Annotated in this window: 50 protein-coding genes and 1 tRNA gene (1 of these 51 only partly in view); 30 read left to right on the top strand and 21 right to left on the bottom strand. The window is 35.7% G+C overall.

Going from position 1 to position 52,493, the window contains the following annotated elements:
* Positions 1 to 40: 40 nt before the first annotated feature.
* Both DNG35_RS08065 and DNG35_RS08060 read left to right on the top strand, forming a co-directional pair.
* Positions 41 to 2,056, top strand: coding sequence for a PAS domain S-box protein (locus DNG35_RS08065; protein WP_111127670.1), 2,016 nt, complete (start codon positions 41 to 43; stop codon positions 2,054 to 2,056).
* 1 nt (position 2,057) lies between these two features.
* Positions 2,058 to 2,429, top strand: coding sequence for a response regulator (locus DNG35_RS08060; RefSeq protein WP_111127668.1), 372 nt, complete (start codon positions 2,058 to 2,060; stop codon positions 2,427 to 2,429).
* A gap of 38 nt (positions 2,430 to 2,467) precedes the next feature.
* Here the strand turns inward: DNG35_RS08060 and DNG35_RS08055 are convergent.
* Positions 2,468 to 2,540: transfer RNA gene (locus DNG35_RS08055), tRNA-Phe, on the bottom strand.
* A 92-nt stretch (positions 2,541 to 2,632) separates the two neighbouring features.
* Here DNG35_RS08055 and DNG35_RS08050 point away from each other — a divergent pair.
* The 7 genes from DNG35_RS08050 (at position 2,633) to DNG35_RS08020 (ending at position 10,355) form a co-directional block, all read left to right on the top strand.
* Positions 2,633 to 3,373: a type III pantothenate kinase gene (locus DNG35_RS08050; protein ID WP_111127666.1), complete on the top strand. Its 741-nt coding sequence runs from the start codon at positions 2,633 to 2,635 to the stop codon at positions 3,371 to 3,373.
* The gene (locus DNG35_RS08045; protein ID WP_111127664.1) at positions 3,370 to 4,611 is read left to right on the top strand and encodes a hypothetical protein; all 1,242 of its coding nucleotides are present in this window, start codon (positions 3,370 to 3,372) and stop codon (positions 4,609 to 4,611) included. Before DNG35_RS08050 ends, DNG35_RS08045 begins: the two co-directional genes overlap by 4 nt.
* A 22-nt stretch (positions 4,612 to 4,633) precedes the next feature.
* Positions 4,634 to 6,013, top strand: a complete 1,380-nt coding sequence (locus DNG35_RS08040; protein ID WP_111127676.1) for a hypothetical protein — start codon at positions 4,634 to 4,636, stop codon at positions 6,011 to 6,013.
* A complete protein-coding gene (gene lptC, locus DNG35_RS08035) occupies positions 6,013 to 6,576 on the top strand; it encodes an LPS export ABC transporter periplasmic protein LptC (protein ID WP_111127662.1) in 564 nt (187 codons plus the stop codon). Before DNG35_RS08040 ends, lptC begins: the two co-directional genes overlap by 1 nt.
* On the top strand, positions 6,573 to 6,770 hold the full coding sequence (locus DNG35_RS08030; protein ID WP_111127660.1) for a hypothetical protein: 198 nt from the start codon (positions 6,573 to 6,575) through the stop codon (positions 6,768 to 6,770). Before lptC ends, DNG35_RS08030 begins: the two co-directional genes overlap by 4 nt.
* Positions 6,770 to 8,056: a hemolysin family protein gene (locus DNG35_RS08025; protein ID WP_111127658.1), complete on the top strand. Its 1,287-nt coding sequence runs from the start codon at positions 6,770 to 6,772 to the stop codon at positions 8,054 to 8,056. Before DNG35_RS08030 ends, DNG35_RS08025 begins: the two co-directional genes overlap by 1 nt.
* Positions 8,057 to 8,240: 184 nt before the next feature.
* Complete coding sequence (locus DNG35_RS08020) at positions 8,241 to 10,355, top strand: peptidylprolyl isomerase (protein WP_111127656.1); 2,115 nt, start codon at positions 8,241 to 8,243, stop codon at positions 10,353 to 10,355.
* 176 nt (positions 10,356 to 10,531) lie between these two features.
* Here the strand turns inward: DNG35_RS08020 and DNG35_RS08015 are convergent, their stop codons facing one another.
* Positions 10,532 to 11,452: a GYDIA family GHMP kinase gene (locus DNG35_RS08015; RefSeq protein WP_111127654.1), complete on the bottom strand. Its 921-nt coding sequence runs from the start codon at positions 11,450 to 11,452 to the stop codon at positions 10,532 to 10,534.
* Positions 11,433 to 12,758: a hydroxymethylglutaryl-CoA reductase, degradative gene (locus DNG35_RS08010; protein WP_111127652.1), complete on the bottom strand. Its 1,326-nt coding sequence runs from the start codon at positions 12,756 to 12,758 to the stop codon at positions 11,433 to 11,435. The genes DNG35_RS08015 and DNG35_RS08010 overlap by 20 nt, the downstream gene beginning before the upstream one ends.
* Before the next feature lie 175 nt (positions 12,759 to 12,933).
* Between DNG35_RS08010 and DNG35_RS08005 the strand changes: the two genes are divergently transcribed.
* From DNG35_RS08005 to DNG35_RS07990, 4 genes are all read left to right on the top strand, one after another.
* A complete protein-coding gene (locus tag DNG35_RS08005) occupies positions 12,934 to 15,117 on the top strand; it encodes a S9 family peptidase (protein ID WP_111127650.1) in 2,184 nt (727 codons plus the stop codon).
* Positions 15,118 to 15,133: 16 nt separating this feature from the next.
* Positions 15,134 to 16,975 carry a peptide MFS transporter gene (locus DNG35_RS08000; protein ID WP_111127648.1) on the top strand — a complete coding sequence of 614 codons (1,842 nt, stop codon included), beginning with the start codon at positions 15,134 to 15,136 and terminating at the stop codon, positions 16,973 to 16,975.
* 2 nt (positions 16,976 to 16,977) lie between these two features.
* Positions 16,978 to 19,068, top strand: a complete 2,091-nt coding sequence (locus DNG35_RS07995; RefSeq protein ID WP_111127646.1) for a peptide MFS transporter — start codon at positions 16,978 to 16,980, stop codon at positions 19,066 to 19,068.
* A 61-nt stretch (positions 19,069 to 19,129) separates the two neighbouring features.
* Positions 19,130 to 19,669: a thioredoxin fold domain-containing protein gene (locus DNG35_RS07990; protein WP_111127644.1), complete on the top strand. Its 540-nt coding sequence runs from the start codon at positions 19,130 to 19,132 to the stop codon at positions 19,667 to 19,669.
* A 30-nt stretch (positions 19,670 to 19,699) separates the two neighbouring features.
* Here the strand turns inward: DNG35_RS07990 and DNG35_RS07985 are convergent, their stop codons facing one another.
* The 5 genes from DNG35_RS07985 to surE all read right to left on the bottom strand — a co-directional run bounded on the left by DNG35_RS07985 (position 19,700) and on the right by surE (position 24,554).
* Positions 19,700 to 21,709 carry a ComEC/Rec2 family competence protein gene (locus DNG35_RS07985; protein ID WP_111127642.1) on the bottom strand — a complete coding sequence of 670 codons (2,010 nt, stop codon included), beginning with the start codon at positions 21,707 to 21,709 and terminating at the stop codon, positions 19,700 to 19,702.
* A gap of 149 nt (positions 21,710 to 21,858) precedes the next feature.
* Complete coding sequence (locus DNG35_RS07980; protein WP_111127640.1) at positions 21,859 to 22,359, bottom strand: C40 family peptidase; 501 nt, start codon at positions 22,357 to 22,359, stop codon at positions 21,859 to 21,861.
* Positions 22,352 to 23,476 (bottom strand): lipid-A-disaccharide synthase, encoded by a 1,125-nt coding sequence (gene lpxB, locus DNG35_RS07975; RefSeq protein ID WP_111127638.1) that lies wholly within the window; start codon positions 23,474 to 23,476, stop codon positions 22,352 to 22,354. The genes DNG35_RS07980 and lpxB overlap by 8 nt, the downstream gene beginning before the upstream one ends.
* On the bottom strand, positions 23,477 to 23,779 hold the full coding sequence (locus DNG35_RS07970) for a hypothetical protein (RefSeq protein WP_111127636.1): 303 nt from the start codon (positions 23,777 to 23,779) through the stop codon (positions 23,477 to 23,479). It abuts the gene before it with no gap.
* Positions 23,772 to 24,554 (bottom strand): 5'/3'-nucleotidase SurE, encoded by a 783-nt coding sequence (gene surE / locus DNG35_RS07965; protein WP_111127634.1) that lies wholly within the window; start codon positions 24,552 to 24,554, stop codon positions 23,772 to 23,774. Before surE ends, DNG35_RS07970 begins: the two co-directional genes overlap by 8 nt.
* Positions 24,555 to 24,763: 209 nt before the next feature.
* On the opposite strand from surE, the gene DNG35_RS07960 reads away from it, so the two are divergent.
* From DNG35_RS07960 to DNG35_RS07950, 3 genes are read left to right on the top strand one after another with little or no spacing between them, the layout of a single operon-like run.
* Positions 24,764 to 26,899 carry a carboxy terminal-processing peptidase gene (locus tag DNG35_RS07960; protein WP_111127632.1) on the top strand — a complete coding sequence of 712 codons (2,136 nt, stop codon included), beginning with the start codon at positions 24,764 to 24,766 and terminating at the stop codon, positions 26,897 to 26,899.
* Between the two features lie 6 nt (positions 26,900 to 26,905).
* Positions 26,906 to 28,015, top strand: coding sequence for an ABC transporter permease (locus DNG35_RS07955; protein ID WP_111127630.1), 1,110 nt, complete (start codon positions 26,906 to 26,908; stop codon positions 28,013 to 28,015).
* 13 nt (positions 28,016 to 28,028) lie between these two features.
* Positions 28,029 to 28,418 (top strand): HIT family protein, encoded by a 390-nt coding sequence (locus tag DNG35_RS07950; protein ID WP_111127628.1) that lies wholly within the window; start codon positions 28,029 to 28,031, stop codon positions 28,416 to 28,418.
* A 241-nt stretch (positions 28,419 to 28,659) separates the two neighbouring features.
* Here DNG35_RS07950 and DNG35_RS07945 read toward each other — a convergent pair whose 3' ends face one another.
* The gene (locus DNG35_RS07945; protein WP_111127626.1) at positions 28,660 to 29,814 is read right to left on the bottom strand and encodes a PAS domain-containing sensor histidine kinase; all 1,155 of its coding nucleotides are present in this window, start codon (positions 29,812 to 29,814) and stop codon (positions 28,660 to 28,662) included.
* 90 nt (positions 29,815 to 29,904) lie between these two features.
* Between DNG35_RS07945 and DNG35_RS07940 the strand changes: the two genes are divergently transcribed.
* The 4 genes from DNG35_RS07940 (at position 29,905) to aat (ending at position 32,376) form a co-directional block, all read left to right on the top strand.
* Complete coding sequence (locus DNG35_RS07940) at positions 29,905 to 30,780, top strand: flavin reductase family protein (RefSeq protein ID WP_111127624.1); 876 nt, start codon at positions 29,905 to 29,907, stop codon at positions 30,778 to 30,780.
* A 10-nt stretch (positions 30,781 to 30,790) separates the two neighbouring features.
* Positions 30,791 to 31,159, top strand: a complete 369-nt coding sequence (locus tag DNG35_RS07935; protein WP_111127622.1) for a DUF3127 domain-containing protein — start codon at positions 30,791 to 30,793, stop codon at positions 31,157 to 31,159.
* Between the two features lie 10 nt (positions 31,160 to 31,169).
* On the top strand, positions 31,170 to 31,541 hold the full coding sequence (locus DNG35_RS07930) for a VOC family protein (protein WP_111127620.1): 372 nt from the start codon (positions 31,170 to 31,172) through the stop codon (positions 31,539 to 31,541).
* A 199-nt stretch (positions 31,542 to 31,740) separates the two neighbouring features.
* Positions 31,741 to 32,376 (top strand): leucyl/phenylalanyl-tRNA--protein transferase, encoded by a 636-nt coding sequence (aat, locus tag DNG35_RS07925; protein WP_111127618.1) that lies wholly within the window; start codon positions 31,741 to 31,743, stop codon positions 32,374 to 32,376.
* Here the strand turns inward: aat and DNG35_RS07920 are convergent.
* The 6 genes from DNG35_RS07920 to DNG35_RS07895 form a co-directional block, all read right to left on the bottom strand.
* Positions 32,371 to 33,069 (bottom strand): DUF2490 domain-containing protein, encoded by a 699-nt coding sequence (locus DNG35_RS07920; protein WP_111127616.1) that lies wholly within the window; start codon positions 33,067 to 33,069, stop codon positions 32,371 to 32,373. The genes aat and DNG35_RS07920 overlap by 6 nt on opposite strands.
* 178 nt (positions 33,070 to 33,247) lie before the next feature.
* Positions 33,248 to 33,811, bottom strand: coding sequence for a DNA-3-methyladenine glycosylase I (locus DNG35_RS07915; RefSeq protein ID WP_111127614.1), 564 nt, complete (start codon positions 33,809 to 33,811; stop codon positions 33,248 to 33,250).
* Between the two features lie 4 nt (positions 33,812 to 33,815).
* Positions 33,816 to 34,523, bottom strand: coding sequence for a tRNA pseudouridine(55) synthase TruB (gene truB, locus DNG35_RS07910; protein WP_111127612.1), 708 nt, complete (start codon positions 34,521 to 34,523; stop codon positions 33,816 to 33,818).
* A 10-nt stretch (positions 34,524 to 34,533) separates the two neighbouring features.
* On the bottom strand, positions 34,534 to 35,325 hold the full coding sequence (locus tag DNG35_RS07905) for an undecaprenyl-diphosphate phosphatase (RefSeq protein WP_111127611.1): 792 nt from the start codon (positions 35,323 to 35,325) through the stop codon (positions 34,534 to 34,536).
* 3 nt (positions 35,326 to 35,328) lie between these two features.
* The gene (locus tag DNG35_RS07900; RefSeq protein ID WP_111127610.1) at positions 35,329 to 35,592 is read right to left on the bottom strand and encodes a DUF3098 domain-containing protein; all 264 of its coding nucleotides are present in this window, start codon (positions 35,590 to 35,592) and stop codon (positions 35,329 to 35,331) included.
* 9 nt (positions 35,593 to 35,601) lie between these two features.
* Positions 35,602 to 36,480: an ABC transporter permease gene (locus tag DNG35_RS07895; protein WP_111127609.1), complete on the bottom strand. Its 879-nt coding sequence runs from the start codon at positions 36,478 to 36,480 to the stop codon at positions 35,602 to 35,604.
* A gap of 91 nt (positions 36,481 to 36,571) precedes the next feature.
* On the opposite strand from DNG35_RS07895, the gene DNG35_RS07890 reads away from it, so the two are divergent.
* From DNG35_RS07890 to leuS, 3 genes are read left to right on the top strand one after another with little or no spacing between them, the layout of a single operon-like run.
* Positions 36,572 to 37,453, top strand: a complete 882-nt coding sequence (locus DNG35_RS07890; RefSeq protein WP_158524883.1) for a UbiA family prenyltransferase — start codon at positions 36,572 to 36,574, stop codon at positions 37,451 to 37,453.
* Positions 37,454 to 37,512: 59 nt separating this feature from the next.
* A complete protein-coding gene (locus tag DNG35_RS07885) occupies positions 37,513 to 38,184 on the top strand; it encodes a peroxiredoxin-like family protein (protein WP_111127607.1) in 672 nt (223 codons plus the stop codon).
* A gap of 34 nt (positions 38,185 to 38,218) precedes the next feature.
* On the top strand, positions 38,219 to 41,035 hold the full coding sequence (gene leuS, locus DNG35_RS07880) for a leucine--tRNA ligase (RefSeq protein ID WP_111127606.1): 2,817 nt from the start codon (positions 38,219 to 38,221) through the stop codon (positions 41,033 to 41,035).
* Positions 41,036 to 41,177: 142 nt separating this feature from the next.
* Here the strand turns inward: leuS and lysM are convergent, their stop codons facing one another.
* Complete coding sequence (gene lysM / locus DNG35_RS07875) at positions 41,178 to 41,639, bottom strand: peptidoglycan-binding protein LysM (RefSeq protein WP_111127605.1); 462 nt, start codon at positions 41,637 to 41,639, stop codon at positions 41,178 to 41,180.
* Between the two features lie 195 nt (positions 41,640 to 41,834).
* On the opposite strand from lysM, the gene DNG35_RS07870 reads away from it, so the two are divergent.
* Complete coding sequence (locus tag DNG35_RS07870) at positions 41,835 to 42,521, top strand: zinc metallopeptidase (protein WP_369908072.1); 687 nt, start codon at positions 41,835 to 41,837, stop codon at positions 42,519 to 42,521.
* Between the two features lie 56 nt (positions 42,522 to 42,577).
* Here the strand turns inward: DNG35_RS07870 and DNG35_RS07865 are convergent, their stop codons facing one another.
* Together DNG35_RS07865 and DNG35_RS07860 are read right to left on the bottom strand one after the other, a co-directional pair.
* The gene (locus DNG35_RS07865; protein WP_111127604.1) at positions 42,578 to 43,279 is read right to left on the bottom strand and encodes a T9SS type A sorting domain-containing protein; all 702 of its coding nucleotides are present in this window, start codon (positions 43,277 to 43,279) and stop codon (positions 42,578 to 42,580) included.
* Between the two features lie 58 nt (positions 43,280 to 43,337).
* A complete protein-coding gene (locus DNG35_RS07860; protein WP_111127602.1) occupies positions 43,338 to 44,708 on the bottom strand; it encodes a saccharopine dehydrogenase family protein in 1,371 nt (456 codons plus the stop codon).
* A 67-nt stretch (positions 44,709 to 44,775) separates the two neighbouring features.
* Here DNG35_RS07860 and DNG35_RS07855 point away from each other — a divergent pair, with 67 nt between their 5' ends.
* Together DNG35_RS07855 and pckA are read left to right on the top strand one after the other, a co-directional pair.
* Positions 44,776 to 45,165, top strand: a complete 390-nt coding sequence (locus tag DNG35_RS07855) for a DUF423 domain-containing protein (protein ID WP_111127600.1) — start codon at positions 44,776 to 44,778, stop codon at positions 45,163 to 45,165.
* 72 nt (positions 45,166 to 45,237) lie between these two features.
* On the top strand, positions 45,238 to 46,839 hold the full coding sequence (pckA, locus tag DNG35_RS07850; RefSeq protein WP_111127598.1) for a phosphoenolpyruvate carboxykinase (ATP): 1,602 nt from the start codon (positions 45,238 to 45,240) through the stop codon (positions 46,837 to 46,839).
* 70 nt (positions 46,840 to 46,909) lie between these two features.
* Here the strand turns inward: pckA and DNG35_RS07845 are convergent, their stop codons facing one another.
* Together DNG35_RS07845 and DNG35_RS07840 are read right to left on the bottom strand one after the other, a co-directional pair.
* Positions 46,910 to 47,656, bottom strand: a complete 747-nt coding sequence (locus DNG35_RS07845; protein ID WP_111127596.1) for a uroporphyrinogen-III synthase — start codon at positions 47,654 to 47,656, stop codon at positions 46,910 to 46,912.
* 25 nt (positions 47,657 to 47,681) lie between these two features.
* The gene (locus DNG35_RS07840) at positions 47,682 to 48,347 is read right to left on the bottom strand and encodes a DUF4271 domain-containing protein (RefSeq protein WP_111127594.1); all 666 of its coding nucleotides are present in this window, start codon (positions 48,345 to 48,347) and stop codon (positions 47,682 to 47,684) included.
* Between the two features lie 90 nt (positions 48,348 to 48,437).
* On the opposite strand from DNG35_RS07840, the gene DNG35_RS07835 reads away from it, so the two are divergent.
* Genes DNG35_RS07835 through DNG35_RS07825 form a run of 3 tightly spaced genes read left to right on the top strand, consistent with a single transcriptional unit; the run spans position 48,438 to position 50,961 of the window.
* A complete protein-coding gene (locus DNG35_RS07835; RefSeq protein ID WP_111127592.1) occupies positions 48,438 to 49,166 on the top strand; it encodes a polyprenol monophosphomannose synthase in 729 nt (242 codons plus the stop codon).
* Positions 49,163 to 50,503, top strand: a complete 1,341-nt coding sequence (locus DNG35_RS07830) for a dihydroorotase (protein WP_111127590.1) — start codon at positions 49,163 to 49,165, stop codon at positions 50,501 to 50,503. Before DNG35_RS07835 ends, DNG35_RS07830 begins: the two co-directional genes overlap by 4 nt.
* A complete protein-coding gene (locus DNG35_RS07825) occupies positions 50,503 to 50,961 on the top strand; it encodes a DUF4296 domain-containing protein (RefSeq protein ID WP_111127588.1) in 459 nt (152 codons plus the stop codon). Before DNG35_RS07830 ends, DNG35_RS07825 begins: the two co-directional genes overlap by 1 nt.
* On the opposite strand, the gene DNG35_RS07820 is transcribed toward DNG35_RS07825, so the two are convergent.
* A complete protein-coding gene (locus DNG35_RS07820) occupies positions 50,914 to 51,936 on the bottom strand; it encodes an NAD-dependent epimerase/dehydratase family protein (protein WP_158524882.1) in 1,023 nt (340 codons plus the stop codon). The genes DNG35_RS07825 and DNG35_RS07820 overlap by 48 nt on opposite strands.
* A gap of 76 nt (positions 51,937 to 52,012) precedes the next feature.
* On the opposite strand from DNG35_RS07820, the gene tyrS reads away from it, so the two are divergent.
* Positions 52,013 to 52,493 carry the beginning of a tyrosine--tRNA ligase gene (gene tyrS / locus DNG35_RS07815; protein WP_111127584.1) on the top strand. 827 nt of this gene lie beyond the right edge of the window, so only the first 481 of its 1,308 coding nucleotides appear in the window; its start codon is at positions 52,013 to 52,015; its stop codon lies off the right edge, out of view.

Below are 52,493 nucleotides of genomic sequence, written 5' to 3'. Positions count from 1 at the left end.
TTTCATCAAAAAACAATTACTATTTTTAATAATGAAATAAATGTTTAATAACGGTCAACTCTATTCAGGGAAGTTCATTTCCCATGTTTATCCTTATCAAGAAAATAAAGCAGCTCTAGGACTGAATATTTTAGAGTATGACCTTTCCAAAGAAGAGGCTCTACGATCTATGAACAATAAAATCATGTTTTTTGCGGGACCTATTCCTTTAAAACAAGGAGGTGAAGGAATTGTAGGAAGAATGCCTGTTTTTATAGGTAATGAATTTTGGGGGTTTTCTGCTGTGATCATCAAAGAAGATGAGCTTTTAAATACAATTGGAGTAGAAAAACTTCCCGAAATGGACCTGAGCTTTAAAATTGCAAAGGTTGATAAAATATCTGGAGAAGAGAACTTTTTTTATTCTGTAGGAAAAAAATTTGATGTTCAAGAAGCGGAAAGTGTTTTTATTGAAGACGGAAATTGGAATATGTATGTTTATTCCCAGAAAAAAGATGTTATCATAAATACACTATGGCCATTGATTCTTTCCGCAATAATCATATCTTTTTTTATAAGTTTTGTTATTGTAAATATCTTAAAACGCCCCGCTAAACTTCAACAACTAGTTAATGTTCAAAACAAAAAAATACTGGATACCGAGGCGAAGTTCAAAACCATCTTTGATAGGTCACCTATAGGTATAGTGCATATTTTTTCTGAAAATAGTCATTTTATTGATGTTAACCAACACTTTTTATCGCTGCTTGGTTATGAAAAACAAGAATTAGAACAATACAACTTTAAAGATTTTTGGGTAGATAAGGCAGCTTTAGACACTTTACTTGCTGAAAAGAATAAAATAGAGACTTCATTTTTTAAAAAAGATGGGAGTCAAATTCAAGTGAGAGTGGCAATTACCTATTTGAGAGATAAAAATAAAGATTCGTATATCTCAACCATAGAAGATGTTACCAAGATAAACGAGGCATTAGCAGATGTAAAAAAATTACAATCCCAAATGCAAATGGCTATTCAAATAGCACAATTGGGCTATTGGGAGTGGAGTGTAGAAACCGATGACGTGTTGTGGTCTCCTACATTGTATGAAATATTTAAAATTCCAAAAGATACAGAGATCTCGCCAGAACTAATTACTTCTAAAATTCACCCAGCAGACAGAGAAAGATATATTGAAAGTTTAAAAAGTTTATTAAATGGAGAGCAAGTAGAACCTTACGAGGCTAAATTATTAGACCCCAATAATCAACTAATCCATGTGTTAGGTCATTTAGAAAGTGAGAAGAATATAAATGGTGAGGTGACCAAAATTAAAGGAACTTTAATAGATATAAGTAGTGAAAAGAGAATACAAGAAGAGCTGGACCAATCTTATGATGTAGTGCTCGAGCAAAACAAACGCCTCATTAACTTTTCTTATATTGTCTCCCATAACTTACGATCTCATGCGAGTAATATAAAGTCTATTTCACATATCTTATCAGAAATACCTCACTCAAGCGAGCAAGGAGAAATGTTTGAAATGCTTTTATCGGTAACACAAGCTTTAGATGATACTTTATATGATCTGAATGACGTGGTAAACCTTCAGAAAATAGCTTTTATTTCAAAAGAAGAATTACTGATAAAGAAATACATCAATCGTGTATTGAATACTCTAGAGCCCGAAATTATCGATAAAAAAACCGAAATCACAGTCAATATACCTAAAGATCAAAGAATCAATTTTAATCCTTCGTATTTTGAAAGTATTTTGCTTAACTTTATATCAAACGCCGTAAAATATAAACATCCAGATCGGCTTTCAAAAATTCAAATCAATTATCTTGAAAAGCAGGGTAAAAAAGTAATTGAGATAAAAGATAATGGTATAGGGATAGACCTAAATAAAAACAGAGATAAGCTTTTTGGAATGTATAAAACTTTTACAAAAAATCCTGATTCTCGTGGTTTAGGGCTTTTTATCAGTAAAAGTCAGATGGAAGCTTTGGGTGGTAAAATTGAAGTCGAAAGTAAATTAGGAGAAGGAAGTACCTTTAGGTTAATTTTCAAATGATATGGTAACCATTTGTATTATAGATGATGACAAAATTTACCAAACACTTTTAAAGAAAACCATTTTAAGAGTTGATGATAAAGTGTCGGTAAGTTCTTTTTATAATGGTTTAGAAGCTTTCGAATATTTTAAAGCTTATAATTTTAATTACGAAATTATTCTGATAGATATTAATATGCCAATTATGGATGGATGGGAACTAATAGAGGCGTGTGAAGGTATGTGTGAGCGTCATGAAAATCCACCTAAAATTTACATAGCAACTTCTTCTATTTATGAAGAAGATCGACAAAAAGCCAGAACCTATGCTTTTGTAAAAGGATATATAACCAAACCCATTACTACAAAAAAAATCGAAGAAATTTTACATTAAAACAAAAAACCCCGACCGAAAGGTCGAGGTTTCTGCGGTGGTGCCTCCAGGAATCGAACCAGGGACACAAGGATTTTCAGTCCTTTGCTCTACCAACTGAGCTAAGGCACCAGTGCGTAATGCGGATGCAAATATAAATTCATTTTTATATTCTCACAAATAAAAATATAAAAAAAGTAAATTTGTCTTTTTAAATACAAGTTTTGGCAAACCTCATTATCGACATCGGGAATACCCAAATAAAATTGGCAATTTACCAAAATCACCAAATTCTGAATAAACAAATTGTTCAGAAAAGTGATTTTATAAAGAGTTTAGAAAATATTTTCAGTGAATATAAAATCACTCAGAGTATACTTTCTTCGGTCACAAATGTAACTGATGAAGCGATAAGTTTTTTAGAGAAAAACACCTCGCTTTTGCTTTTATCTGCAACAACACCTGTTTCTTTTCGTAATTTGTATAAAACACCAATAACTTTGGGAATAGATAGAATTGCATTAACCGCTGCCGCAGTAGAAAAATACCCTCAGCAAAATTGCTTGATTATAGATGCTGGTACTTGCATTACTTATGATTTGATCAATAAAAATAATGAATACCTTGGCGGCATTATTTCACCAGGTTTATTGATGAGAGCAAAAGCCATGCATCACTTTACCGATAAGTTGCCATTGGTAGATTTTCACGAAAGTGAAACGTTTTCTGAAAATATTGGAAAGACAACACAAGAAAATATTTGGTTGGGAGTTGTGAAAACAACCACCATAGAAATAGATGGTTTGATAGACGAATACCGACAAGATTTTTCAGATTTAACAGTTATTTTAACAGGAGGTGATGGCGAGTTCTTGTCTAATCGATTAAAAAATAGCATCTTTGCCGCCGATAATTTTCTGTTGGACGGTTTAAATTATATTTTAGAATTTAATACAAATAAATGATTAAAAAATTTGCATTAGTAGTTTTGCTGTTAGTTTCGGCAAATATCTTAGCCCAAGAAAACAATACCTCACCTTACTCTTTCTTTGGTTTGGGTTTAAATAAAGCCAATAATACAGTAGAAAATCGTTCGATGGGAGGTTTGGGAGTATTAGCAGACAGTATCCATCTAAATTTTCAAAACCCGGCGAGTTATGGTAGCTTACGACTCACCACATTCACTCTAGGAGCGACTAATACGCAAAAAACGGTAGAAGATACAAACGCAAAACAAAATACAGGAAGTACCAAATTTGATTATTTGGCTTTAGCTTTCCCTACAGGGAAACTGGGTTTTGGACTTGGGATGATGCCAAGATCTACAGTAGGTTACGAACAAAAAATAGAAACAGAAACTACAAGACAAACATTTGCTGGCGAAGGAGGTTTAAATAAGATTTTTTTAGCGGCAGGGTATCAAATAAAAGAAAACTTAAGAATTGGTGTTGAAGGAGGTTATAATTTTGGAAGAATAGATAATAAAAACCTTTTTTTTGAAAGCGACATACAATATGGTACTCAGGAAAAAAACTCATCAGAAATTAGAGGCTTTTCAGTCAATTTTGGATTGCAATACCAAAAACTTTTAAATTCAGGTTTAGAGGTTACAAGTTCTATAACCTATGCGCCAGAGACAAAGCTAAAAGTAGAAAACCAAAGAGAATTAGCAACAGTAGCAGCTTTATCAGGTTCTTCAGAATTAGAAATACAAACTTTAAATATAGTAGTAGCAGAAACAGAGCTTAGCCTACCTAGTCATTTTACGATTGGTGGAGGTCTTGGTAAACCAAGAGAGTGGTTTGCGGGCTTAGAATATGGTAGAAAATCTGAGGCTGATGTCAATAATACCACATTCAATTTTAATAATGTTACTTATGAAGCCGCATCAAGTTATCGTCTTGGGGGTTATTTTATTCCTAATTATAATGATATCACAAGTTACTTTAAAAGAGTGACTTATAGAGCTGGTTTTAGGTATGAAGAAACCGGTTTAAACATTAATAATACAGGGATAAATGAGTTTGGCATATCTTTTGGAGTTGGATTACCGGCTGGTGATTTCTTCTCTAATTTTAACCTAGGAGTAGAATACGGTCAGAGAGGCACGACAGAGAATAATTTAGTGAAAGAAAATTTTTACAACATCTCTTTAAGTCTCTCGTTTAACGACAAATGGTTTGTCAAAAGAAAATATAACTAATACCACAAACAACATAAATACAATGAAAACTAAATTTTTAATTTTATTAACAGGTTTCTTTTTAAGTGTAAGTTTGGCAAATGCACAAGCGAGTGTAGATTGTAACAGAGAAGTATCTTTATATGCTCAAAGTGCAAAAATTAAAGATTACAAGACTGCGAAACCTATTTATGATAAACTCATAAAAAATTGTCCAGATGCAAGCCTTGCAATATATCAGTACGGAGAACGTATGTTTAAGCAATTGGCTAAAGATGCATCTGATGATGAAAATCAAGAACAATATGCTAAAGCATTAATCGAAAACTATAAATTGAGATTAAAGCATTTTCCTAACGAAACCAAAGTAGGTGAAGCTTACGGAAGTATTGGTGAAGCGATGTACGATTTCGAATTAGGTACTACCGAAAAGCGTTTAGCCATGTTTGAAAAAGCTTGGAAAGAAGACGAAAAAAACTTTTCAGATCCAAGAGCTTTATACATATATTTCAATACCGTTATAGAACTTCAAGATGACGGTAAAAAAGACTTAAACGAAGTTTTTGAGCTATATGATGCTTTCACTAAAAAGATTGAAGAGCAAGAGATCCAGAGAGCTGCTGAAGCAGAACCACTTATCAAGAAACAAGAAGAAGGTACTACTTTAAACTCCTCTGAAACCAGAACTTTAAAAAATGCTGAAATTTATTTAACAAACTTCAGTAAAATTAAATCTGGTATCAACCAACTATTGGGTGAAAGAGCAGACTGTGAAAACTTAGTACCATTATACAATAAAGATTTTGAGGCTAAAAAAGGTGACGTAGAATGGTTAAAAAGAGCGGCGAGAAGACTTTCGGCCAAAGATTGTACAGAAGATCCATTGTTTTTCTCTTTGGTAGAAGCTTTACACGCAGCAGAACCTTCAGCAAAATCGGCTTTATACTTAGGTCAGTTGGCTGCTAAAGAAGGTAAGTCTTCAAAAGCTTTGGAGTACTTTAACCAATCGGCTGAGTTAGAAACAGACCCAATCGATAAAGCGAGAGTATATATGAAGATTGCAGGGAGCTATAAAAACAGCGGTAGTTTTTCTAACGCTAGAAACTATTACAGAAAAGCATTGGCTATACAACCTTCATTAGGAATTGCTTACCTACAAATTGCAAGTATGTATGCTTCTAGCGCCAACAACTGTGCAGAAACTACTTTCGATAAAAGAGCCGTTTACTGGTTGGCAGCAGACTATGCAGATAGAGCAGGAAGAGTTGACCCATCGTTAAAATCTACAGCAGCTCAGACAGCAGAGAGCTATAGAGGAAGAGCTCCACAAAAATCAGATATTTTCTCTTCGGGTAAACAAGGTCAAAGCATTAGCTTTAGCTGTTGGATTGGTGAGAGCGTAAAAGTGCCTAACATTCAATAATGTTTAAGTTACATACATATATTTTTAGAATTGTCACACTTTGTAGTGTGGCAATTCTTTTTTCTTGTCAAGATAAACTCAAACAAATGCGAAAGTGGGATGAAGAAATGCTCACGCCGCAAACTGTTGGTAAACACATCAATCTTTTTTATACCGATAGTGGTTACGTCAAAGCCAATTTACGCTCAAAAGTAACTCATGATTTCTCGCAATTAGAATTTGCTTATCGCGAATTTCCAGAAGGTCTTGAAGTCGATTTTTTCGATGACCAAGGCAAAAAAAATACCATCAAAGCCGATTATGCCATGATGTATCAAAACACCAATTTGGTAGATTTGCAGGGCAATGTGGTTGTCACTACAGCAGACAGTACCATCTTAAAAGCACAACAATTGTATTGGGACCAAACCCACAGTTGGGTCTTTTCGGATATCGATTATAATATCCGTCTCAATAATGGTGCTTTAAACGACGGCAAAGGTTTTGATGCCAATGAAAAATTTGATAAATTTAGCTCACGCTCAAACGTGGGTGTACAAATTATAAACGAAGAACCTGAATGAAAAAATTATACAAGTATTTCGAATACGCATACCTTTTTATAGCAGCACTTTTCACTTACGAAGCCATTACCAGTTGGTCGACCGATAGAAGTCACGCTTATTTATGTTTTGCTTTTGTAGCGGTTGCTATTTTTATGTTTTTTTTCAAACGTAATTTTAGAAGAAAAATGGAAGAGCGTAATAAAGACCAATAATGGATGTTGAGGTTGTCATAATTATTTGTAGCCTTATCCTTTCGGCATTTTTTTCCGGGATGGAAATTGCCTATGTATCCTCCAATAAAATACACATCGAGATAGAGAAAAAACAGAATAGTTTTATCTCAAAAATTTTAGCAAGACTTACCAAAAAACCTTCCAAATTTATTGCAACCATGTTGGTGGGCAATAATATCGCTTTGGTGGTTTACGGATTTTTTATGGGCGATTTATTGGTAAATTGGTTGGGCTCTTACCTTCCGGTGGAAAACAATATTTTGCATTACCTCGTTACCGACGGACTTATTTTTACGCAAACGCTCATTTCCACTTTAGTGATTTTGATGACGGCAGAATTTTTGCCTAAAGTGTTTTTTCAGATATATGCCAATACCTTTTTAAAGATTTTTGCGCTTCCTGCTTATTTCTTTTACATCCTGTTTAGCTTTATCTCGAGCTTTATCATTTGGGTTTCTGATATGGTGTTAAAGTTGTTTTTTAAAACCAAAGGCGACGAAGTGCAATTGGCTTTTTCTAAAGTAGAATTGGGCAATTACATCAACGAGCAGATGGATGGCGCCCAAGAAACCGAAAAAATAGACTCCGAGATACAGATTTTTAAAAATGCACTGGAATTTTTTGATATCAAAGCCCGTGAAGTAATGATTCCGCGAACGGAAATTATTGCGGTCAACCTGAATGAAACTCCAGAGAACCTTACCAAAATCTTCACCCAGACCGGATTAAGCAAAATATTGGTTTTTAAAGAAACCAACGATGATATTATCGGGTATGTCCATTCGTTCGATTTATTTAAAAAGCCCAAAGATATCCGCTCGATGATGCATTCGGTAGTTTATGTGCCAGAAACCATGCTCATCAATAAAGTACTCGATTTGCTGACCAAAAAACGAAGAAGTATTGCGGTGGTCATCGACGAATATGGCGGAACCAGCGGAATGATGACCGTAGAAGATATTGTAGAAGAACTTTTTGGCGAAATAGAAGATGAACACGATAGCGAGGCGTATATCGAAGAGAAAATGAGTGAAAACACGTTTAAGTTTTCTGCTCGCCTGGAAGTAGATTACATCAACGATACTTACAAACTCGATTTACCTGAAGGAGATCATTACGAAACACTTTCGGGAATGATTGTACACCACACCGAAGAAATCCCAGAAAAAGATGGTTTGGTCTATATCGAAAACTATAAAATCCAGATTCTGGAAGTATCTTCTTCAAAAATAGAATTGGTACAAGTACAAAAGATAAAGGATTGATATTTGTCATCCTTAACTTGATTCAGGATCTCAATGAAAACTAATTTTATTACTTGTGAATTATAACCCAAAATAAACCAATTTTTTCTACCAAAATAATTTTATAATTTTTACAATTATCTTATTTTCGCCCACTAAACTCATTTTGAGTTCTGTATAAAATTATAAAATAACCAGTTATACGATGGCAGTATTAAATAAAATAAGACAACGTTCGGTTTTCTTAATTATCATTATTGCATTGGCGCTTTTCTCTTTTGTGTTGGCCGATGTGATTAGAAGTGGTGGGTTTACCAAAACACAAAACAACATTGCAACCATTAATGGTGAAGAAATTAGTCAGAAAGATTTTGCGGCAAGAGTAGAGGCTTACCAGCAAAATTCTGGCGGAAGCATGACCACAGCTCAGGCAGTCAACCAAGTTTGGAATGCACAACTCAACCAAACCTTGTTAGACGAGCAAATAGATGAATTAGGAATTCAGGTTGGGGAAGACCAAATCAACGAGGCTTTAGAGCAACAATTTGGAAACAGTCCGGAGTTTATGAACAACGAAGGCTTTTTCGATCTAGGAAAGGTAAAAGAATATGTAGCCAATTTAGAAGCGACTTCTCCGCAAGCCTACGAGCAGTGGAAGAACGTAGAAAAGAACATCGAAAACCAAGCAAAATCGCGTATTTATTACAATATGGTGCGTGCAGGTGTTGGCGCAACGCTTATCGAAGGGGAGCAAATCCATAAAATGGAAAACGACAAAGTGAACTTTAACTTTGTGATGGTTCCTTATGAAAGTGCTGGTGAGATTGAGGTAAGTAAAGACGATATCCAAGCCTATTTAAACGACCATAAAGAGAAATACGAAGTTGAGGCAACAAGAGATATTCAATATGTATTTTTTGAGGAAACTGCTTCTACGAAAGACGAGAATGACACCAAAGCTGAATTGGAAAAACTCTTGAACGACAGAAAAGAGTTTAATGAAGTTTCAAAGATAAACGAAGACGTAAAAGGTTTCAGAACGACAGAGAACTTAGAGCAATATATTGCAGAAAATTCAGATTTGCCATACGAAGAGCGTTATTTGTTTAAAGATGAGTTGCCAACGGAAAATGCAGATAGAATTTTTGAAACTGCTCAAGGCGAAACTTACGGATCATACAGAGACCAAAATTTCTGGAAGGCGGTAAAAGTAACCGATGTAAAACAAATTCCAGATTCGGTACAAGTAAGACACATTTTATTGGCTTTTGAAGGCAGCCCAGTGAGCCAAGAAGTAACGAGAACTAAAGAACAAGCAGAAAAATTAGCCGATAGCTTGTTAACGGTCATCAAAAAAGACAAAGAGCAATTTGGTACCTTGGCGACTACTTACACCGACGATAGTTCAACAAAAGCTAAAAATGGTGAATTAGGTTGGGTAAACTATAGAAACGTGTCTTCTTCAAAATTTATGGATTACATTTTCGATACCGAAAGTAATGATTATGGGGTTATAGAAATGGAATATGGTTACCACATTGTAAACATCCAGGAGAGAAAGAATGTCCAAAAAGCAATTCAGGTAGCGACTATCGCAAAAGAAATTGAACCTTCAGAAGAAACAACCAATGATTTGTTTGCAACGACAACCAAGTTTGAAATTGCAGCCAAAGAAGGAAGTTTTACCGATGAAGCAAAAAAGAATAGTTATGAAGTAAGACCGGTAAAAGACATCAAAGCAATGGACGAATCTTTCCCAGGTATTGGTAATCAAAGAGGTATTGTTAAATGGGCATTTAACGAAGATACCGAAGTGGGTGATGTAAGCCGTTTTGACCTTAGTAATGGTTATGTCGTGGCACAAGTTACCGCTAAAAACAAGAAAGGCTTGATGAGTGTAGAAAGTGCTTCACCAACGGTTACACCAATCATCAGAAAAGAAAAACAAGCCGAAGCCATTATTAAAAAGATAGATACTTCAAAAACTTTGGGTGAGATCGCTTCTGTGAATGGAGTGAGCGTTCAAACCGCTTCACAAGTAAATATGTCTAATCCTGTTCTACCAGGCTCTACCAACGAACCAAAAGTCGTAGGAACAGCTTTCTATATGCCAAAAGGGAAAGTAAGCAAACCTATACAAGGTGAAAAAGGAGTTTTTGTCGTGGAAGTAACCAACAAAACCGAAGCAACAAAATTAGACACCTATAAAACAATCGCCAACAGAAAGTCTAAAGAACAAGCTGGCAAAGCGGTAAATAGACTTTTAGAAGCTTTAAAATCGAGCGCAGAAATAGAAGATAACAGAGCTACTTTCTATTAATAGAAGACTTTGTGTATAGAAATATAAAAAATTCCGCTTTAAGCGGAATTTTTTATGCACTTATTTTACCTGTAGATGAATATGATCATCGTGCCTAACAGCTTGACAACCTTGAAACCTTACCTTGCTATTTTGAATACCTATGCGTTGTTTTAAATGTGGTTCGATGATAACCTTCATAATAGAATCATTTCCTTAAAAGGAATTACAGTATGGTAACCTTTCTTAATAAAATAAGATTGTTGTTCTTGATTACCCGTAGCCAGGATAAAATCGCCGCCCCAAGCACCAAGACTTTTAATCGCTTTTGGGTAATCAGAAAAGAGCTGTTGCTTGATGGTTGGAAGTTCCAAAACCTCTGAGAGAATGATTTCGTGCTGTGTGATCAGGTTTTCAAATTCGCTCAAAGCAAGTACAGGGCTTAAAACCTCTTCAGAAATACGATTGATTTTTGTGATTGCCTCTTGCTTCGTCCTTGCATCTAATTGCTGATAATGCTTTATGGCTTCCCGACTATTCTTTTTTTGATTGAGGTACACAAAAAACAATTGATCAGAAAAATTTGGTCTAAACTCAGTCACTTCAATTTTTGGTTGTATGCCATTTCGTTGGTAGAAAATAGGTTGATCTATTCCAGCGCAAGCGATATCATAACCACTTCCTCCAAAAGTTTTTTCCAACAAAAGATAGGGGTTGATGTTGGCCCAAGTTGCCAAATTGTAGATGAGTGTAGATGAAGAGCCAAGTCCCCAGTTTTTGTCAAATTCTAAATGTGTGGTAAAATGATAACCTTTTTCACGGAAAAGAATAGGCTTGGCATCTAAAAGTACTTGAAGTATTTGTTGTAGCTGAAGCGAAAACTCATTTTTTTCGCTTTCAATTTCTATTGTTTGTGATGAAATCTTAAAAGTTGCCGAATTCCATTTTTGTTGTTGGGGTAAAAAACTTTCCCAAATGATAAATTGGTCTTTAAGCATTTCTACTTCAAGCGTTTGCCCCAATTTTGTAGGCAAGGCAATGGCTTTAGCATGGTCTAACACCAAATATTCTGCGGTAAGCAATAATTTGCCATTGGCTCTAAAGCACTTTTTGTTCATTACGTAAATTTTCTAAAGCTTCTACTACCGAACTGTGAGAAACAGGTCTGCTTTCAAAAAGTTTGACAATAGTGTTTTTTTCGCTCTCGGTTGCCTCAAACTGGTTTAAAATATTCATCAGGTGCATTTTCATATGTCCTTCTTGAATTCCCGTAGTAATCAAAGACTTTACGGCGGCAAAATTTTGTGCCAACCCAGCGACAGCAACAATTTGCATCAACTGTTTTGCGGTTGGGTTGCCCAACATTTCTAAAGCCAATTTAACCAACGGATGTAAACTCGTTAAGCCACCAACGGTTCCCAGAGCCAAAGGGATTTCTATTGAAAATATAAATTGATTGTTTTCGATACGGGCTTGTGTCAAGCTGCTGTAACTTCCGTTACGCGAAGCATAAGCGTGAACGCCAGCTTCTACGGCTCTAAAATCGTTTCCGGTAGCTAAAACAACAGCATCAATCCCATTCATAATGCCTTTGTTGTGTGTGACAGCTCGGTAAGGTTCAACTTTTGCAATTTGTACGGCTTTTACAAAATCCTGGGCAAACTTAAGCGAACTTTCTTTGTCGTCTAGCAACTGATCTGCCGGATAGTTTACTTCCGCGTAAGCGATACATTCCGGTACATAATTAGACAAAATACTCATGCTAATTTTAAGCAAGGGTTGTTCATCGGTATAGCCGAAACTGTTTTTGGCTTCTTGGTAAAGTTTTGCAGCAATTTCTTCTAAACAAGTGTTGATGAAATTGGCGCCCATGGCATCTAAAGTCTCAAATTTCGCTTCGATTTGATAATAATTTTCTAAGGCGTTGGTTTTATCGATCAGAGCCAACGAAAGCAAACCACCACCCCTTTTCTCCATGTTTTCGGTAATGGGTTTTAAGGTTTCGATAATGGCTGGCTTTGTTTCTTCGAAAAAAGTAGCCAAGGCTTCAGGGTTTCCGTAAAAAAAGAAATGTACGTGACCAATTTTGGTCGTGTTTTTTACTTTAGCAGAAAAACCACCACGTTTGCTCCAGAATTTAGCCGCATTACTGGCGGCAGCAATTACTGAACTTTCTTCGATGGTCATCGGCAACGTGTGAAAGTTTCCGTTGATGAGAAAATTGGGAGCGATCCCAAAAGGCAAATAAAAATTGCTGAGGGTATTTTCGGTAAACTCGTCGTGCAGTTTTTGGAGTTTCTGGTCTTCGTTCCAATACTGCTTTAATATTTTCTGGGCTTTTTCACTATCGTTAAAAAAAGTTTGGGTAAGCCAATCTATCTTTTGTTGTTTGTTGAATTTTGAAAATCCGGTAATCTCTTTCATAAAAAACGAAAATCTGTTGGGCAAAGATACAATTTGCGGTTTTATTCAGCTTAAAATTTATTTTTTCACTTCTAAGCCGGGTTCATTTATTAACAATTCCTTAGTATTTAACACACAAAATTACCTGTTTTTAAGGAAATTTTAGTAAACTTGAAATTTGAAAATTTAAACCTTTATGAAAAAATCGGTAATCTATCCTTCCTTTCTTTTTTTATTCCTTAGTTTTTATCTTTTACAGGCTCAAAATAAAAAAGTTACGTTAGGAGAGATATGGTCGGGAGAGTTTCAACAAGAGTACTTGCAATCACTACGATCATTAGACAACGGAAAAGAGTATGCCGTCCAAAATTTTGATAGAAGTACTAGAAATTTAAGCGTAGATGTTTACAGCTACGAAACAGGAAAAAAGACCAGAACGCTTATTTCTAGTAATGAAGTAAAAGAAATCACTTATATGCAAACCTATGCCTTAAGTGATGATGAAAACAAAATGTTAATAGGTACTGATGTTGAACCTATTTTTAGAAGATCTTCTAAAGGTGTTTATTTTGTGTATGATATTGCTTCTAAAAAAGTGACCAAAGTGGCCGATGAAAAAGTACAGTCACCACAGTTTTCGCCAGATGGTTCGAAAGTAGCTTATGTCTTCGAAAATAATATTTATGTAAAAGATTTAGGCAATGGAAATACACATCAAATCACTAAAGATGGTGTGGTAAATAAAATCATCAATGGTGTAACCGATTGGGTTTACGAAGAAGAATTTGCTTTTGTAAGGGCTTTTGCTTGGAATAAAACAGGAGATAAAATTGCCTATTTACGTTTTGACGAAACCGAAGTTCCGGAGTTTTCGATGGATATGTACGGAAGCTACGGTAATCAATTATATCCTGGGCAACACGTTTTTAAATACCCAAAAGCGGGAGAGAAAAATGCTGAAGTGCGTTTGTTTATTCACGATTTAGAAGCAAAAAAGACCAACGAAGTAGCGTTTGCAAAAGAGTATGAATACATCCCGAGAATCAAATGGACCAATGACGATAATGTGTTGAGTGTACATTTGATGAATCGTCACCAAAACGAACTTGATTTGGTGTTTGTAGATACCAAAACAAATCAGAGTAAAACCGTACTTTCTGAAAAAAACAAGGCTTATATCGATGTAACCGACAATCTTACTTTTTTAAACGACAATAGTTTTATCTGGACGAGCGAAAAAGACGGTTGGAATCACATTTACCATTACGATAAAAACGGAAAACTGATCAATCAAGTGACTGCTGGTGATTGGGAAGTGACACAGTATTACGGTTTTGATAAAAAAACAGGGCGTATTTTTTACCAAAGTACCGAAAACGGAAGTATTAACCGTGATGTGTTTAGCATTCGTGCCAATGGGAAAAATAAGGCAAAACTCACCCAAAAAACGGGAACCAACGATGCCGATTTTAGTGCTGATTTCACCTACTTTATCAACACCTTTTCAAATGCCACAACACCAAATGAGTTTACATTGGTAAGTTCTGATAACGGAAAAGTAGTACGTAAAATAAAAGATAACCAAGCATTGTTAGAGCATAATAAAGCTTATGGTTTCTCGCGAAAAGAATTTTCAACTATTCACATCAATGGAAACGATTTGAACATGTGGATGATCAAACCTACTGATTTTGATGAAAATAAAAAATACCCTATGCTCATGTACCAGTATTCTGGTCCAGGTTCGCAATCGGTAAGCAACACCTATTTTTCAACCAACGATTATTGGTATCAATTATTAGCAAATGAAGGTTACGTAGTCGTTTGTGTTGATGGAAGAGGAACTGGTTTTAAAGGAGCCGATTTCAAAAAACTTACGCAGAAAGAATTAGGGAAGTACGAACTCGAAGATCAGATTGATGCTGCCAAAGAATTAGGCGAAAGAAGTTATATCGACGAAAACCGTATCGGAATATGGGGTTGGAGTTACGGTGGTTTTATGTCTTCCAATGCGATTCTAAAAGGCAATGATGTTTTTAAAATGGCTATTGCAGTTGCTCCGGTAACGAGCTGGCGTTTTTACGATACCATTTACACCGAAAGATACATGACGACTCCGCAAGAAAATGCTTCGGGATATGATGACAATTCGCCAATCAATCACGTCGATAAACTCAAAGGGGCATATTTAATTGTCCACGGAAGTGCCGATGATAATGTACACGTACAAAATACCATGCAAATGATTGATGCTTTAATACAAGCCAACAAACAGTTTGATTGGGCGATCTATCCAGATAAAAACCACGGTATTTACGGAGGCAACACACGATTGCACCTCTATACCAAAATGACCAATTTTATTAAAGAAAACTTATAATCTAAAAAAGCATATGATGTCTACAACAAACACACCAAGCACTCGAAAAGAAATTTTCGGACACCCAGTAGGCTTATTTATATTATTCTTCACTGAAATGTGGGAACGTTTCAGTTACTACGGAATGCGAGGTATTCTCGTTTTATATATGGCTACCTCTGCAACCGCAATAGATCCAGGTTTGGGTTGGACAAATAAAGATGCTATTTGGCTTTATGGTTGGTATACCATGTTGGTCTATGTGGCGTCGATTCCTGGAGGATGGATTGCTGATAAATTTTTAGGACAGAAAAAAACAGTAATGTTGGGTGGAGTTTTACTCTGTTTCGGTCACGGAGTTTTGGCTATTCCACAAGATTGGGCTTTTTTCACCGGACTGATTCTTATTATCCTAGGAGTCGGAGGTTTAAAACCTAACATTTCGACCATGGTGGGTGGTTTGTATAAAGAAGGAGATATAAGACGCGATAGCGGATTTACAATCTTTTATATAGGAATTAATATTGGAGCCTTTTTAGCAAGCATTTCAGTAGGTTTGGTCGCTTATTATTATGGTTGGCATTATGGCTTTGGTCTGGCGGGAATAGGAATGTTGTTAGGACAAATTGTTTATGTGTGGGGGCAAAAGTATTTAAAAGGAGTAGGAGAATATACAGGGGGTAGTCAAGTTTCTGAAGCAGAAAGGGCAGCAGCTAAAAGACCACTCACCAAAATAGAGAAAGATAGAGTTATTGTATTACTGATTTCTTTCTTGATTGTAGTTGTGTTTTGGGGCGCCTTTGAACAGGCTGGAGGTTTGATGAACCTTTACACAGATGCCAAAGTAGATAGAACGATTGGTTTAAATTGGTTAGAAGAAATACCAGCAGCTGTATTTCAATCTTTAAATGCAGGCTATATTATTATTTTCGGAACTTTGGTAGGTGGTTTCTGGATATGGATGAAGAAAAAAGGAAAAGAAGCTTCTTCTTTATTTAAAATGGCAATAGGTACCATCATTATGGGGCTGGGCTATGTGTTTATGATGTTTGCCTCTCAAGAAGCAAGTGCCGAAGTTTTCGGTAAAGCTGCTATGGTTTGGATATTTTTAGCTTACCTATTTCATACTATTGGTGAATTATGTACATCTCCTGTGGCGCTATCTTTTATTACAAAATTGGCACCGTTAAAATATGCTTCAATTATGATGGGTGTGTATTTTGCAGCGACAGGTTTTGGAAATAAACTGGCAGGAAGTATTGGAGAATCAGCACAATTAGAGCCATATACATCGGAGATGATAGTAACGAAGCAGGAAGTTATGCCGTTTATGCAAAAAGACTCTATTGAAATAAAAAATGAAGAAAAGAAAGTTGTAAAGGTTTATGATTATCCAATTAATTTAGATAAAAACTTTAGTATAAAAAGTGAAGTCTACCTAGAAGGAGGGCAACTTGTATTTAATGAGCTAAACAGCACAAAAAAACTCAACTATCTTTTTGATATAGAAAATAATGACCGACTCGATGAGTTAAAAACATCCTTAGAGGAAAATAACATTACCTCATCTAATCCTTATCATGCAAATTTAGTTTTTGAAAAAGACAAAGATGCAGCACAAGTTATAAAAAATAGAGGTGATGGTAAAAATTATGGTGTTTCTTTTGTGTTGGAAGAAGAGCAAAGCGAGCAAGAGTATCAAACCTTTATGTGGTTAACCATCTTTACAGTAGCTTTTGGGTTACTTTTAATTCTTTTTCTTAAAAAACTGAAAAAACTAACTCACGGAGCAGAAGATAATGAAAGAAAGATTGATAATGACGAAAAAGATAATGAACCATACGAAATAGCAGATTCAGATATAAACGATAATATTTAATAATGAGCACAGATATTCAAAACTTATTTAAAGACAAAGTCTTAGGACATCCAGGAGGATTATTTGTTTTATTTTTTACCGAAATGTGGGAACGCTTTTCGTTTTACGGAATGCGCGTTTTATTGGTTAATTTCTTAACGATGGCAGCCATTGGCTATAATCCAGGTTGGGAATGGTCGGTAGAAAATGCGGGTGCCCTTTTTGGTACATATGCCATGCTTTTATACATCACACCTATTTTGGGAGGAATCATTGCCGATAAACTTACAGGGTATCGTTGGGCTGTTATCATTGGTGCGATTATTATGACTTTGGGTCATGCTTCTATGGCTTTAGAGACAGAACTCTCACTATACGTAGGTTTAGCTTTATTGGTTATCGGAACAGGTTTCTTTAAACCTAACATTACCTCTATCATTTCTGAAATGTATAAGAAGAATCCAGAGAAAAAAGACGGTGCATACACCATTTTTTATATGGGAGTTAATGCAGGGGCGTTCTTCGGAATGATGCTTTGTGGATATTTAGCCGAAAAAGTAGGTTGGTCTTATGGTTTTGGTCTCGCCGGAATCTTTATGTTGTTGGGAACACTTCAGTTTTGGTTCTCTGGTAATCTTTTTGGTAACATTGGTGCAAAACCAGCAAAAGTGGTAGAAATAGAAGATGTGCAGGATGCCGATAATTCAATCGCAGATTTAGAGGAAAAGGAAGTAGAAGAAAAACCAAATCCGTTTACGACTTTAGATAAAATACTCATTGTGATTTGTTCGATTATTGGTTTAGGCTACGCGATTAATGACCCGATGTCGAAAATTGCAAACATAGATATGTTCTCTGCCTTGCAAACGGGTGCTCTTGAAGGACAATACGTAGCTGTTTTAATAGGTTTAGGGCTGTTTTTGTTTTTAGTGATCAGTAGGATTTTTAGGTATTCTGCCATTGTAAGAGACAGAATGTTGGCTTTTATTATCTTCGCTTTTTTTACGGTCTTCTTTTGGTTGTCTTTTGAGCAAGGAGCATCATCATTAATTGTTTTTGCAAGAGATAACGTAGATAGAATGCTAAGCGGAAGTGCAGCAACTATTTTTAATATCGTCAACACATTACTCACGGTTATACCTTTACTAATCATCACATGGGTATTATACCTATTATGGAAAAAAACATTTAACAAAATACCTTACTCCAATATTGTGTTAGTGGTTTGTTTTGCTTTTATGTGGGTATTGGTAGGTTGGATGCTTAACAGAGATTATAACTCAAAAGCCTATGAAGTAAGTTATCGAGCAATCGAAACCACCACTACAAATGAAGCCGGTGAAGCAGTGACCAAATATGTGCCTGTCTCTGAAGAAACCCAAGTGGCCGATACCGATAAGGTAGTAGAGCGCACCGTTTCTATAGCAGAACCTATAGACTTAAGCGTAGGACAGCAGATCAATATGATTACTAAAGATAATGATGGAACTACTTATGCTTATCTTAGCGAAGAAAGACTAGCCATTGCAAGAGAAAACGGAAAAGCACTCGATAAAGATAACGGTGTGGTTCCAGCAACCGTACAAGAGATAAAAGAAAACGAAGTAGAAATTACAGTATCTTGGTTCAGTATCTTAAACTCTTTCTTTATCATTGTATTTGCTTCTTTCTTTTCCAAATGGTGGGAGAGTAAATATAATCCTTCGGCGGCAACCAAATATGCGTTGGGTTTAATTATTATGGGTATAGGTTTCGGACTTTTAGCTTGGGGTGCCAATGGCGTTTCAGGAACTATGAAAGTGAGTATGATTTGGCTTATTTTGGCGTACCTATTCCATACATTGGGAGAACTCTGCTTGTCACCTGTAGGACTTTCTTATGTGAGTAAATTGGTACCAGCAAGAATGATTGCATTGATGTTTGGAATGTGGTACTTGGCCATTGCTATTGGAAATAAACTGGCAGCGGTATTGGGTGGTCAGATCGAAAATATTACTAAAGAATACAACCTTTCTACCTTCTTTTTGATTTTTACCATTGTACCTATTTTAGCAGGAGTTTTGGTAGGAGCTTTAAACCCAATCTTAAAGAAACTGATGCACGGCGTAAAATAATTTCGGTAATTCTTCGTTATCACCACAATCAAGTTGGAATGATATTTGATTTACATTGGCTATGAAAAAATTACTTATACTATTCGGTCTCCTCATCACCTCGGTTACTTTTTCACAAGAAATCAATTGGATGACGATGAACGAAGCTTTGGAAGCACAAGAAAAAAACCCTAAAAAAATCTTTGTAGATGTTTATACTACCTGGTGTGGACCTTGTAAAATGCTAGATAGAAACACGTTTAGTAATAGAGATGTGATCAACTACATCAACAAGCATTACTATGCGGTAAAGTTTAATGCTGAAGGTACAGAAGAGGTCAATTATGAAGGTAAATCTTATACGAACCCGCGTTATCAAGCAAACAGAAGAGGTAGAAATGCGCAGCACCAATTTGCAGAAGCCTTGCAGGTTTCGGCCTACCCAAGTATGGTATTTTTTGATGAAAAAGCCAATATCATTACACCAATAACAGGTTATCATACTCCAGAAATGTTGGAAATTTACCTGAAGATGATTGCATCTAACGATTACAAAGAAGTAACCACAACAGAACAATGGAATGCGTACCGATCTAAATTTAAAGGTACCTTTAAGAATTAGAAGATTGATGTTGAAAATGTGCTAAGATGTTCAATAATCAATGACAAAAGTCCCTTTTTCATAGGTATAATGAAAGGGGACTTTTTTATTTCTAGCTGTTGCTTTCCAGCGGTTGACATAAGAAAAATAATTACTCCCATCGGCAATAATATAACTCGGTTGTATATCGGAAATCACTCGCTCCAAATTTACTTTCGGGGAGTTTTTCAGCACCAAAAAATCTATTTCTAAAGCTTTCGCTGGAAGATAAACCGATGAACTGTCAATCACTAAGATTTTCTTATCGTCAATAGCAAAGATGTTTTTTATACTACTATCAATTACAATCTGGTTCAGCTGTTCTTCAATCAGCATATTTTTATAGCGATAGGGTTTAAGATTATTTCCATAGAATAAAATACGATGTCCCTTTTGTTGAGCGAACATACTGTTTTTACTTTCATGAAAAACATAAAAGTGATTCTCATTTTGTAGATGAAGATAGTCTTTCAAATAAGATAATTCCATTAAAATGATACAAAGTAGTGATAAAAATAAAAGACCTACTCGCTTTTGGTAATAGGCAAAAACAGCAAAAAGTAGGGCAGCGATAGCCAATAAAAGCATGGTTTTAGAAAAATAAACCTGATCGAATACCAAACTGTCTTTCGAAGAAATAAAACGAATAAATCGAAGCAATTGCTGAATAATCCATTCTATTGTTTCGACCCACAAATCAGATAATCTAAACCATAAACTGCAAATTATTGTGAGGATAAGACCTCCCAAAATAAAAATGAGCACAGGTAGAATCACCAAATTGCTTACTAAAAATAAGGCGGGGAACTGGTGAAAATAATACAAACTAATGGGCAAAACTCCAATTTGTGCTGTCAGGGTTACACAAAAGATATTGGTAAAATAATTAAAGGCTTTGTTTTTACTTTTCAGTTTCTGGTAAACAACAGGATGCAACGTCACGATACTAAAAACAGCGGCATAACTCAACTGAAACCCAATGCTGTAAATTACGCACGGGTTGATTACAATAAGCAAAATAGCAGAAAGGGCCAGTAGATTTAGCGTATGTGTTTTTCGTTTAAAAATTGTCGCCAAACTCAAAAACGAAAACATTAAGACCGCTCGATTGATAGAAGGCGAAAAGCCCACCAAAAAGGCATAAAACCAGAGCATGGCAATGATACTAAAAGTAACAAGAATATTAGAAAATTTGTTTCGGCGAAGCGGTTTGAAAATAAAGTTTAGGATTAATAAAATCAAACCTACATGAAGTCCAGAAACCGCAAGAATATGAATCACACCTGCATCTACAAAGCTATTGTAAACATCTTTAGAAAGCTCTTTTTTCTGCCCTAAAACAATCGCATTGATAAAGTTGATCTCAGAAGGTTCGAAACCATTTTCTTGAAGTTTTGTTTCTATTTGATCTCTAATATCAGCACTTATTGTATTTAAGTTTTTTACGGACTCCTTTATAATAATCTCATTTTCTTCAAAAATAATTTGTCCGTAAACGTGTTTCTTGTGGAGGTGTTCACCATAATCAAATTGATGCGGAATTTTAGGTTTTGTAATTTTACTGATCGCCGATTTGATATAAATCTGATCTCCAATTTTTAAGATTGCCTTTTCGCCATCGTGAAAATTACTGAGCAAAATATCAAACACTTCATTAGAACCTGAAGCGCTTCTTGCTTCAGCAATATAATTATGCGTATAGTTGTTTGATTTTAGCTGGTCTTTTACCTTAAGGTGGTAGTAGTCTTGCTCATTATATTTTATAGCAACTTGATGTTGTTGCTCTTGGTGAATTTTAGTTATAAAAATGCCTATTACCAAAAAGGGTAAAAAGTAGAAATAGTGTAAAACTTTTTGAGGTAAATACTTCTGATAAGAAAAATGTAAAATTCCCACGAAAGTGAAAGAAATGCCTAACAAAATAGTCAATCCTATCCAAGAGATTTGCAACATATAGCCTAAAATCACTCCAAAAAGGAGTGTAAGCACAATGATAATGATAGGAATATTGAGCAGTTTCATAAGAGAAAGTTACTCAAAATCTGCGAGTTGTGTGATTTCAGGTGAGTGTTATTTTACGTCACTGCGAAGAGAGAAGCGATGAAATACTCTTTTATTTAAGAATTAGATTGCTTATTTCTGGTTTCTCGGAGATTATAATCAATGACAAATCACAAAATCCTACGCGCAGTGACATATGCCGCATTCCAATATTTTTCGTTGAGCGAAGAAACAATTACGCCCAAAGATGAAGTTGAATGAATAAAATTGACACTTCCCGGAAGAATTTCAACCACTAAACCCACATGGTTGATACGATTGCTTGATCGGCTGGTACTAAAAAACACCAAATCACCTACTTTGATATCTTGTGTGCGAATAGCCATGCCTTGCTTTGCCATGTCACGAGAGATTCTAGGTAATTCTATATTTTCGCTTAAAAAAGACGTGTAGACCAAGCCCGAACAATCCATTCCTTTTTTGTTAGTGCCGCCATATTTATATTTGACACCCTGAAATTGCAAGGCATAGTCGGTTACTTTTTGTGCTGTTTTGCTTATTTCTTCTCGGTAAGAAGTGGCTTTTCCTTTTTCGTTGATGGCGAAATCTCGTTGTGAACCACAGGAAGTTATAATAATGGCGAGCAAAAAATAGATAGTTTTTTTAAGCATTTTTATGGTTTATAGAATTTACAATAAGTTCTGCAGTTTTTTGGCTGGCACCACTTCCGCCCAATTTTTCGCGTAAGCTTTTGTAGTTTTCTAACATTTGTTTTCTAGGTTCTGCCGATAATATTTTTTCTAGTTCTTGTGTGAGTTTCTTTTCATTAAATTCAGATTGTATCAATTCTTTGACCACTTCTTTGTCCATAATCAGGTTCACCAAAGAAATGTAATTTAAGTTAATCACACGTTTGGCAATTTGGTAAGAAATAGTACTGCCTTTATAGCAAACCACTTCAGGGACTTCAAAAAGTGCGGTTTCTAAAGTTGCCGTTCCCGAAGTTACCAAAGCAGCGTGAGCCACACTCAACAAATCGTAGGTTGCGTTCATCACTAAAGAAACTTTGTTTTTTTTCAAAAATTGTTCGTAATACTCGGTTTCTTGACTTGGCGCACCCGCAATCACAAACTGATAATCGGGAAACTTACGGGTTACTTTTAGCATGGTTTCCAGCATTTTGGCAATCTCCTGCTTTCTGCTGCCGGGCAAAAGAGCGATGATAGGTTTATCAACCAATTGGTGTTGGGCGATAAATTCGCTTTCGCGGATTTCTTTGCGGTTTTCTATCGCATCTAATAACGGATGACCTACAAAGTGTACTGGAAAATCGTGTTTTTCTTCGTAAAAATCTTTTTCGAAAGGCAATATCACATACATCTCATCGACATCTCTTTTGATAGCTTTGATGCGGTTTTCTTTCCAAGCCCAGATTTGTGGCGAAATATAATAATGGGTTGCATAACCTTGTTGTTTTGCCCATTTCATAATCCTAAAATTAAACCCTGGATAATCGATAAAAATAATGGCATCGGGCTGAAAAGCTTCAATATCTTTTTTGCAGTGGTTAATGTTTTTAAAAATGGTATTGATATTTGCCAGTACTTCTACAAATCCCATAAATGCTAAATCACGGTAATGTTTTACCAGATTTCCACCAACTTGCTGCATCAAATCGCCGCCCCAAAAACGAAATTCCGCTTGAGCGTCTAATCTTAAAAGCGCTTTCATCAAGTTTGAACCGTGTAGATCTCCTGAAGCTTCGCCTGCAATCAAGTAATATTTCATCTAAAAGAGATTAGGAATAAGGCTAAAATTGACTAATAAAATAAACAACACCAGTAAGAGGCAAAACATCACAACTCCTCTTGCTCTGTAAATTTGGTTCTTTTTTAAAAAAACAAAAAACGGAAGGAAATTAGCTAAAGCACCAAGTGCAATTACACTTCCCAGACGATCATTTTGTTCGGCTATTTTTAAAGCTTCCACAAATTCATATGAAGAAAGAAATAAGGTGCAATAGATAAATATGCCTGCGATAGTTACTATGAGTGCAATTAAAACCCCAATAAAAAGTTCTTTTTTAATCATGGAAATTCCAGGTGTTTAAATCTTGAATAAAATGATGTGCAGTTAAATCAAACTGAACAGGAACCACAGAAACATAGCCGTTTTCCAACGCCCATTCATCGGTGTCTTCGCCTTTGTCTTCGTTGACGAATTCGCCCGTAAGCCAATAATAATCTCTTCCTTGCGGATTGGTTCTTTTATCGAATTTTTCTACCCAATGTGCTTTGGCTTGACGACAAACTTTAATTCCTTTCATCTGTTTTTCAGTTAGTTTAGGAATGTTTACATTTAGCACAACCCCTTTTGGTAAACCATTGGCCAACACATTCTGTGTGATGATTTTAATAAATTTAGTAGAAGGCTCAAAATCTGCGGTTAGCGAATAGTCTAACAAAGAAAAACCTATGGCAGGAATACCTTCGGTACCTGCTTCTACCGCGGCGCTCATTGTTCCTGAATAAATCACATTGATTGATGAGTTAGAACCGTGATTGATACCGCTCACACATAAATCAGGTTTTCTTTTGAGAATTTCTTGTTTGGCAATTTTTACACAATCAGCGGGTGTTCCAGAACAACTATATTCTTTATGGTTTTCGCTTTCTTTCACTTTCACCGGATCACAATAGAGATTATCGTTAATGGTGATGGCGTGACCCATTCCACTCTGCGGACTATCGGGAGCAACGACCACAACCTCACCCAAAGTTTTCATGATTTTTATCAAGTGGCGAATGCCGGGAGCAGTAATTCCGTCATCATTAGTGACTAAAATCAGCGGTTTTTTCTTTACCATAAATTTATTTTGATGCTAAAATACAGAATTATGTTTACTTTTTTATGAGATGAGTTTTATAGATATCTTATGATATTTTAATTACCCAGCTTGCAAAAAAATGACTACATTTAGCACTTAAGATAAATAACAACAAAAAACATCGGGTTTTACCCTGGTGTGGCATAATTTTTTATGTGTGAATAATGATAAAGAAAATAAAAAGATTTATGAAAAGGAATTATAAGATTTTTCTATTGGGCTTATTATTGGCAGTAGCCTCTTGTAGCTTCACCACCAAAAAATTTGACCCAGACTCAGATAAAGACGAAGTACTCATAGAGTTGATCTCTTTTGTGTTGAGTCGTGGGCATTATTCTCCTAAAGACATCAACGACAATTTTTCTGAAAATGTTTTTGAGCGTTATGTCAATGCTTTAGATCCGCGTAAGCGTTATTTTATACAAGAAGATATCGATAAGCTAAAAGCATACGAACATTTGATAGACGACGAAATAGAAAATCATAAAATAGAGTTTTTTAAGTTGTCGCATCAGCTTATTACACAGCGTATGGAAGAATCAAAAGCGTATTACCAAGAGATTTTAGAACAACCTTTCGATTTTTCAAAAAACGAAACCATTAATGCAGATTACGAAAAAGACCAATTTGCCAGCAGCAAAAGAGAACTCAGGGAAAGATGGCGAAAGCAACTTAAATTTTCTACACTTGTTACCTATTATGAGTTAAAAGAAGATGAAAATTTAAAAAAGGAGGATGATAATACATATCAAATACAATCGGATACCGAACTCGAAAAAGAAGCAAGAGAAACCAGTAAAAAATCTTTAGATGAATTTTACAACTTAGTAAAAGACCTCGATAGAAAAGATTGGTTCGGCATTTATGTCAATGCAATTGTAGAAGAGTTCGATCCACACACATTTTATTTTGCACCCCAAGACAAAGAACGTTTCGACCAACAAATGTCGGGTAAAATAGAAGGCATAGGAGCTCGCCTTCAGAAAAAGATGGATAACATTACTATTGTAGATGTTATTTCGGGAGGTCCAGCATGGCGTGGCGAAGAGTTAGAAGTAGGCGATGAGATTATGAAAGTTCGTCAAGACAAAGAAAAAGAAGCAGTAAGTATTACCGGAATGCCTTTAGACGATGCAGTAAGCCTCATCAAAGGCCCAAAAGGAACAATAGTGCACCTTACAGTAAAAAAAGTTTCTGGAGAGATTGAAGAAATTTCGATTACAAGAGACATTGTAGAATTAGAAGAAACTTTTGCCAAGTCTTCGATGGTAAAGAAAAACAATAGAAATTACGGATTGATCAATCTCCCAAAATTCTATTTTGATATGGAAGATGCCAGCGGAAGAAACGCTGCAACCGATATCCGTAACGAAATTATCGAGTTGAAAAAACAAGATATGGAAGGATTGGTAATCGACTTAAGAAATAATGGTGGAGGTTCGCTTTCTGCGGTGGTAGAAATTGCAGGTTTATTTATCGAAGAAGGTCCAGTTGTACAAGTAAAATCGGGTAACGGAAACAGAGAAATTTTAGAAGACGAAGACGATGAAATTCTCTGGGATGGGCCATTAGTAATTTTAGTCAACGAGCTTTCAGCTTCGGCTTCAGAAATTTTAGCCGCAGCGATGCAAGACTACAAGCGAGCTATTGTCTTAGGAAGTAAGCAAACTTACGGAAAAGGTACTGTACAAGGGATTATTGATTTAAATAGATGGGTTCGCAACAGCGACTTTGGTGATATGGGAGCATTAAAACTTACCCGTCAGAAATTCTATCGTGTAAACGGTGGTTCTACCCAATTAGAAGGTGTAAAAAGTGATGTGGTCGTTCCAGATCGTTACAGTTATATTGATTTAGGCGAAAGAGATACCGATAACCCATTGCCTTGGGATCAGATTCAACCTGCAACCTATAAGGTTTGGGATGGTTATATCGATTATAAAGATGCAATAGAAAGTAGCAAAATCAGAATGAGTAATAACGAGCAATTAAGGCTAATAGACGAGCATGCTAGATGGATAAAAACACAACGTGATGAGACAGAGTTTTCATTAAATTACGAAGCTTATAAAAATGATATTGAACAGGATGAAGAAGTTGCAAAACATTTTGATGCAATATCAGATTATACTACCAATCTTACCTTTACTTCTTTACCTTACGAATTAGAAAAAATAGCTGCGGATACTACTTTGGCAGAAAAGAGAAAGCGTTGGCACGAAAATCTAAGTAAAGATGTATATGTAGAAGAAGCCATTCACGTGTTGGAAGATTTAAAGCTTAACAACATCAAACAAAAAAAAGTTGCCAATCTAAAAGACTAATTTTTGATGGCTCAAAAAGGCAATTCACTCACACAAATAGCGCTTCAGAAGTTTAAAAAAGACTTTTGGGGCGTTTTTAGTTTAGCGTATCTCGCACTGTGTTTTGTGATAGCCGTTTTTGCTTACCTTATCATTCCAGATGATTCAGAAAATGCCAACCAAATGCAATTGGCAATTCACTCTAAAAGTCCGGGATTTACCGTAAAAATGCTTACGCTGGATTCTAAAGAGCTTCCAGAAACCACTTTTTCCGAATACTTTTTCGGAAAGAAAAATGTAGTTGAGCAAATCCCTATTTCCGACTACAAAATAGAAAATAACGAATTGGTTGTGGAGCCTTATGTAGGCGAAAACGAAGTAGGAATGTCTAAAATTTTCACTTTAAGTGAAAACTTTGAAGGTTATAAAAACTGGCAAGAAGTAGAAGAAAAACTTATCGAAGAGAAAACCTTTTTGCTCGGTACAGATAAATTTGGCCGTGATATGCTCAGTAGAATGTTGGTCGGCATGCGTATTTCGATTTCCATTGGGTTTGTAGCAGTTTTTATTTCGTTATTGATAGGCATGACACTTGGTGCAATAGCAGGTTATTTTGGAGGAAAAATAGATCAGCTCATTATGTGGCTCATCAACGTGACGTGGTCGATACCAACTTTGCTTTTGGTGATTGCTATCACTTTGGCTCTCGGTAAAGGTTTTTGGCAGGTCTTTATTGCCGTAGGTTTGACGATGTGGGTAGAAGTAGCGAGAGTTGTTCGCGGGCAAGTGATGAGTGTAAAAAAAATGCAGTATGTTACGGCTGCAAGAACTTTAGGTTACACCGATTTTAGAATCATCAAAACACATATTTTACCTAATATTTTGGCGCCTGTCATTGTCATTTCTGCAGCCAATTTCGCAGCAGCTATTTTAATAGAAAGCGGTTTGAGTTTCCTCGGAATAGGAGCACAACCGCCCATGCCAAGTTGGGGCTCGATAATCAAAGATCACTACAACTATATTATCTTAGGCAAACCTTATTTGGCAATTATTCCTGGTTTGGCAATTATGAGTTTGGTGATGACTTTTATGCTCATTGGCAATGCCATTCGTGATGCTTTTGATGTAAGAATTTAAAAAAATAAAAATTATGGCAAGTATATTTACAAAAATAGTTAACGGAGAAATACCTTCCTATAAAGTAGCCGAAACCGATAAGTTTTTGGCTTTTCTAGATGTTAACCCAAATAGCAAAGGCCACACTCTTTGTATTCCAAAGCAGGAAGTCGATAAAATTTTTGATTTAGAGGAAAACACCTATGTAGAATTGATGCAGTTTTCAAGAAGAGTAGCCTTGGCGCTTCGTAAAACCGTCGATTGTAAGCGAATAGGGATGAGCGTTATTGGGTTAGAAGTTCCGCATGTACACGTACACCTTATTCCACTAAGAACAATGAGCGATGCTACTTTTCAGACCAAAGACAAGGTTTCTCCTGAAGAAATGCAGCAACTCGCTGAAGCAATAGCTAATAATTTATAAAAACACTTCAAGACTCTAATTATTAAATAATCAGTTTTTTATAAAAAATATTTCGCCACCCTGTCCCGATAGCTATTGGAATTATTCAAAGGTCTCATCGTTTTATGAGATGCTCAAACAAGTTCTGCATGACGCTAATCGATAGTAGATTTATAGATTGCTTTAATCCAGTTTAATTGAGTTTTTGTGATTCCGCTTAAGCGAAATTACATCGAGAGCTAATAACAAATTGACAAATAGATTAAGCTCGATTTAGCTTTATCAAAAAAGTAGTCCCTTTATTAAGTTCACTTTTTAAGACTTTTATTTTACCGCCATGATAAGTGACGATAATTCTTCTGGCAAGCGACAAACCTAAACCCCAACCGCGCTGCTTGGTTGTAAAACCAGGGGTAAAAACTTTGTTGTAAAGACTTTTAGGAATTCCTTTTCCGTTATCGGAAATAAAGATAGAAACATCTTTTTCGGTAGAAGTCAACTCAATTTCGATATCGCCTTTTCCTTTGAGTGCATCAATCGAGTTCTTTACCAAGTTTTCAATCGTCCAGCTGTAAAGTTGCTCGTTGAGGCTCACATAAATAACTTCATTAGGTATTTTGATGCTAAAATGAATAAGTCTAGAAGACCTATTTTTTAGGTACTCAAACGATTGTTTGGTCGCTGCGACTATATCAGTTACTTCAAGATTTGGCATCGAACCTATTTTAGAAAAACGTTCGGTAATGACCTGAAGTCGTGCAATATCTTTATCGATTTCTTCTAAGTAAGTCGGGTTCACATTCTCTGACTTTAATATTTCTTTCCAACCTACCAAAGAAGAAAGTGGCGTGCCAATCTGATGAGCGGTTTCTTTTGCCATTCCTGCCCAAAGCAAGCTCTGCTCACTTTGTTTGGAAGTAATATAGAAATAGTATATAATTCCGAGAAAAAGGATGACAATAAGAATAATAATTATAGGAAAATATTGTAAGCGAGTCAGTAAATTAGAATACCCGTAATAGACAATACTAGAAATATTTCCTTGTTCGTCTTTTAGGACAAGTGGTTGGTATTGGGTTTCAAATTTTTCAGCAAGTGCTTTTATTTTTTCCTTCGTATCTACTTTGTTTTCAGAAATATTTCTAGCAGAATAACTGTCGTCATTTACTCCGTGAACAATCATAGGTGTAGAAGTGTTATTAGACATCACAGGAATCACAAGATTACTTAGGCTGCTTTCGTAATCACTATTGATGATTTCTTTGTAGGCTTCTCCCCAAACTTCCATTTTGTTGCGTTCTTCTTCTTTGATCTGGTCGAAGAAAATAGACACATTATATAAAAAAAGTCCGATAATAATAATGGAAGAAACCAACACAAATACTCTCGAAATTTTTCTACTTTTTGGAAAAAACATATTTTGATTTTATAAGCGAAATATAAACTTTTATTCTATTTTTTAAAGCACATCAGTTTACATATCTTTGCTTAAAATTAATACTTTTTTATGTATACGCTAGACCCAAACGATATTCCCGCAAAAAAAATGTACGGCATGATGGTGAGTGCCATCGGACCGAGACCCATTGCTTTTGCGAGCACACTCGATAAAAACGGAAACCCAAATTTAGCACCGTTTAGCTTTTTTAATATGGTGGGTTCTAAACCGCCAACCATGATTTTTTCGCCAGTGATTAGAATGTTAGATGACTCTTCAAAACATACATTGCAAAATGTTTTAGAAACAAAAGAAGTAGTAATAAATGTGGTGAATCATGCGATTGTACAACAGACATCTTTTGCAAGTTCAGATTTTGCCGATGGCGTTAACGAATTTGAAAAAGCTGGCTTAACCATGTTGGCTTCAGAAAAAGTAAAACCATTTCGGGTTAAAGAATCACCAGTACAATTTGAGTGTAAAGTAAACGATGTTGTTGCTTTGGGTAAAAAAGGTGGTGCAGGAAATATTGTGATTTGTGAAGTGCTAAAAATGCATATTAGCGAAAGTGTTTTAGATGAAGAAAGGAAAATAGATCAATACAAACTTGACCAAGTGGCAAGAATGGGCGGAAATTATTACACTAGAGCAAAAGCAGGGATTTTCGAAATTCCAAAACCATTAGAACATATCGGGATTGGCGTAGACCAAATGCCAACAAATATTAGGCAAAGCAAGACCCTTACGGGAAATGATTTGGGTAAATTGGCGACAGTAAAAGATCTACCCTCAAAAAAGGAGGTAGATAATTTTATAACTCAACAAAATTTAAGTAATTTGATAGCTAATCTTTCCGAAGAAGAAATACATCAAAAAGCACAAGACTTTTTAGAAAAAGAAGAAGTAGTTTCGGCTTGGAAAATATTATTAGCAAAAACAGTATAAATAGAATTTTATGGAAATACAAGGTACAATAAAAATGATTGATGAGACTAAAACCTATGGTAACAACGGTTTTAGAAAAAGAGAAATGGTGGTGACCACACAAGAACAATATCCGCAACATATCTTAGTAGAATTTGTGCAAGACAAATGTGATTTGCTTAACAATTATCAGGTGGGACAACCTGTAAAAATAGGGGTTAACCTGCGTGGTAGAGAATGGATAAACCCTCAAGGCGAGACCAAATATTTCAACTCGATACAAGGTTGGAGAATCGAAAATTTACAAGCACAATCTGCTAACCAAAATATTCCACCGGTAGATGAGTTTGAGCCAACCAATGATTTCTCAGAAGACGAACACGACGATTTGCCATTCTAAAATTTAGCTGATGAAACTAGGAGCATTTTCTATGAGTTTGAACGTAAAAGACCTACAAGTATCTAAGGCTTTTTATGAAAAATTGGGTTTTACCGCTTTCGCTGGAACAGAAGAAATGAATTACCTCATTATGAAAAACGAAAATGCCATTATTGGGCTTTTTCAAGGGATGTTTGAAGGAAATATCCTCACTTTTAATCCGGGTTGGGACGAAAATGCTCAAAATATAGAAAACTTTGACGATGTACGTGAGATAGAGAAATCGTTAAAAAAAGACGGAATTAGTTTGGTGCAAGAAGTAAAAAAAGAGACCGAAGGTCCCGGAAGTTTGATTGTAAAAGATCCAGATGGGAACTTAATTTTAATCGATCAACACCGATAAAAAAATATTTCAATACAAGCGAAAATCCGACTCATTGAGTCGGATTTTCTTATTATTAACGTTAACCGATTGAAAAACAAATTCAATAAAAAAAGCAATGATGAACAAAATTTATCTCAAAAGGTCAATTCAAATATCGTTAATTTTTTGAAAACTAACAATCTAATTGTAAATTAAATTTTCTAAAAAAGCATAACTTTTGTATTTATTATCTGACAAAATAGAATTCCCAAGCGTTGAAAATGCTGATAAAATGGGAGTTTTGGCAATCGGAGGTGATTTGTCTGTAGAACGTTTACTGTTGGCTTATCGCTCAGGAATTTTTCCTTGGTTTAATGCAGACGAACCTATCATCTGGTGGAGTCCGAATCCGCGAATGGTACTTTTTCCTGAACGGCTCAAGGTGAGTAAAAGTATGCAAAAGTTATTTCGCGAAAGCGCTTTTACAGTTACCTATAATCAAAATTTTAGGGAGGTGATGACCCGATGTGGAGAAGTAAAGCGTAAGAATCAAGACGACACATGGATTACTCCAAAAATGATTGATGCTTATGCAAAATTACACCAAAAGGGTTATGTCACTTCTGTTGAGGTGTGGCAAGAAAGGAGTTTAGTAGGAGGTTTGTATGGGGTTTACCTTAAGGATAAAAAGGTGTTTTGTGGTGAAAGTATGTTTAGTGAAGTAAGCAATGCTTCGAAATATGGGTTTATTTCTTTGGTAAAGAAATTAGAAAAAGAAGGTGTACGCCTTATCGATTGCCAAGTTTATACAAATCATTTGGCAAGCTTGGGAGCTATAGAAATTTCGCGAAAGCAGTTTTTACAATACTTATAGTGAGAAACTTAAACCTGTGTTGAAATGAATTTCGGTATAAGGGTTTTGGGTGTAATTGCGATGACGGTATTCACCGGTAATGGTAAGTTTTGCATTGTTGAACACTTCAAAAGCAACTCCTGTGGTAAAGCGATGGCCAAAACTTGGTAATTCGTTTTTTCCAAACTCCCAAACCATCTCAGTATTTACCAAGTAAAAAATTTGTTTCTGATTGCTATTTTCTTCGATGGTTTTTAGTGGTAATTCGTAGCCAATTCGGTAACGTGATCTAAAAGTAATTTTTTCTCTAAAACGCTGAGCCAAACGCACTCTAAAGTTTAACCTACCTGTAGAAAGTGGTTTTATATGGCTGTATTGCTGGATAAAACGCATTTCTTCGTGCGCTTCTTCATCAAATATTTTCTGAAAACGATAGCGGAAGCCTCCTGCCAACTTTCCGTTTTCACCAATCTTTTTACTCGTGTAATGGTTAACTTCGATAAAGTTGCCAAGAAAAGTAGATTCTTCTTCGTCATAAATTGTATTACGGTGGTGAAGGCCAAATTGGTAACCCCAATCATTCTTACCTTTGAGCTTAAAAGAAACTTCCTCATTGGTAAAAATAGTGAGCTCTTCTTGTGCGCTAGAAAGCTGTGAAATAGCCACTACAAATAGTAAAATCAACCCGACTCTTATGTTAAGAAAACTTTTCATGAAGGTTACCAACTTTATGGTTCTGTAAAAATTTCGGCAAAAATAGACACAAAAAGGACGCAAACATTATTTTTTGGTTACGATATTATTGCCTAAAGGTTAATTTAATGTTAAGCGGTTTGTGAAATTGAGGTAGAAATCTAACATGAAACCTTCAACTTTTCTACTTTTAACTTATTTATACTTCGTTGTAACGAAAACAAGAGATTTCGTGATCGTTTACCATTCCAGTAGCTTGCATATGGGCGTAGATAACCGTAGAGCCTACAAATTTAAAGCCTCGCTTTTTTAAGTCTTTACTCAATTGATCGCTAATGGCAGTTGTCGCCGGAGCTTCTTTATAGTTCTTTACCTTGTTTTTGATAGGTTTACCTTTTACAAAACTCCAGATGTATTTGCTAAAAGATCCAAACTCTTTTTGTAGTTGTATAAAAGCTTGCGCATTGGTAATGGAAGCTCTTATTTTAAGTTGGTTACGTATAATTCCTTCATTTTGCAATAATTCTTGAACCTTATCCTCATCATATTGGGCAATTTTATGATAGTCGAAATCATCAAAAGCTTGGCGAAAGTTTTCTCGCTTTCGCAGAATGGTAATCCAACTTAAACCTGCTTGAAAGATTTCTAGAATAAGAAATTCGAAAAGGGTAGCATCGTCATAAACAGGAACGCCCCATTCGGTATCATGATAGGCTTCGTAAAGCGCATCGCCTTCACACCAGCCGCAACGTTTTTTAGTCATTTTGTTATGGGTTTTGAGGTAAACAAGATATAAAATCTTCGATACTGAAAGCATTTTTTACATCAAAATCTCCAATTTTTGTACGTCGTAAAGCCGAAAGGTGAGCTCCAGAATTAACAGCTTTTCCAAAATCGTGGGCTAAACTTCTAATGTAAGTTCCTTTACTGCAATTAACTTTAAAATCTACTTTTGGGATTTCAATTTGCGTTAGCTGAAAATTAGAAATATGTATTTTTCGGGCAGTTATTTCTACTTCCTTGCCTTTTCGAGCGTACTCGTACAAACGTTTACCGTCTTTCTTTAAAGCCGAAAAAACTGGTGGTAGTTGATTAATTTTTCCAATAAATTGTTGTGTGGTTTCCTGCAAAAGTTTTTCTGTAAGGTGTGCTGTTGGAAAAGTTTGATCGATTTCGGTTTCGAGATCGTAAGAAGGTGTGGTTGCCCCAAATGTAAAAGTGCCCGTATATTCCTTTTCTTGCCCTTGTAGTTCTTGGATTTTCTTTGTGAATTTTCCAGTACAAATGATTAATAATCCAGAAGCAAGCGGATCTAAAGTTCCGGCGTGACCTACTTTTATTTTTTTGATACCACAGCTCTTTCTAATGAGCCAACGTACTTTATTGACCAACTGAAAAGACGTCCATTCTAGAGGTTTGTCGAACAATAGAATTTGTCCGTTTTTAAAATCTTCTGCGGTAAATTGTTTTTTCAAAAGAGAAATTTTAGAAGTTACTTACCACAATCGCAATAATACCGACGATCAAACAATAAACTGCAAAGTAAGTGAGCTTGCTTTTACGAACGAGTTTAATCATCCATTGGCAAGCCACAAGACCTGCGACAAAAGCGGCAATAAAACCAACAATGAGGATTGTGGAGTTGCTCCCTTCGAGCGTTAAATCACCACTGAGCATATCTTTAGCTACTTTTCCTAAAATAAGTGGCACAACCATCAAAAAGGAAAAACGAGCGGCTTTAGATTTGTCATTTCCCAATAAAACCGAAGTCGAAATAGTTGCCCCGCTTCGCGAAATACCAGGTAACATGGCAATGGCTTGTGATATGCCAATGACAAAAGCGTTGCTGTAGCTTACAGGCTTTTCGGTATTTTTTGCTTTATCGGCCAACCAAAGTAAAACAGCAGTTACAATAAGCATAAATCCTACAAACATCACATTTCCACCAAAAAAAGCTTCTAGTTCTTCTTCAAACAAAAGTCCGATAACGGCTGCGGGAATCATCGAAATGGCAATTTTGGTAGCAAATTGTGTTTCTTCATTCCACTGGAATTTGAAAATGCCTTTAAAGATTTCAATAATATCTTTTCTGAAAATGACGATGGTGCTTAAAGCTGTCGCAAAATGCATGACCACGGTAAACAAAAGTGATTCTTCTGGGATGCTATTATCGCCAAGAATAGCTTTTCCTAATTCGAGATGACCGCTAGAAGAAACAGGCAAAAATTCGGTTAAACCTTGAATAATACCCAAGAGAAGAGCGTCTAAAACGTCCATGGATTATTTTTTAGGATTGAGTAAGATGGCATAAACTTCGATGCCAAAACCGAGCAGCACCAAGGTTGGAGCTAGTCGAATGCGTCGCCAACTAAAAATTTCGGGATTGAAAACATTGGGGTCATCACTTCCGCCACCAGCCATGAGGATAAAGCCTAAAGCGATTACTGCTAACCCGATTAACATCACTTGGTAGTTTTTCTTTTCAAAGACAAACTCGTGTGTTGCTTTCTGTTTTTTTTCTTCTCGTCTTTTTTGTTCTCCCATTGATCTGATTTAATAATAGAGTTCGTCAGTTTGCAAATTTAAGAAACGTTGTGTGGCAAAGAAAGTGCTGAACCAAGAAATGAGAATTCCTAAGATAAAAACACCTGCAAATAAACCAACGAGTAAAACTTTGTCTTCGAGTAGTTGCAATTCTTGAAAATTTTTGTCGAGGTAATATAAAATGATAGCCATACCAATTAAAGCTAAGATAGAGCCAATAATTCCCAATCGAATGCTTTTCCAGATAAAAGGTTTACGAATAAAGCTTTTGGTAGCACCTACCATTTGCATGGTTTTGATGGTAAATCGTTTGGCATAGACCGAAAGTCTTATCGAACTATTAATGAGTAAAACAGCAATAAAAGTAAATATTCCGCTAAGTATAAGGATCCAAAAGCTTATTTTTTTTACGTTGTCGTTAAGCAAGGCAATGAGCGGCTTGTCGTAAACCACTTCTTCTACAAAATCTTTGTTGGTAAGCTCTTGTGATATTTCGGCAATTTTTTCTTCCGAAACATAATCGGCATTAAAATAAACATCTATCGAGTTTTGTAACGGGTTGTAGCCCAAAAATTCCATAAAGTTTTCACCTATTTCTTCGCTGTGCTGTTCGGCAGCTTCTTCTTTAGAAATGTATTGAGTAGATTTGGTGTATTCAGCTAACGCGAGGCTTTTCTCCAGCTGTTTTACCTCTACTTCTTTTGCTGTGTCTTTTAAATAGATAGTTAAAGCGATTTGTTCTTTAAAATGGTCGGCTACTTTTTTGGTGTTTAAAACCAGTAAACCCAACAGACCCAATAGGAACAATACCAAAGAAATACTTATCACTACTGAAAAATAAGACGAAATCAAACGTCTCTTTTGATACTTTTCATAAGAAGAACTCATAGATAGATTAAGTTTTTGTAAAAATAATAAAGTAATTGAAACTCTAAGTGAAAACGTTTAAACTTTTGATATTCTTATATCAACTTTATTTTTGATTACTTTTTACCGCAAATTGTTACAAGATTTAAAAATATCACGTCCGGGTTTATGGTTTCCAACTATATGGATTTACCTCGTTCCTTTTGCTTTACAAGATGATTTTTGGAAAAATTGGGTGTTTTGGTTAGGTCTTTTTTTTGTGACTTTTCCTCTAAATTATTTGGTTTACGGACTTAATGATTACAATGATTATTATTCGGACAGTGTCAACCAACGTAAGGGAAACTACTTATTTGGAGCAAAATCTTCTCAAAACCAATTAGCATCTGTACCGAAGAAAGTTATTTTAATCATTTTACCCTTTGTAGCTTTATTTACTTTCTTATCAGGTATTGAAATGTTTCTTTTATTGTTTTTTATGATAATTGTCAATGTGGTTTATAATTTTAAACCTTTTAGAATTAAAGAAAGACCACCTTTAGAAATCCTAATACAAATAGGGTATGTGATTACAGCAATTTTTAGTGTAAAGCTCAATAATCTGCCAGAACTTCCTTGGCAAACTTTTGTCTATCTATCTTTATTTGCTTTCCAAGCTCATATTGCTGGTGAAATTATGGATATTGAACCAGATAAGCAATCGGGAAAGAAAACTACGGCTACGATTTTAGGTCGGAAAAAAACTAAAATCCTGATGTTTCTTCTTTTAGTTATAGAGTCTTTTTTACTTTTTTATTGGTTTCAAGATATTGTGTTATCTACTTTTTTGGGAATATTTTCTGTTTGGTTACTGCTCGATGTACTTTTCTTTTTTAAAGATAAATCCTATACGTTGTCTCAAATGAAATTTTTTGGTTACGCCATCAACCTTTCTGCAATCTTATCGATGATTTGGGTCTTGTATTCGGGTAAAATCCTTCAGCCTGTTTTTTGAGGCTACAGCTTTTCTAATCTTAGAATTAAGTATAAATTTGTAGCCTTAAAAGAAACAAGATGAATTATAAAAGTTTTTTAATAGCTGCGCTTGCTGTTTTTGTATTGATTTCCTGTAAAGGTGATAAAAAAACAAACGATGAAAACTCGTTAGAAGAAGAGGTTGTCGCAGACCTTACCCAATATGGTATTTCGGAAAACTCAAATCCAAAAGGATTAGAAGTAGGGGAAACGGTTCCTGCGGTAGAGTTTTCGCTCAACCAAGAAGAACGAACCTTAGAAGAACTCTATCAAGAAAGTCCCTTGGTAGTTATTTTCTACAGAGGTTATTGGTGTCCGGCTTGTAACCAGCATTTGGCAACTTTCGAAAAAGAATTGGAAAGTTTAAAAGAAGCCGATGTAAGCTTATTGGCAATCACTCCAGAAAGTGAAGAAAATATCGAAAAAACCAAAGAACTTTCAAAAGCAACTTTTCCAATCGTTTCCGATAGAGATGGTGTGATTATGGATGCTTTTGATGTTTCTTTTGAAGTAACCGAAGATTACCAAGAAAAACTCAACCAAGGAACACAAAGTTCATTAATAGAGATCAACGCAAATAATGAAGCTCGTTTACCTATTCCGGCAACATTTGTTATCAACCAAGAAGGAAAAATTATTTATAAACACTTCGATCCAGATTATAAAAATAGAGCATCAATAAAAGAAATTTTAGAAAGTATAAAACAATAGTTTTTATTGCTTTTTAGAATAAGAGATCCATTTTATGCAATACAATTTTAAAGAAATAGAAGCCAAGTGGCAACAATATTGGGCAAAAAACCAAACCTTTAAAGCTTCTAATCACAGCGATAAACAAAAATTTTACGTGTTAGATATGTTTCCGTATCCATCGGGAGCAGGTTTACATGTTGGTCATCCGCTGGGTTATATCGCTAGTGATATTTATGCCCGTTTTAAAAGACATCAAGGCTTTAATGTATTGCATCCGCAGGGTTACGACAGTTTTGGTTTGCCGGCAGAGCAATATGCAATTCAGACAGGGCAACACCCGGCGATTACAACCAAAACTAATATCGCACGTTACCGCGAACAGTTAGATAAAATGGGGTTTAGTTTTGATTGGAGTCGTGAAGTACGTACCAGCGACCCAAATTATTACAGATGGACACAGTGGATTTTCATCCAGCTTTTTGAATCGTATTACTGTAACGACGCACAACAAGCTAGGCCAATTGCCGAGTTAGAAGAAGTATTTGCTAAAGAAGGAAATGCCAACATCAATGCGGTTTGTGATGAAGATGTCGTGTCTTTTTCGGGAGAAGACTGGAAAAACTATGCTGATAAGGAAAAGCAAGCTATTTTACTAAAATACCGTTTGACCTATTTGGCAGAAACCGAAGTCAATTGGTGCCCACAATTGGGTACCGTATTGGCAAACGACGAGATTGTTAACGGTGTTTCAGAGCGTGGTGGCTACCCTGTGATTCGTAAAAAGATGAAACAATGGAGTATGCGTATTTCAGCTTACGCGGAAAGATTGTTGCAAGGTTTAGATGCTATCGATTGGACAGAAAGTCTTAAAGAAAGCCAACGCAACTGGATTGGTAAATCGGTGGGAGCAGAAGTTGAGTTTAGAGTTCAGAATTCAGAATTCAGAGTTCAGGTGTTTACCACTCGACCAGACACCATTTTCGGAGCAACTTTTATGACGTTAGCTCCCGAACATGACTTGGTTTTAAAGATAACCACCCCAGATCAAAAAGAAGCGGTGGAAGCTTATATCGAAAAAACATCCAAGCGTAGCGAACGCGACCGTATGGCAGATGTCAAGACCATTTCAGGAGTATTTACAGGTGCTTATGCCGAACATCCGTTTACCAAAGAACCTGTCCCAATTTGGATAGGCGATTACGTCTTGGCAAGCTACGGAACCGGTGCTGTGATGGCAGTTCCTTGTGGAGACCAACGGGATTACGATTTTGCCAAACATTACAATATTCCTATCAAAAATATTTTTAAGGACATCGATATTTCAGAAAACGCTTACGCGGAAAAGGATTGTGTGATCGACAATTCCGATTTTCTGAATGATTTACCCTATAAAAAAGCGACCAAAAGAGCCATTTTTGAGTTAGAAAAACTCGGTCAAGGCAAAGGAAAAACCAATTACCGTTTACGCGATGCCGTTTTTAGTCGTCAGCGTTATTGGGGCGAACCATTTCCGGTCTATTACAAAGACGGAATGCCACAGATGATTGATGAAAAGCATTTGCCTATACAACTTCCCGAAGTAGAAAAATATTTACCCACCGAAGAAGGTGAACCGCCATTGGGTCGAGCTGATGTTTGGGCTTGGGATACCGAAAAGAATGAAGTGGTGAGTAATGATTTGATAGATGAAGAAAGGGTTTTTCCATTAGAGTTAAATACCATGCCTGGTTGGGCTGGAAGTTCTTGGTACTTTTTCCGATATATGGAGGACAGTATTCGCGATGAGGTTTTTGCTTCGCAAGAAGCACTCGATTATTGGCAAAACGTAGATTTATATATTGGAGGTAGCGAACATGCAACCGGACATTTACTCTACGCCCGTTTTTGGACGAAGTTCTTAAAAGACAGAAACCTTGTGCCTATAGAAGAGCCTTTTAAAAAGCTCATCAACCAAGGGATGATTTTAGGGGAAAGTGCGTTTGTTTATCGTATAAAAGGCGAAAACAGGTTTGTTTCAAAAGATTTGATAGGAGAAGGAAAAGTGCAGCCAATTCATACTGATGTTTCCTTTGTAAACTTGTCAAATGAGTTGGATGTAGAAGCTTTTAAACATTGGCGACCAGAATTTAAAGAGGCAGAATTCTTACTCAACGAAAACGGAAAGTACATCGTTGGACGTGAAGTAGAAAAAATGTCTAAATCAAAATACAACGTGGTTAACCCTGATGATATTTGTGAGGACTTTGGTGCCGACACTTTGCGTATGTACGAAATGTTTTTGGGACCGTTAGAACAAGCTAAACCTTGGAACACCGCAGGAATCACAGGTGTACATAACTTTATAAAAAAACTCTGGAAGTTGTATCATAGTAATGATGCTCTCGTAGTAAGCGAAGAAAAAACATCAAAAGAATCGTTAAAAACCCTACATAAGACCATCAAAAAAGTAACGGAAGATATCGAGAACTTTAGTTTTAATACCTCGGTTTCTACGTTTATGATTTGTGTAAATGAGCTCACTGCCCAAAAATGTACTTCACGGGAAGTGTTAGAGCCTTTGGCTGTGCTGATTGCGCCTTATGCGCCGCATATCGCCGAAGAGTTGTGGCAAAAAATGGGGCATCAAGAAAGTATTTCGAGGGTAGCTTACCCGAAGTTCGATGAAAAGCATTTGGTAGAGAGTAATAAAAATTACCCAATTTCCTTTAACGGAAAAATGCGTTTTACGCTTGATTTACCACTCGATTTATCTAAAGAAGAGATCGAAAAAGCGGTCATGCAAGACGAACGAACTCAAAAGCAATTAGAGGGTAGAACACCTAAAAAAGTGATTGTAGTCCCGGGTAAAATTGTAAATATTGTAGGGTAATTACGCATTGTCACTGCAAGAAGTGAAATGACGAAGCAGTTTTATTGTCTTGTCGCTTTTATCTATAGAATTTGTTGTGATTAATACTTAAAACAAAAAACCCGAGGAACTTCCTCGGGTTTCTCTTTCATAGCAATATGTTTTATCCTTTTAGATGAGGAATTCTCAATACTTGACCAGGATAAATTTTATCCGGATCGGTAAGCATAGGTTTATTGGCTTCAAAAATCACAGGATATTTCATCGCGTCACCGTATACCTCTTTAGAAATTTTACTTAGAGTGTCACCACTTTTTACGGTGTGAAATCTTGCTTGTGGTACAGTTTCTTGAACCTCAACAGATAAATTATCTTGTACTTGCGCAATTCCGTTGGTGTTTCCTACTACCAAAACCACTTTTTCTTTGGTAGCTTGGTCTTTTGCAACGCCACTTACGGTTGCTACATCGTCGTTTATATCAATATTCAAATCTCTCACTTGTAGGTTTAAACTAGAAATCGTCGTACGTAAACTGCTAATCGCTTCAGCTTTTTCTTCTTCAGAAGTTTTTCCGATACCAAAAATTTTTGCTCCCGCGTCTTTAATAAATGAAAATAATCCCATAATAAATCTTTGTTTTTAATGTTAAGAACCTAAAATTACATGATTATTTTACTATTTCTGATAATAAAAATGTAAAATCTTGTTAAGTTTTTGGTAATAAATTGCCTTGAAATAAAATCTCTTACTGACAAAATTGCATTCGTAAAAAGTGGCGATATTTTTGATATCTTTACCAAAACAATTAAACAAATAAAGATGTATTATATATTAGTTGGTGTCATTATGCTGGTTAGTTGGTTTGTGAGTTACAAGCTAAAATCAAAATTTAAACATTACTCAAAAGTACAATTACAAAACGGATTGAGCGGTGCAGAAATCGCTCAAAAAATGCTTTCTGATAACGGGATTCACGATGTAAAAGTGATTTCAACACCAGGAATGTTGACCGATCATTACAACCCGAGCAAAAAGACAGTAAACTTAAGTGAGGGTGTTTATTCACAAAGAAATGCAGCTGCGGCAGCAGTAGCGGCTCACGAATGTGGCCACGCCGTGCAACACGCCAAAGCATACAATTGGTTGCAAATGCGAACCAATTTAGTGCCTTTGGTAAGTATAGCTTCAAAATTTAGCCAATGGGTGATTTTTGGCGGAATCATACTTTATACGATGGTTGGCGCTGGAGTTGGGCAAACCGTTTTACTTATCGGTATCATTATGTTTGGTTTAGGAACACTGTTTAGTTTTGTGACTTTGCCGGTAGAGTATGATGCTAGTAATCGCGCGCTTGCTTGGTTAAAAAACAACAATATGGTAACAGCAGAGGAGTATAAAGGTGCTGAGGATTCACTCAAATGGGCCGCGAGAACTTATGTGGTTGCAGCACTTGGTTCGTTAGCTACCTTACTCTACTTTTTAAGTATTTTCTTAAGTAGAGACTAAAATAATTTTACTTTCGTGGAATAAAAAAGCCTTCGGAAAACGAAGGCTTCTTGTTTTTATTTTTTTATAATTTTCTTGACTGTTGTTCCTATTTCTGTTTGAATTTCAGCAAAATAGATTCCAGAATTGAATTCAGAAATAATATAGGAAATATCATCTGAAAAGGTTTTAATCAGTTTTCCTTGTAGGCTATATAAGTTAACCTTTTGAATTTGATGATTGTCAGCTGTAATGCTAAACTCGTTCTGTGTTGGGTTTGGGTAAATAGAGATATTTTTTATAACTAAATTACCTGTTGAAAGTGGTTTGTTGGTGTAATACGCTTTGTCACCATTTTTATTTGTGATGGTAAGTTCATATTCATTGTTTATATTGTCAACTAGAGTAGCTTGATAATCTAACTCAACGAGAACTTGATTTAATAAGTCATTAGTAAGAATAATTGTGTCTGGATAGTAGTCTGTAAAGGGTAAATATTGACAGCTAAATGCAAGTGTTGCATACCCGTATTTGATATGAATTTTAGAATTATCGATAAATTCTATTTCGCCGCTAACATTATAATCACAAACACCCATTACTATATACCCGCCAATAAAATTTAAAAAACTATGAGCAATAGAATTGTCCGGTAAATAATCTACATTATTTATCGTAACTTTAGTTGCAACCCAGTTTTCTTGTACAAGTGGACCTACTTGAGCATTTACAGAAAAATTAAACCATAAAAAAGTGAAAAGGAGTAATGCTTTTTTCATAATTCAGAAAATTTAGCTTTATAAAAATACACAAAATTTCTGAAAATCATAAATTTACTCAGCCCACTACATTATCGATATTATAACCTAGATATTTCATCTCTTTTTCTTTAAAGATAACCCCATAGGTTTCAAGTTCTTTTAAAATAGGTTCGTAGACAGCTTGATCGATAGGTCGTAAAACACCCGAAGTGGTGATTTCTCTATTCAGGATCTTCAGTGCAGCAATTGCTACTGGTAAACCTACCGTTTTTGCCATGGCAGTATAGGTTTGGTTTTCGCCTTCGAGTACCATCGTAGAATCTATCTGCTTTTTCTCACCGTTGAGTTCATACCCAAATTTATGGTACATCACAATCATATCTTTATCATCTGGCGAAAGTGTCCATTTGTCTTCCAGTATTTTTTGTAAAGCTTGGGCAGGCGTAGCATTTTTGATCCCTATTTTTTTGTTGCGGTTAAAAATGTCAAGTTCTACGAGTTTTTCCCACATCAAATCGTCTTGGTCTATTTTAAGAGAATATCGGGTCTTTAACTCTACCGAATCGGTTGGTGAATAAGGTAAAAAGGCATTTACAAAATCACGGTAGCTCATCTCTTCCGAGTTTTCCATGTTGTAGGTGTCATCGGTCATTCCTAATTGCACAAACATATTCCAAGCTTTACTAAAACCTACTCTTCGTAGAGTCCCGCGGTAAAGTGTTTTGATGTTTTGCAAGCCGTAAACCTCTTGGTAAGCCAATGAATTTCGGTTGGCATAACCTTCAAATTTTCCGTAGCCTTCTACTTCCATAAACTCTGTTCTTCTAAAAAGACGATGGTAAGGAATATACTTAAACTGCCCTTCTTGAATAAACTCTGCAGCTCCACCTTGTCCTGCAACGACTACGTTTCTAGGGTTCCAGGTAAATTTGTAATTCCATAAATTATTGTCGCTTTCTGGTGCGACCAAACCGCCTGTAAAAGATTCAAACAAGAGCATTTTTCCGCCTTGAGCTCTAATGTTATCAATTACTTGCATCGCACTCATATGGTCGATACCTGGGTCGACACCAATTTCGTTCATAAAAACCAAGTTGTTGGCCTTTACTTGCTCGTCAAGTGCTTCCATTTCTTTGCTGATGTATGAAGCTGTGACCAGATTTTTATTGAAAACAATACAATCTTTGGCAACTTCTATATGAAATCTCGCCGGGAGCATCGAAATGACGATATCAGCCTCTTGAAGCCTCTCTTGGCGTTGGGTTTTGTCAAAGATATCTAATTTTATAGCTTGGGTTTTGGGGTGATTATTGACGAACTTTTGAGCATTTTCTAGTGAAATATCACCAATGGTGAGCTTTAAGTTTTCGCTTTCAGATTTTTCTTGTAAGTATTTTATTAAGGCCGAAGAAGACTTCCCGCAGCCAATGATTAGGATGTTTCGCATAGATAATTTTACGTACTTTTGTTAGTTGTTACTTCAAAGTAAACCATTAATTTTTGAATAAAAAAATATGAGTAAAAAACTATTGCTTTTAGGAAGTATTTTAGGTTTAACAGCAGTTATTTTAGGAGCATTTGCAAGCCACGGTTTAGAAAAACATATTTCACAAGAGGCGATACAAACTTTTGAAGTTGGCGTAAGGTATCAATTCTATCATGCTTTTTTAGCCTTGTTTTGTGGAATGTTTTCAAGGCTTTCCGCGAAAGCTAAAAATGTGATTTTCTACTTTATTCTCATAGGAATTGTGCTTTTTTCTGGCTCAATTTACGGCTTGGCAACCAATAGCTTGTCGAGCTTCGACTTTACAACAATTGGCTTTATCACCCCTATTGGCGGAATGCTGCTTATTATGGTGTGGTTATGGCTAATAATTAGTTTATTAAAAATAAAAAGTGAATAAAAAACAGCGCTAAAATTATATATATAGTGTATAATTTCTATTTTTGTTAGATAATCACAACAAATAAAAAACATGTTGGAAAAAAATAAAACTATTCATAAAGTTTCTTTAGAAAAGTACGGGATTAATGATGCGAAGGTGAGATACCAACTATCTCCAGAAGAATTGCATAACATCACTATAGAAAAAGGCCAAGGAGTTGAAGTAAACTCGGGTGCATTGGCAATCAATACAGGTGAATTTACAGGAAGATCACCGCAAGATCGTTTTATTGTAAAAGATGAAGTAACCGAAAATGAAGTTTGGTGGGGAAATATCAATATTCCTTTTGACTCAGAAAAATTTGATAAGCTTTACGATAAAGTAACTGCTTATTTGTCTAATAAAGAGGTTTTTGTGAGAGATGCTTACGCTTGCGCGGATCCAGCTTACAAACTCAATATTCGTGTGATTAACGAATACCCTTGGAGCAACATGTTTGCTTACAATATGTTTTTAAGGCCTACAGAAAGTGAACTTGAAAACTTTAAAGAAGACTGGATTGTGGTTAACGCTCCAGGTTTTATGGCAGACCCAGAAGTAGATGGAACGAGACAACACAATTTTGCAATTTTAAATTTTGGGAAGAAAATAGCCCTTATTGGCGGAACGGGTTATACGGGAGAAATCAAAAAAGGAATCTTCTCTGCGTTAAACTTTATCTTGCCGGTAGATAAAAATACACTTCCGATGCACTGTTCTGCAAATGTAGGAGAAGAAGGCGATACAGCTGTTTTCTTTGGTCTTTCGGGAACGGGAAAAACCACACTTTCGGCAGATCCAGAAAGAAAGTTAATTGGTGACGATGAACACGGTTGGACGGCAGAAAACAAAATCTTTAACTTCGAAGGAGGTTGCTACGCAAAAGTAATCAACCTTTCAGAAGAAAATGAGCCAGATATTTATAAAGCCATTAAGCCAGGCGCAATATTGGAGAATGTCATTATCAAAGATGGTGATGTAGATTTCGACGACACTACGATTACGCAAAATACAAGAGTAAGTTACCCAATTCATCATATAAACAACATCCAGCAGCCATCTATTGCTGCCAACCCTAAGAATATTTTCTTTTTAACAGCAGATGCATTTGGGGTTTTGCCTCCAATTAGCAAACTAACTCCGGGTCAAGCAGCTTACCATTTTATTAGTGGTTACACTGCAAAAGTAGCGGGAACAGAAGCAGGAATTACAGAGCCTGTACCAAGTTTCTCAGCTTGTTTTGGGGCGCCATTTATGCCGTTGCATCCAACACGCTATGCAGAAATGTTGAGCAAGAAAATGAAAGAAGCAGGGGTAAATGTTTGGTTGGTGAATACGGGTTGGACAGGTGGTCCTTATGGAGTTGGTAATCGCATGAAAATAAGATATACCCGTGAGATGATTTCTTCTGCCTTAGAAGGAGAGTTAGAAAACGTAGAGTATGAAACGCACCCAATTTTTGGTTTACAGATGCCAAAGGAATGCCTAAATGTACCTTCTGAAATTTTAAACCCAAGAAACACGTGGTCAGACAAAGCAGCTTACGACCAAAAAGCAAACCAGTTGGCAGGTTATTTCAAAAATAATTTCGATAAATTTAAGGAATATGCCAACGAAGAAATTTTAGAAAGCTGTCCAGGAAATAATTTATAGTTCTGGATTTAAGATAAGCAAAAAAGCCTGATTAAAAAATCAGGCTTTTTTTATAGGTAATTTTCAAAGATTATTTCTTGTTGTGTTCTTTGATGTATTTCTCTAACGCCATCGTCATTGAAGGGGTTTCTGGTGTTGGCGCTTGAATGTTTACTTCTAAACCGTGTTCTTTTGCAGCTTTAATGGTAGAGTTCCCAAAAACGGCAATTCGGGTATTGTTTTGTTTAAAATCCGGGAAATTTTCAAATAAAGATTTGATTCCGCTTGGACTAAAAAATACCACGACATCATAGAATACTTTTTCTAAATGTGACAAATCACTGATGACAGTTTTGTAAAAAATCCCTCTTGTCCAATCTACACCTACCTTGTCTAAATTTTTTGGGATTTCTGGTTTTAAAACATCAGAAGAAGGCAATAAAAACTTTTCGTCTTTGTACTTTTTAATTAAAGGAATAAGCTCAGGAAAAGTTCTCTTCCCTACATAGATTTTCCTTTTTCTATAGACGACATATTTTTGCAGGTAATAAGCAACAGCCTCACTTTGGCAAAAATACCTTAGCGTGTCTGGCACTTTGTAGCGCATTTCTTCTGCAATTCTAAAAAAGTGATCTACTGCATTTCTACTGGTAAGAACAATGGCAGTAAATTTAGATAAATCAATTTTTTGTTGTCTTACATCTTTAGAACTAGCTCCTTCAACATGTATAAACGGTATGAAATCAATTTTTACTTTTTGTTTTTCTTCTAATTCTGCGTAAGGAGAATTATCAACCTTTGGTTCTGGCTGCGAGATTAAAATTGTTTTCACTTTCATATAAGCTTGTTTTTTGAGATGAAATTTAGTTTTGTACCGTAATTATTTTATACAAAATAACATACGGTGCTATTTCAAGTGTGCAAAGGTACAAAATAAAATGAAACCAATACCTAAAAACAATCTCTTGATTTTTGGTATAGTGTTTTATGAGGATGTAAATATTTACAAAAGCATAAACAGAAATGGCAACAATTATCGTTGTTAAATTGACATTGAAAGTGTAGAAAAACAAAATCAGTATCGGCAAAAAACAAATCGTGATGAGGTTTTTGTAGGTGATTTTATGGAACAAATACTGATCGATCACTTTATCGGTATCAAAAATATTGGCAATTATTTTTTCAATAAAATATTTGATGCTTATCAGCAGATTTACCAAAATAAAAATCCTAAGAAAAAAAATAAACCTTGTGGTATTGGTCTGAACCATCTCAAGTTTTTCGGCCAAAAGGAAAATCCCGAGAGAAATAATGGTGGTGCTCACAACAAAAAGAATGGTCGTGAACTTATTGAAAACCTGAAAATTGCCCTGCTGTGTGGTAAAATATCTATTAGATACAAATAACTGCCGAAAACTGTAAAACTTTTCGGCGTACAGAAAGTTTGAAAGAGCAATAAGACTAAACAAAAATAGAAAGATAAGGGTAACCCAATCGTTGTTAATGATATTTCTTTCTATCAATTCCATATCAGATTTTTGGTAAAGGTAAAACTTAAATACAAGAAAAAGTAGGGATGTTCGTTGTAAAAAATACTTAAATTTGCTGAAATTTTTTTTATGCCCGAGCGGTTAGTCATTATTCCTACATTTAACGAAATCGAGAACATCGAGGCGATTATCCGTAAAATATTTTCACAAAAAATACATTGTGATATTTTGGTAGTCGACGATAACTCGCCAGACGAAACCGCAAAAAAAGTAGCAAGCTTGCAAGATGAATTTCAAAACCAATTACACTTGTTGGTAAGAAAACATAAATCGGGCATTGGTACAGCTTATATCAAGGGTTTTAAATGGGCGTTGGAGCGTGATTATCAATATATTTTTGAGATGGATGCTGACTTCTCACACAATCCTAAAGATATTGAGCGATTATACAATGCTTGCGTCAACCAAGATGCCAAAATGGCTATAGGTTCACGCTATATCAAAGGCGTAAATGTGGTCAATTGGCCCATGAGTCGTGTCTTGATGTCATATTTTGCGTCAAAATATGTGCGATTTATCACACAAATGCCCATTCAAGATACTACGGCAGGGTTTGTGTGTTATCATAGATCGGTTTTAGAATCGCTTAACTTAAACAAAATTCAATTTGTAGGCTATGCTTTTCAAATAGAAATGAAGTTTAAAGCACACTTACGTGGATTTAAAATTGTAGAAGTGCCTGTGATTTTTACAGACAGAACCAAAGGCGAATCAAAACTGAGCGGAAATATTATCTCCGAAGCGATTTTTGGAGTAATTAAAATGAAATTTAAAAGTTTATTTAGAAAAAGAATATGAGCAAGATTTTAATTAAAAATGCTAAGATAATTAACGAAGGAAATGTACAAGAAGGTGATATCTATATCGAAAACGATTTGATTGTAGATGTGGCAGACAGCATTAGCTTAAAATCTCACGACATCCAGATTTTAGATGCCGAAGGGCAATATGTGATGCCGGGTGTAATCGATGATCAAGTGCATTTTAGAGAACCGGGTTTAACCCATAAAGAAGACATCAGATCGGGCTCTCGTGCGGCAATCGCTGGCGGAATCACGTCGTTTATCGAAATGCCGAATACCAATCCGCAGACGACTACCATCGAGAAATTAGAAGAAAAATTCGCTATAGCGAAAGAGACCTCGTATGCCAATTATTCTTTTATGTTTGGTGGCACCAATGACAATTTAGAGGAAATCAAAAAAATAAACCCAAAAACTACGGCTGCCTTAAAGTTATTTCTCGGTTCATCCACGGGTAATATGTTGGTCGATAACGAGAAAGTTTTAGAAAACATATTTAAAGAATCACCTGTTTTAATTGCAGTGCATTGCGAAGACGAAACTACTGTTCGTCAAAATTTAGAAAAACACATCGAGGAGTTTGGAGAAGATATTCCTATCAAATACCACCCTGTGATTAGAAGTGAAGAAGCCTGTTATTTATCGTCGAGTAAAGCGGTTGCTTTGGCTAAAAAAACAGGGGCGAGATTACATGTTTTTCACTTAAGTACTGAAAAGGAATTGAGCCTATTCGACAGCAAAAAACCGCTAAAAGACAAAAAAATAACTGCTGAGGTTTGTATCCATCACCTTTGGTTTAACGATAAAATGTATGACAGCAAAGGAACTTTTATCAAATGGAATCCTGCAGTAAAAAAAGAGTCAGACCAAAAAGCTTTACTCAAAGCATTGATTGATAATAAAATAGATGTGATCGCTACCGATCACGCTCCGCACACATTAGAGGAAAAGAAAAATATGTACACCAAAGCTCCGAGTGGCGGACCATTGGTACAGCATGCATTACCAGCGATGTTAGAAATGTACCACAAAGGTTTGATTACGTTGCCTAAAATTGTTGAAAAAATGTGCCATAATCCAGCTATTTTATTCGAAATCGAAAAAAGAGGCTTTATCAGAAAGGGCTATAAAGCAGACTTGGTGATGGTTGATCTCAATTCACCCTGGAATGTGAAAAAAGAAAACCTCTTTTACAAATGTGGTTGGTCACCTTTCGAAGGGCAAACTTTCCGTTCGAGAGTAACGCACACGCTACTTAATGGAAAAGTGGTGTATAAGAATTTTAAATTCACGGAAGTACAAAATGCAGAACGATTAACTTTTGACCGCTAATGAAAAAGTTTGTTTATCTTGGTTTATTACTCATATTGAGCTGTCAGGACGTAAAGAAGGCTAAAAAACCTGATAACCTTATCCCTGAAGATAAAATGGTTGAAGTGTTGGTAGATATGCACAAACTTGATGCTTTAATAAGTGTGAATCGTGTGGCTTATGACTTGCGAAATGTAGAATCACACGAACTTATTTACCAAAAACACCAAATAGACAGTTTGCAGTTTGAACAAAGCAGCGATTATTATTCAGAAGATTTTAATACCAACGAGCGAATTTTTCAGCAAGTAAAAGATCGTTTAGAGGCAGAAAAAAAAGTAGTTGATAGTCTTCAGGAAATTGAACAAACTAAAAAACAGACCATAAAGGAAGAAAACCGAGAAAAAGAAGAAGATAGCACCAAAAAAGATTTAAAAGGAATTGGTTTGCTTAAAAAAATGAGCCGTCCTAAGAATTGATTTTTCTATCGGAATGAAATCGATTCCCAAAACCGTTTTTGCTTTTTCGTTGTTGTAAAACGACTGGCCAAAAGCCGATTTGATAGCACTTTTTTGTATTTGTTGCCGCGTTCCAAAAATTTTTCTACCCACATATTGTACCAACCAACCTATTTTTACCATCCAAGGTCGTATTACTTTCGTTGGAATAGGTTTGTTGAGATTGGTGGCGATTTGGGTAATCACTTCTTCAAAAGATAAATTCTCACTCACCAAAATAAACCGTTCGTTTTTGATATTACTATTCATCAGTTCTATCAAGGCGGTGACCACATCTTCTACAGCCACAAAGCCTGTCGTTAACGGAATGGTAAACTTCAAACCCTTATTTACTTTCGTGAAAATTTTACAACTGCCAACATCCCAATTTCCAGCGCCAATAATAACTCCGGGGTTTACAATTGCCACGTTCAAACCTTCTTGCGAAGCTCGCCAAACTTCCATCTCGGCACCAAATTTTGTGATGGCATAATTATCTGTCAAGCTGTTTTCGTCTCGAGCAGATTCTTCGGTAATCTGTTGGTTTTTTGGTGCACTTCCCAAAGCAGCAATCGAACTTACATGCACTAATTTTTCCACGGAAAATTTAAGTGCCATATTCACCACATTTGCCGTTCCTTCGATATTTATTTTACGAAGTTTCTGGTAGTTTTTTTCCGAGACATCGTAAGAAATATAACCCGCACAATGGTAAACGTGGGTTATATTTTTAAAAGCATTTTCTAATTCTGGAATGTCATTAATATCGCAAGAAACCCAATGTATAGTTTGCCAGTTTTCTTCGGTAAACCCATCAAAATAAGCAAATAAAAACTGTCTAACTTCTTCAATTTTAGCTGTATTACGAAAACCTGCCTTAAAAGCAATCTTACTTTTAGACAATTCGGCAATGAGATGTCTGCCGACCAAACCTGTTGCTCCGGTTACTAAAATCACAGGGTAAATATAAATAAAACTATACCTAAAAAAATGGAGATTACTATATCTTTGCGTTTTAAAAAGAAAATTTTAGATGAAAGTAAATTTAGTAGAAGAATTACGCTGGCGCGGAATGATTCACGATATGATGCCAGGAACCGAAGAGCAATTGCAAAAAGAGGCAACAACGGCTTATATTGGTTTCGATCCCACTTCAGACTCATTGCATATTGGTAGTTTAGTACCTATTATTTTATTGGTACACTTGCAAAAAGCAGGACATCAACCTATTGCTTTGGTCGGTGGAGCAACGGGTATGATTGGTGATCCTTCCGGGAAAAGTGACGAACGTAATTTACTTGATGAAGAAGCTTTAGCTAAAAATGTTGCGGGTATTAAAAATACCTTGGCTCGTTTTTTAGATTTTAAGGACACTTCTGCAACTTCTCCTATTTTAGTAAACAACTATGACTGGATGAAGAATTTTTCTTTTATCGATTTTGCACGTGATGTAGGAAAACGAATCACCGTAAATTATATGATGGCAAAAGACTCCGTAAAGAAAAGATTGTCTG

It is taken from the genome of Mesonia sp. K7 (genome assembly GCF_003233725.1).
Taxonomy (GTDB): Bacteria; Bacteroidota; Bacteroidia; order Flavobacteriales; family Flavobacteriaceae; genus Mesonia.
This window is presented reverse-complemented; position numbering and strand designations above follow the sequence as displayed.

What these genes read in the sequence shown, in the direction of transcription:
- DNG35_RS08065 (WP_111127670.1), top strand. Translation starts at nt 41, where the DNA reads ATGTTTAATAACGGTCAACTCTATTCAGGGAAGTTCATTTCCCATGTT.
- DNG35_RS08060 (WP_111127668.1), top strand. Translation starts at nt 2,058, where the DNA reads ATGGTAACCATTTGTATTATAGATGATGACAAAATTTACCAAACACTT.
- DNG35_RS08045 (WP_111127664.1), top strand. Translation starts at nt 3,370, where the DNA reads ATGATTAAAAAATTTGCATTAGTAGTTTTGCTGTTAGTTTCGGCAAAT.
- DNG35_RS08040 (WP_111127676.1), top strand. Translation starts at nt 4,634, where the DNA reads ATGAAAACTAAATTTTTAATTTTATTAACAGGTTTCTTTTTAAGTGTA.
- lptC (WP_111127662.1), top strand. Translation starts at nt 6,013, where the DNA reads ATGTTTAAGTTACATACATATATTTTTAGAATTGTCACACTTTGTAGT.
- DNG35_RS08030 (WP_111127660.1), top strand. Translation starts at nt 6,573, where the DNA reads ATGAAAAAATTATACAAGTATTTCGAATACGCATACCTTTTTATAGCA.
- DNG35_RS08025 (WP_111127658.1), top strand. Translation starts at nt 6,770, where the DNA reads ATGGATGTTGAGGTTGTCATAATTATTTGTAGCCTTATCCTTTCGGCA.
- DNG35_RS08020 (WP_111127656.1), top strand. Translation starts at nt 8,241, where the DNA reads ATGGCAGTATTAAATAAAATAAGACAACGTTCGGTTTTCTTAATTATC.
- DNG35_RS08015 (WP_111127654.1), bottom strand. Translation starts at nt 11,452, where the DNA reads ATGAACAAAAAGTGCTTTAGAGCCAATGGCAAATTATTGCTTACCGCA.
- DNG35_RS08010 (WP_111127652.1), bottom strand. Translation starts at nt 12,758, where the DNA reads ATGAAAGAGATTACCGGATTTTCAAAATTCAACAAACAACAAAAGATA.
- DNG35_RS08005 (WP_111127650.1), top strand. Translation starts at nt 12,934, where the DNA reads ATGAAAAAATCGGTAATCTATCCTTCCTTTCTTTTTTTATTCCTTAGT.
- DNG35_RS08000 (WP_111127648.1), top strand. Translation starts at nt 15,134, where the DNA reads ATGTCTACAACAAACACACCAAGCACTCGAAAAGAAATTTTCGGACAC.
- DNG35_RS07995 (WP_111127646.1), top strand. Translation starts at nt 16,978, where the DNA reads ATGAGCACAGATATTCAAAACTTATTTAAAGACAAAGTCTTAGGACAT.
- DNG35_RS07990 (WP_111127644.1), top strand. Translation starts at nt 19,130, where the DNA reads ATGAAAAAATTACTTATACTATTCGGTCTCCTCATCACCTCGGTTACT.
- DNG35_RS07985 (WP_111127642.1), bottom strand. Translation starts at nt 21,709, where the DNA reads ATGAAACTGCTCAATATTCCTATCATTATCATTGTGCTTACACTCCTT.
- DNG35_RS07980 (WP_111127640.1), bottom strand. Translation starts at nt 22,359, where the DNA reads ATGCTTAAAAAAACTATCTATTTTTTGCTCGCCATTATTATAACTTCC.
- lpxB (WP_111127638.1), bottom strand. Translation starts at nt 23,476, where the DNA reads ATGAAATATTACTTGATTGCAGGCGAAGCTTCAGGAGATCTACACGGT.
- DNG35_RS07970 (WP_111127636.1), bottom strand. Translation starts at nt 23,779, where the DNA reads ATGATTAAAAAAGAACTTTTTATTGGGGTTTTAATTGCACTCATAGTA.
- surE (WP_111127634.1), bottom strand. Translation starts at nt 24,554, where the DNA reads ATGGTAAAGAAAAAACCGCTGATTTTAGTCACTAATGATGACGGAATT.
- DNG35_RS07960 (WP_111127632.1), top strand. Translation starts at nt 24,764, where the DNA reads ATGAAAAGGAATTATAAGATTTTTCTATTGGGCTTATTATTGGCAGTA.
- DNG35_RS07955 (WP_111127630.1), top strand. Translation starts at nt 26,906, where the DNA reads ATGGCTCAAAAAGGCAATTCACTCACACAAATAGCGCTTCAGAAGTTT.
- DNG35_RS07950 (WP_111127628.1), top strand. Translation starts at nt 28,029, where the DNA reads ATGGCAAGTATATTTACAAAAATAGTTAACGGAGAAATACCTTCCTAT.
- DNG35_RS07945 (WP_111127626.1), bottom strand. Translation starts at nt 29,814, where the DNA reads ATGTTTTTTCCAAAAAGTAGAAAAATTTCGAGAGTATTTGTGTTGGTT.
- DNG35_RS07940 (WP_111127624.1), top strand. Translation starts at nt 29,905, where the DNA reads ATGTATACGCTAGACCCAAACGATATTCCCGCAAAAAAAATGTACGGC.
- DNG35_RS07935 (WP_111127622.1), top strand. Translation starts at nt 30,791, where the DNA reads ATGGAAATACAAGGTACAATAAAAATGATTGATGAGACTAAAACCTAT.
- DNG35_RS07930 (WP_111127620.1), top strand. Translation starts at nt 31,170, where the DNA reads ATGAAACTAGGAGCATTTTCTATGAGTTTGAACGTAAAAGACCTACAA.
- DNG35_RS07920 (WP_111127616.1), bottom strand. Translation starts at nt 33,069, where the DNA reads ATGAAAAGTTTTCTTAACATAAGAGTCGGGTTGATTTTACTATTTGTA.
- DNG35_RS07915 (WP_111127614.1), bottom strand. Translation starts at nt 33,811, where the DNA reads ATGACTAAAAAACGTTGCGGCTGGTGTGAAGGCGATGCGCTTTACGAA.
- DNG35_RS07905 (WP_111127611.1), bottom strand. Translation starts at nt 35,325, where the DNA reads ATGGACGTTTTAGACGCTCTTCTCTTGGGTATTATTCAAGGTTTAACC.
- DNG35_RS07900 (WP_111127610.1), bottom strand. Translation starts at nt 35,592, where the DNA reads ATGGGAGAACAAAAAAGACGAGAAGAAAAAAAACAGAAAGCAACACAC.
- DNG35_RS07895 (WP_111127609.1), bottom strand. Translation starts at nt 36,480, where the DNA reads ATGAGTTCTTCTTATGAAAAGTATCAAAAGAGACGTTTGATTTCGTCT.
- DNG35_RS07885 (WP_111127607.1), top strand. Translation starts at nt 37,513, where the DNA reads ATGAATTATAAAAGTTTTTTAATAGCTGCGCTTGCTGTTTTTGTATTG.
- leuS (WP_111127606.1), top strand. Translation starts at nt 38,219, where the DNA reads ATGCAATACAATTTTAAAGAAATAGAAGCCAAGTGGCAACAATATTGG.
- lysM (WP_111127605.1), bottom strand. Translation starts at nt 41,639, where the DNA reads ATGGGATTATTTTCATTTATTAAAGACGCGGGAGCAAAAATTTTTGGT.
- DNG35_RS07870 (WP_369908072.1), top strand. Translation starts at nt 41,835, where the DNA reads ATGTATTATATATTAGTTGGTGTCATTATGCTGGTTAGTTGGTTTGTG.
- DNG35_RS07865 (WP_111127604.1), bottom strand. Translation starts at nt 43,279, where the DNA reads ATGAAAAAAGCATTACTCCTTTTCACTTTTTTATGGTTTAATTTTTCT.
- DNG35_RS07860 (WP_111127602.1), bottom strand. Translation starts at nt 44,708, where the DNA reads ATGCGAAACATCCTAATCATTGGCTGCGGGAAGTCTTCTTCGGCCTTA.
- DNG35_RS07855 (WP_111127600.1), top strand. Translation starts at nt 44,776, where the DNA reads ATGAGTAAAAAACTATTGCTTTTAGGAAGTATTTTAGGTTTAACAGCA.
- pckA (WP_111127598.1), top strand. Translation starts at nt 45,238, where the DNA reads ATGTTGGAAAAAAATAAAACTATTCATAAAGTTTCTTTAGAAAAGTAC.
- DNG35_RS07845 (WP_111127596.1), bottom strand. Translation starts at nt 47,656, where the DNA reads ATGAAAGTGAAAACAATTTTAATCTCGCAGCCAGAACCAAAGGTTGAT.
- DNG35_RS07840 (WP_111127594.1), bottom strand. Translation starts at nt 48,347, where the DNA reads ATGGAATTGATAGAAAGAAATATCATTAACAACGATTGGGTTACCCTT.
- DNG35_RS07835 (WP_111127592.1), top strand. Translation starts at nt 48,438, where the DNA reads ATGCCCGAGCGGTTAGTCATTATTCCTACATTTAACGAAATCGAGAAC.
- DNG35_RS07830 (WP_111127590.1), top strand. Translation starts at nt 49,163, where the DNA reads ATGAGCAAGATTTTAATTAAAAATGCTAAGATAATTAACGAAGGAAAT.
- DNG35_RS07825 (WP_111127588.1), top strand. Translation starts at nt 50,503, where the DNA reads ATGAAAAAGTTTGTTTATCTTGGTTTATTACTCATATTGAGCTGTCAG.